This window comes from Leifsonia sp. fls2-241-R2A-40a (assembly GCF_030209575.1).
Taxonomy (GTDB): domain Bacteria; phylum Actinomycetota; class Actinomycetes; order Actinomycetales; family Microbacteriaceae; genus Leifsonia.
In genome coordinates this window covers 616701-674371 of sequence record NZ_JARVRS010000001.1, presented here as the reverse complement: position 1 = coordinate 674371, position 57671 = coordinate 616701, and the positions used below count along the sequence as shown (strand labels likewise).

Below are 57671 nucleotides of genomic sequence, written 5' to 3'. Positions count from 1 at the left end.
ACGCGAGCTACCGCTTCGTCGCCTGGCACCAGTGGCAGAGCGCCGGCCCGACGGATGTGTTCGGATCGGTCGAGGCGTACGACCGGTTCGAGCGCTTCCTGGTCGACACCGGCGTGATCCTCGACACGGGGATGCTGTATCTCGACGCCCGGGTCTCCCACAAGCAGCCGACCGTGGAGATCCGCGTCGCCGACGTCTGCCTCGACGCGCGCGACGCCGCGGTGATCGCGGCCCTGGTGCGCGCGCTCGTCGACACCGCCGTGGAGGAGTGGCAGACCGGCGTCGCCCCCGCGGCCGTCCCGTCCGCCGCGCTCCGGCTGGCGGAGTGGCAGGCCGCGCTGACGGGTGTCACGGGGTCGCTGCCGCATCCGGTCACCTGGCGCGAGGTCTCGGCGGTCGAAGCGGTCGATGCGCTGCTCGCGCACACGTCCGACGCCCTCGAGGCGAACGGCGACCTGACGCTGGTCCGGAGGGGCATCGCGCGCATCCACGCGACCGGGGGAGGGGCGGGCCGTCAGCGTGCGGCCTTCCTGCGCCGCGGACGCATGCGCGACGTGGTGGCCCTCGCCGTCGCGTCCACGCACGAGCAGTCGGAGGACGACGACCAGGTCGTCGCGTGACCCGTCGCTCGGGGCGGCGCTCAGGTCACCGCCGGGCCCTCGTCACGGAGGGTCGCACGCCCTTCCGTGCGCGAACGATCGCGCCTATTCTGCGGTCATGACGGAGAAGGCGCTCGCCCACCAGCACGCCGTCTACACGTACGGCTCGCTGCCGTTGACCCTCATGTACAGCCCCACCGCGACGGCCGCCTGGGAGGTCTACTACGGGGGCGAGTACCTGGGGCTCATCGAAGAGGTGCACAGCACCGGTGAGCTGTGGCCGGCGTTCGTCGCCCGTCTACCCGGGGAGGAGGAGGCCGGCGACGGCATCCCGGCGCGGGACTGGCGGGTCGCCGTCGAGATGCTCGCGGGGCAGGCCGGGCTCTAGCGCGTCGCGGGCTCAGCCCTCGCGGCTGAGAGTCCGGTGCGGCGGCTGGCCGAAGCGCTCGAGGTACAGCCGCGTGAACGTCCGCTCGTCGGCGAAGCCCCACCGGGAGGCGACGTCGGTGACGGTCACGGCGCGGGTGGGGTCCGCCTCCATGAGGTCGCGATGCGCCGCGCTCAGCCGGACGCTCCGCAGGTACTGCTGGGGCGAGAAGGGCAGGTGCATGTCGAAGGCGCGGACGAGCTCCGGCACGGACGTCCCGGCGGCGAGAGCGATGTCGTCCGCCGTGATCGGGAGCGAGGCGTGCTCGTCGATGTACTGCACCGCCCGCTTGAAGGCGACGGCGCGCGAGGCGACCGTCGTCCGCCGGGCGTCGTGGTCGCCCGCGAGCGGGAACGTCTCCAGCATCCCGACCGCGAGCTGCCGGTAGAGGGAGGCGCGCAGCAGCGGACTCTCGAAGGCTCCGTCGCGGAGTTGCCGCCAGGCCAGATCGTGGACTGCCCGCCACTGGCGCGCCAGCTGCGGGGACACCGGCGAGGCGGCGACGAATCGCGGCACGAGGTCGTCCTCGCCGAAAAGGGCCCGTGCGGTCCGCCGCACGGATCGCACCTCCAGCGCGACCACCGTCACGTCGGCCACGGCGATGTCGCCGCGCGCCCCGATCTCCGGCTGGAACAGTGCCGGCGCGGCCGTCAGATCGCCGTCCTGGTCACCCGCCTGCCAGCGGTAGCTTCCCCGCGCCGACCCGACAGCGATGAACGGCAGCCCGAACGAGAGCGACAGCTCGCCGCCGAAGCGGTGGCGGCCGAGCAGCATCCGCTCGTCTCCCCAGAGCTCCTCCGCGTAACTCAGGCCGTTCTCGCGCGTACGGGCCGCGAGCGACACCTCGCCGTAGCTGCGCCGCAGGATCTGCTCCGCCTCCCCGGTGTCGGCTGCGACATCGCGGGTGTGGAACGTTCCGGGCACGGGACTCCTCCTGGAGCGCGGGGATCGGGACCGGGCACTCGCTCCACCCAGTTTAGGCCCGCGTCGCAGATCAGAAGGCGAACTGCGACCACTCGTCCCGGGCGAGCGAGACCTGCTCGCCGCGCGAATCCACGATCCAGTGATCCGGAGTGCAGCGCAGGTAGGTGCACAGCAATGTCTCGCTGGTCCAGCCGTCCGCTGAGCGGATCCAGCGGACCAGGTGCACGTCCTGACCCGGTTTCGGAACGTTCCCGATCGGTGCTTCGAATGTCGTCACGCTGCACTTCCTCCCCTGGTGCGGCCTGTCTACGCATGACCCTACGGGGTACAGGAGCGGGGGACAAGAGGTGCGATCGGGTTCAGTTGCCGCTGTCGTCCTCCAGCGGGTCGAACTCGTCGTGCTCCGGCTCGAACACGCCGTCCGCGTCGTACGGTCCGACGTCGTCGCCGCCCTCCGCGATGGCGTCCACGTCGATCGGCTCGCCCGATGCGGTCTCCGGCCAGTTCTCCTTGGCGTCGCTCATGCGTGCTCCCTCCTCGGATGCTCTGAGCGCGATGGTAGACGGCCGCGCGGAGACCGGATAGGGCCGGCGGTCATTCGCCCGGCTCGCGGCCCGTGAGGCGGACCTCCTCCACATCCAGCCGGCGCTGCACATCCCGCAGCACGATGTCGTCGATCTCGCCCTCGTCGCGGAGGCGGACCACCTCTTCCCGCTTGCAGTGCAGCAGGGCGAGGCGCAGCTCGGTGTCCTGTCGGCTGCGCTCGACGGCGTCGTCGCCCTCCTCGTCCTCGTCCTCGACTTCGAGCAGTTGCAGGTGCTCCTCGAACTCGCCCTGGATGCGTTCGCTGATCTCCGGGTCGACCCCGATCTGCCGGGCGAGCTGAGGCAACTCGTCAAGTGCCGCGCGGGTCGCACTGGTCTCGGCGAGTCGGAGCTCGTGCCCGACCGACTCGTCGGAGGGGAGACGGGCCCAGCGGACGACCCCGGGGAGCACCAGCCCCTGGAGGACGAGGGTCACGATGATGACCCCGGTGGTGACGAACACGATGAAATCGCGGTGGGGGAAGGGCTGCCCGGAGCCGACGGCGGCGGGGATGGCGAGGGCGGCCGCCAGGGACACGGCGCCCCGGAACCCCGAGAGGCTGCTGACGACGCGCCAGCGGTTGCTCATCCGTCGCGCCTTCTGCTGCGGGCGCCGGTCGAGCAGCCGGATCAGCCACACGGACGTGAACTGGAACACGAAGCGCACCGCCACGATGGCGAGGGTCACGGCGACGATCGCGGCCAGGCCCATCCCCAGGTCGCGCGTTGCGAGCTCGGCGGTCGAGCGGGGGAGCTCGATCCCCACCAGGACGAACAGGCTGGCGTTGAGCAGGAACGTCGAGAAGGACCAGAAGGCGTCCGACTGCCGCCGCCCTTCCGCGATGCCGATCCGGGGGCCGGCCTGGCTGATGATCAGCCCCGCTACGACGACCGCCAGCACACCGGACGCGTGGATGAGCTCGGCCAGCAGGTAGGCGACGAACGGCGTCAGCAGCATCGCGATGTTCTGCGTGATCGCGTCGCGCATCCGCTTCCGCGCCTGGATCGCCAGCCAGGCGACCGCCGCGCCGACGGCCGCGGCGCCGACGTACGCGACCAGGAGCGTGAGGGTCACCGCGCCGAAGCTGACGTCGGCGTCGCCGACGGTGAATCCGACCGCGAGCGACCAGAGGACGAGCGCCGTCCCGTCGTTCACCAGGCTCTCGGCGCGCAGGATCGTCACGTTGCGCCGCGGGAGGTCGCGGGTGAACGACGTCATCGCGGTGGCGTCCGTCGGCGCGATGGCGGCGCCCAGCACCCAGGCCGGGCCCCAGGGCAGCCCCATGGCGTGCCCGATGACGGCGACGACGGCGGCTGTGAGGACCACGAGCGCGGTGCTCATCAGCACGATGCCGCGCAGGTTCGACTTGATCTCGCGCAGCGAGGTGGTGAGACTCTCCCAGTACAGGATCGCCGGGAGGAAGAGGAACAGCACCACCTCCGGCGCCAGCTCGACCGCGCCGAAGAGCGGGATCAGCCCGATCAGGATGCCGATCCCGACGAGGAGCAGTGGCTGGGCGATCCCGGTCTTCCGGGCGATGACCTTCGTCAACAGGGTGGTGACGCCGATCACGACCACGAGTTCGAGTCCGAGCACGGGACCTCCTTCCTCCACATCCTCCCGCGGTCGCGGACGCCCCGGAACCCTCGCGGGAGGATGTGCGGGTGCGCGATGTCGGGGGCTCACGCCAAGATGGGAGCATGACGGAACGCGGGCGCTCGACCATGCGCGCCCGCGATCCGGAGCCCGAGCGTCCCGACCCCCGGGTGCCGGCCGCAACGCACGGCCGGCTCGGGGTGGCGGGCGGAACGGCGCTGTACATCGCGGCGGTCCTGGGCACCGGCATCCTGGTGCTCCCGGCGCTCGCCGCGGCGGCCGCCGGGCCCGGGGCCATCATCGCGGTCGGGGCCCTCGCCCTGATCTCGATCCCGCTCGCCGCCACCTTCGCGGCCCTCGCCCGGCGTCATCCCGACGCCGGTGGCGTGGCCACCTTCGCGCGCCGCGCGTTCGGGCCGGATGCGGCGCGCGTCATCAGCTACTGGTTCTTTTTCGGCACGCCTATCGGGGCTCCGATCGCAGCACTCATGACCGCTCGCTACGTCGTCGCCGTCATCGGTGGCGACACCGTGAGCACCACGCTGATCGCGGTCGGCCTCATGGTGATCCCGATCATCGTCACGGCCTTCGGTGTTCGCTTCGCGGCGTCGGTCCAGCTGGTGCTCTCGGGCGCGCTGATCGCCGTGCTCGTCTTCGTCCTGGCCGCGGCGGCGCCGCATGCGAACCCCGCGAACCTGCAGCCGGTGCTCCCGCACGGCTGGGGCGGGGTCGGGCTGGCGATGAGCCTGTACATCTGGGCCTTCGCCGGATGGGAGGCCGTGGCCGGCATCGGCGGGGAGTTCCGCAATCCGCGGCGCGACATCCCGCGGGCGACCGCCCTGGCGCTCGTCATCGTCTCGGTGGCGTACCTCGCCATCCAGACGGTCACCGTCGTCGTGCTGGGCGACCGCGCGGCGACCAGCGCGGTGCCGCTGCTCGACCTGGTCGAGGTCGCCACAGGGTCCGGCGGCGGGGTGGTGGTCGCGGTCATCGCGGCGATCGTCGTCACCGGCGTGTTCAACGCCTACCTCGCGGCGTTCAGCAAGCTCGGTGCGGCGATGGGACGCGACGGAGACCTGCCCGCCTGGTTCGGCCGCGGCGTCGAGAACGGCGCCGTCGCCCGGCGCGGGCTGCTGCTGTCGGCGGTGGTGATGGCGCTGTACTCCGTGGTCGTGCTCGCGAGCGGCGACCTCCAGCCGTTCATCCTCGTCCACACCAGCATCGCGGCGGCCGTCTACGGGCTCGGCGTCGCGTCGGCCCTGCGGTTGCTGCCCGCCCGGTCCGCCGGCTGGTGGATGGCGCTGATCTCCTGCGTGCTGGCGGCCGGGCTCCTGGTGCTGGCGGCCTGGCACCTCGTCTTTCCGGCCGGCGTCGCGGTGATCGCGCTCGTCGTGGGAGTGATCGCCCGCCGAACGCGGCGGACGGCGACCACCGATCACGCATAATGGGGGCAGCCGCCGCGGCGATGCCGGGGCGCCGCTCGCGGGAGGGGAACCGCGACGCAGAGAGGGGGACGCCGTGACAGAGCATCCGCGTGCGGCCAGCATGCGCGACGTCGCCGCCCTCGCCGGTGTCTCGCACCAGACCGTCTCCCGGGTTATCAACGGGCACCCCAGCATCCGCGACTCCACCCGGCAGCGGGTGCGGGATGCGATGGTCCAGCTGCACTACCGCCCCAATCGCGCGGCCCGTGCCCTGGTCACGGCCCGCTCGCGCACGATCGGCGTGCTGTCGACCTCGGCCGCCGCCCTCTACGGCCCGGTGTCCAGCATCAATGCGATCCAGGACGCCGGACGTGCAGCGGGCTACTACGTCGCGGTCTCGCAGCTCGCCGACCTGACTGGCGAGTCGATCGCGGCAGGCCTCGACCACCTGCTGGCGCAATCGGTCGAGGGCATCGTCGTCATCGCGCCGCAGGAGGTGGTCATCGACCAGCTCGAGACCGCCGGACTCGACGTGCCGTACGTCACGCTGCAGGGCGGCCCGTCGGTGGTGCAGCGCGAGCTGACGGTCGACCAGGTCGCCGGCGCCCGGGTCGCCACCCGACACCTGATCGAACTCGGTCACCGCCGGATCGCGCACATCTCCGGACCCCTGGAGTGGTTCGAAGCACAGGCGCGCGTGCACGGCTACCGCACCGAACTGGCCGACGCCGGTCTGGAGCTGGAGTCGGTCGCCGAGGGGGACTGGACGGCGGAGTCCGGCTACCGGCAGGGAGTGCAGCTTCTGGCCGACAGTGACGTGACGGCCGTCTTCACGTCGAACGACCAGATGGCGCTGGGGCTCTACCACGCGGCCCGCGAGCTCGGCCGCCGCCTCCCGGACGACCTCAGCGTCGTCGGCTTCGACGACATCCCCGAAGCGGCGCACTTCTGGCCTCCGCTGACGACGGTGCTGCAAGACTTCACCGACCTCGGGCGGCGCAGCGTCGAAAGCCTCGTCTCCGAGATCGAGGGCGGCCTCGAGCCCACTGCGGTCAGCCTGCTGCCCGATCTCGTCGTGCGCGCATCCACCGCTCCTCCGGCGTGAGGGCCGCCCGCTGCTCGGGCGGCGGGGGCGGGTGCGGCCTAGGCTGGTCCCCATGAGCTCGCGCGACCTGGATTCGGTGTCCGCGGCCTCCGCATCGCCCGACGCCGCGCCGCCGGGCGGCGTGCTGAGCCCGCGCTACCGCTGGACGAGCATCGGGATGTGCCTGCTGATCACGCTCGCCGCCTTCGAAGCGCTCGCGGTCACGACGATCATGCCGACCGTCAGCCGCGAACTCGACGGCGCCGCGCTCTACGCCTTCGCGTTCGCCGGCCCGCTGGCCGTCAGTGTCGTGGGAATGGTCGCCGCCGGCGCCTGGTCCGACCGCGGGAGCCCGCGCGGCGCCCTCATCGCTTCCGTCGTGCTGTTCGCGGCCGGCCTCCTCATCGCCGGCACCGCGCCGACGATGGGCGTCTTCGTCGCCGGGCGGCTGGTCCACGGCTTGGGCGGCGGGGCGCTGACCGTCGTGCTCTACGTGATCGTCGCGCGCGTCTACCCGCCGGTGCTGCACGGCCGGATCTTCGCCGGCTTCGCCGCCGCCTGGGTCATCCCCTCGCTGATCGGCCCGTTCATTGCAGGCCTCCTCAGCGAGACGGTGGGCTGGCGCTGGGTCTTCCTCGGGGTCGTGGCGCTGGTCGCCCTCGCGATGCTCATGGTGGTCCCGGTCATGCGCGGGGTCCTCCCGGCGGGTGAGGGCGGACCGTTCCGAGTGGGACGCCTGCTGTGGGCGCTCCTGCTCGCCGCGTCGGTGCTGGCGCTCACGCTGGCCGCAGAAACGAGCGGCCCGGTGCAGTGGATCGTGCCGGTCGCCGCCGCTGTGGTCGCCGCGCTGGCCATCAGGCCGCTGATCCCGACGGGGACGCTGCTGGCGCGTCGGGGACTCCCCAGCGTGATCCTCATGCGCGCGGTCATCGCGGGGACCTTCTTCGCCTCCGAGGTCTATGTACCCCTGATCATGGTGACGCAGTACGGGCTCTCAGCGGCGATCGCCGGGCTCGCCCTCACCGCCGCGGGGCTCACCTGGTCCGCGGGGTCCTGGGTGCAGGGCCGGTTCCCCGGGATCGGCAACCGCACGGCCGCCCGCCTCGGTACCCTCGGGCTGTCGATCGCGCTGGCGTCGCTCATCGCGACCGCGGTCTGGCACCTCAACCCTGTCCTCGTCGTGGTCGGCTGGGCGTTCGCCGGAGCCGGGATGGGCATCCTCTACCCGCGCCTCGGCGTGCTCACCCTGGAGTACTCGACTCCGGAGGACCAGGGTTTCAACAGCTCGGCGCTGTCCATCGCCGACGCGACGGGATCGGCCGTGGCGCTCGCGACGACCGCCGTCGTCTTCGCCGCGCTCCGCGGACTCGCGGGTGGCTGGCCGTTCGCCGGCGCTTTCGCCGTCGCCGCGGTGCTGTGCGTGGTGGCCTGGCTCCTCGGACCGCGCCTGCGCGCTCGCGGCTGATCCCTCCCGGGCTCGCCGGGTCAGCGTGCCGGGCGCTGGACGGCGGTGTCCGCCTCCTCGACGATGGCGCGCATCGCGTTCTCGGCCGACGCCCCATCCCCACGTCGGACCGCTGCGGCGACCTCCTCGTGCAGCCGGATCGCCTCCGGATTCGCCGTGTCGGGCATGAGCGCGTGGACGGTCCGACCGTTGAGGGCCTCGGCCACGGCGCTACTGAGCGCCGCGAACACGGGGTTGCCCGACGCCTCCAGCAGGATGCTGTGGAAGTCCCGGTCGTGGGCCAGGTACTCCTCGTGGTCTGCCGACCGCTGGGTGGCGGACATCCCGACGATCGCGGCGGTGAGGGCGCCGCACTGCTCGGGCGTCGCCCGGGCGCTCGCCAGACGCGCGGCGACCGGCTCGACGGCCAGCCGCAGTTCGCTGAGATCGCCGAGCGCCGTCAGGCGGTCGGGCCCGGCCAGGCGCCAACTCAGGATGCGCGGGTCCAGGGCCTGCCACTCCGACGCGGGCATCACTACGGTGCCGCGGCGGCGGCGTGCGTGGACCAGCCCGAGCGATTCGAGCACGCGGATGCATTCGCGCAGGACCGTCCGCGAGATCCCGAGGCCCTCCGGGGTGAGGACGCTGCCCACCGGGATGTCGCCCGACACGATGCGCGCGCCCAGGGATGCGATCGCCTGCTCGTGCAGGGAGCCGGGCGCTGGCTGGGTCACATCCCTCATTATCCGGGGTGGGTCTGATCGGGTCAAAACAATGCCGATTCGCTATACGTCAGCTATTACGTTCACAGATTAGACACAAATCAGATTTATTCCTAGAGTGTTCGTGCCCCATCCCCTTCACGACCGAGGACGTTCATGACCACAGCGACGCTTGCGCGCATCGTAGCCGCAGCAGCCCCCGCACCCACCCCAGAGCCGACAGCGCCGGAAGGCCAGCTGATCATCGCAGCCATCGCCGGAATCGCGGTGATCGTGGTGCTCATCACGTGGCTCAAGCTCCACCCCTTCCTCTCGCTCCTCCTGGGGTCGCTCGTCGCCGGCCTCGTCGGCGGCATGGCGGCCGACGTCGCGATCGGCAGCTTCATCACCGGCTTCGGCAACACCATGGGCAGCGTCGGAGTGCTCATCGGCCTCGGCGCGATGTACGGCAAGCTGCTCGCCGACTCGGGCGGGGCCGACAGGATCGTCGACACCCTCGTCTCGCGGACCAGCACCCGGCTGCTGCCGTGGACGATGGGCGCCGTCGGCGCGATCATCGGGCTCCCGATGTTCTTCGAGGTCGGCCTCGTGCTCCTCATGCCGGTGATCATCCTGGTCACCCGCCGTTCGGGCCTTCCGCTCATGCGCATCGCGCTTCCGACCATCGCCGGCCTCTCGGCGATGCACGGTCTGGTCCCGCCGCACCCGGGACCGCTGGTCGCGATCGGCGCGCTCGGAGCCAACCTGGGACTGACCCTGGCCTTCGGCGTGCTCGTCGCCATCCCGACCATCGCCATCGCGGGACCGGTGTTCAGCCGCTTCGCCGCGAAGTGGGTCCCGGTCGGTGTGCCCGACCTGTTCGTGCCGGACGAGAGTCAGGGCGACGCGCGGCGTCGTCCGTCGTTCGCCGCCGCTCTGGTCAGCATCCTTCTCCCCGTGGTGCTGATGCTCGGCAAGGCGGTCGCCGACATCGCGTCCCCCACCGCGTCGCCGGTGTGGAAGGTCGTGCTCGACTTCCTCGGAACCCCGGTGATCGCCCTGACCGTCGCCGTGCTCGCCGGACTGCTCCTGCTCGGAGTCGGCGGCGGGATGAACCGCAAGGCGATCCAGACGAGCCTGGGCTCGTCGCTGCCGCCCATCGCGGGCATCATCTTCATCGTCGGCGCGGGCGGCGGTTTCAAGCAGGTCCTCGTCGACACCGGCATCGGTCAGGTCATCGCGGGCTGGGCGACCGGGGCCAGCGGCATCGTGGTGCTCCTCCTGGCCTGGACGGTCGCGGCGCTCATCCGCGTCGCCACCGGATCCGCGACGGTCGCCACGGTCACCGCTGCGGGCATCCTCCTGCCGCTGACCGCGCACCTGTCCACGCCGATGATCTCGCTCATGGTCCTCGCGATCGGCGCCGGCTCGGTGTTCTTCTCGCACGTGAACGACGCCGGGTTCTGGCTGGTGAAGGAGTACCTGGGGCTGAGCATCCCGCAGACCCTGAAGAGCTGGACGGTGCTGGAGTGCCTGGTCTCGCTCGTCGGCCTGGCCGGCGTGCTCATCCTCAGCCTCTTCGTCGGCGGCCTCGGGTGAGCGCCCGCGCGGTCGTCGTGATGGGCGTGGCGGGCTGCGGCAAATCGACCGTCGCCGCCCTGCTCGCCGACCGACTCGGCTGGGAGCTGCTCGAGGGCGACGCCCTCCACCCCGCAGCCAATGTCGAGCGGATGGGAGCGGGCATCCCGCTCACCGACGACGACCGCGCGCCCTGGCTCGCCGCCATCGCCGCGTGGATGGACGAACGTCTCGACGCCGGCCGCTCGGTCGTCGTCGCGTGCTCGGCGCTGGCGAAGCGCTACCGCGACGTCCTGCGGCGAGACGAGGTCGTCTTCCTCCACCTGACGGGGACGCCCGAGCTGCTGGCCGAGCGCCTCGCGTCGCGCGAGCACCACTTCATGAAAGCCGGGATGCTGCTCTCGCAGCTCGAGACCCTCGAGCCGCCCGCCGACGACGAGCGCCACCTCACGCTCGACATCGCCGCACCACCTGCGACCCTCGTGGCGTCCGCGGCCTCCGCCCTCGCCGCCTGACCGGCTGGGCCGGCTTCGGGGCTCGAGAGCGGGAGGCTATGCGCGGGCGGCGGCGTACTGGGTGCGGATGACCGGGCGCGTGTCCGTGGGGAGGGCGGCGGAGGTCTCGACGGTCCACGCCGGGCGGGTTCCGGTGAGCGCCCAGGCGGCTTGGACGGCGCCGCCGTCGGCGACGTACTCGCCGGGGGCGGGCACCTCGACGGGTGCGTCGAACACCTGCGCCGCGACCTGCGCGACGGCCGGGTTCTGCGCGGCGCCGCCGATCAGCAGGATGCGCCGCTCGCGCACGCCCGCGGAGCGCACGGCGTCGAGTCCGTCGGCGAGCCCGCACAGCATCCCCTCGATCGCCGCGCGCGCCAGGTTGGCGGGCGTCGTCGACGCGAGGGTCAGGCCGTGGATGCTGGCCTTGGCATCCGGGAGGTTCGGCGTCCGCTCGCCCTCGAAGTAGGGGACGAGCACCACGCCGCCCGACCCCGGCTCGGCCGAGAGGGCGAGCTCGGCGAGGCCGTCGTGGTCGACCGAGAGCAGGCTCGCGACGGACCCCAGCACGCGCGCGGCGTTGAGGGTCGCGATCAGCGGCAGCGACACCCCGGAGGCGTCGGCGAAGCCGGCGACCGTCCCGGTGGCGTCCGCGATGGGCGCATCCGTCACCGCGAAGACCGTGCCGGAGGTGCCGATCGACACCACGACGTCGCCTTCCGCGGCGCCGAGGCCGAGGGCCGCGCCCGCATTGTCACCGGCGCCCGGTCCGACCAGCACGCCGGACGGGGTGCGTCCGGCGGCTTCGGCGGGCCCGAGCACACGGGGGAGGATCACCGAGCCGGCTGAGGTTTCGGTTCCCGCCTCACGCCCCGGCCGCCCCAGCGCCCGCTCGAACAGGTCGAAGTCGTAGGCCCCGGTCGCGGCACCCCAGTACGCCGTCCCGCTCGCGTCGGAGCGGTCGGTGGTCAGCGCCTCCAGGTCCGGTCCGAGCTCGCTCTCGCCGGCAGGGCCGTAGCCGAGGAGGCGCCAGGTCAGCCAGTCGTGGGGGAGGGCGACGGCGGACACGCGGGCCGCGTCCTCCGGTTCGGTGTCGCGCAGCCAACGCAGCTTGGTCGCCGTGAACGACGCGACCGGCACCACGCCGACGCGTGAGGCATACGCCTCCGCGCCGACTTCGTCGATCAGGTCGCGGGCGGCCTGCGCGGAGCGGGTGTCGTTCCAGAGCAGGGCGTCGCGGATGACGCGACCCTCCGCATCCAGCACCACCATTCCGTGCTGCTGCCCGGCGATCGAGATGGCCTCGACGTCGTCGAGCCCTCCCGCCGCTTCGAGGGCTTCCTGCAGTGCCGCCCACCAGGCGGCCGGGTCGACCTCGGTGCCGTCGGGATGCGCGGCGCGCCCCGAGCGCACCAGTGCGCCCGTCTCGAGGTCGCGGACGACCACCTTGCAGCTCTGGGTCGAGGAGTCGACGCCGGCGACGAGTGTCACGCGGAGGTCCTTTCAGACGATCGAGGTGCTCGCAGTCGCTGCCGACACGCCGGTCGGGGGAGCAACTGCGAGCACCTCGCGGAAATGGGGGAGGGGGACGGGTCAGCGGGCTCCGAGCAGGTGCTCGAGCGCGAGCTGCTGCAGCCGGACGAAGCCGAAGCCCTTGCCGCCGAAGTAGGCGCTCGGGTCGAAGTCCTCGAAGGCGCTGCGGTCGGCGAGCAGGTCGTCGTACGACTCGCCCTCACCCAGGGTGGGGTGGGTCAGCTCGATGACGCGGGACGCCTCCAGCTGCTCCTGCACCTCGGGGTCGGCGCGGAACGCCTGCGCGCGCTCCTTGAGCAGCAGGTACGTGCGCATGTTCGCCGCGGCCGACTCCCACACGCCCGTGATGTCCTCGGTGCGCGACGGCTTGTAGTCGAAGTGGCGGGGTCCTTCGTACGCCGGGCCGCCGTTAGGGCCGCCGTTCTCGAGCAGGTCGACGAGCGCGAACGCGTTCTGCAGGTCGCCGTGACCGAAGACGAGGTCCTGGTCGTACTTGATGCCACGCTGGCCGTTGAGGTCGATGTGGTAGAGCTTGCCGTGGTACAGCGCCTGCGCGATGCCCGCCGCGAAGTTCAGACCGGCCATCTGCTCGTGGCCGACCTCGGGGTTGAGGCCGACGAGCTCCGGGCGCTCCAGCGACTCGATGAACGCGAGCGCGTGGCCGAGGGTCGGGAGCAGGATGTCGCCGCGCGGCTCGTTCGGCTTCGGCTCGATGGCGAAGCGGATGTCGTAGCCCTTGTCGGTGACGTAGTCGCCGAGGAGGTTGACGGCCTCGCGGTAGCGCTCGAGGGCGGCGCGGATGTCCTTCGCCGCGTCGTACTCTGCGCCCTCGCGGCCGCCCCACATCACGAACGTCTTCGCGCCCAGCTCGGCGGCGAGGTCGATGTTGCGCAGCACCTTGCGCAGGGCGAAGCGGCGCACGGCGCGGTCGTTGGAGGTGAAGCCGCCGTCCTTGAAGACGGGCGCGCTGAAGAGGTTGGTGGTCACCATCGGGACGATGATGCCGGTGTCGGAGAGCGCCTGCTTGAGGCGGTCGATCTGCTTCTGGCGCTCGGCGTCGGTGGAGCCGAAGGCGAACAGGTCGTCGTCGTGGAAGGTGAGGCCGTAGGCGCCGAGCTCGTCGAGCTTGTGCACCGCCTCGACCACGTCGAGCTGGGGGCGGGTCGGGCCGCCGAACGGGTCGGTGCCGTTGTAGCCGATGGTCCACAATCCGAACGAGAACTTGTCGGCGCGGGTGGGGGTGAGGCTCATGGATGTTTCCTTCAGCGTCGTCGGTGATTTGTTGTTTCAATAAACTTATACAGCACTCGCGCGTGCGGCGCGAGCCCCTGGCGCAGTTCTCAGCGGGCGTCCTGGAACACGGCACCCACCGTAGACGCCTCGACCTCGGACGTCACCAGGCGCGCGTCCGCGGCGGTCACCGCGTGCACCGGGCCGGCGATGGTCAGGTCCGCCGAGGTCTCGCGGTAGTCGCACGACGGTCCGACCCACAACTCCACCGCGCCGGGCTCGACGATGCGGCGCAGCGTGCGGTCCGAGAAGGCGAGACGGGTGGTCGGCACCGCGAAGCGCACGACGACCTCCTCGCCCTGCCGCAGCTCCACCCGGCGGTAGCCGAGCAGCTGTGCGACCGGCCGGGTCACGCTCGCGTGCACATCCCGCGCGTACAGCTGGACCAGGTCGGTGCCCGCGCGCTCGCCGGTGTTCCGGACGCGCACGGTCGCGTTGAACGTCCCGCCGGCGGCGACCTCACCGTCTGCGGTGAGCTCGGAGTGCTCGAACGTCGTGTACGAGAGTCCGTGGCCGAAGGGCAGCACGGGCGTGCTGTCGGCGCTGGTGATCTCGTTCGGTCCGCCGAGCAGCGGGTGCAGGTACGAGTACGGCTGCGCGCCCGCGGAGCGGGGGAGCGACACCGGAAGGTGCCCGGACGGCGCGACCCGGCCGGAGAGCACGGCCGCCAGCGCGCGCCCGCCCTCCTCGCCGGGGAAGAACGCCTGCAGCACCGCCGCGGGCGCGGTGACGCCCTCGACCGCCCAGGAGATCGCGTACGGGCGACCCGAGAGCACGACGAGGACCACAGGGGTCCCGCTCGCCACGACGCGCTCGACCAGTTCGCGCTGGATGCCCGGAAGCTCCAGGCTCTCGACGTCGTTGCCCTCGCCCACCGTCCCGCGGCCGAACAGCCCGGCACGGTCGCCGACGACCACCACGGCCACGTCCGCCGCGCCCGCCGCGGCGACAGCGGCGGGGATGCCCGAACGGTCGTCCCCTTCCACGTCGCAGCCGCGCTCGTGCACGACGGACGACGACCCGAACTCGGCGCGCACCGCGTCCAGCACCGACGGCAGCTCGAAGCCGAGCGGCACTTCCGGGTGGTGCGCGAGCACGTGGTTCGCGAACGAGTAGCAGCCCATCAGCGCTTCGGGAGCGTCGGAGTTGGGACCCAGCACGGCGATCCTCGACGGCGCGGACGCGAGCGGCAGGGTGCCGTCGTTGGTCAGCAGCACGAGCGACTCCTCGGCCAGTCGCAGCGCGACATCCCGGTGAGCCGGCGTGTCGAGGTCGATCGAGGTCGGCGGCTCGTCGAAGGTCTCGTCGAGCAGCCCGAGCTCCTCCTTCTGCGCGAGAACACGCAGCACCGCCGGGTCGATTAGGGCCTCGTCCACCTCACCCGAGCGGATGAGCGCGGCGAGCGGCTCGAGGAAGGCGTCTCCCGTCGGGAGTTCCACATCGATCCCCGCGGCCAGTGCCAGCGCCGCCGCCTCGCCGAGGTCGGCCGCCACGCCGTGCATGGTGTGCAGGAAGGCGACCGAGAAGTAGTCGGAGACCACCGTGCCCTCGAAGCCCCACTCGTCCCGAAGGATCCCGGTGAGGTACTCGGGCGTCGCGGCGACGGGCACGCCGTCGATCTCCGCGTACGAGTTCATGACCGACCGCACCCCGCCATCCCGGACCGCCATCTCGAACGGCGGGAGGAGAGTGTCGCGCACCTCGCGGGGTCCGGCGTGCACCGGCGCATGGTTGCGCCCCGCCTGCGAGGCGGAGTAGCCGACGAAGTGCTTCAACGTCGCGTGGACGCCGGCACCCTGCAGGCCGCGGACGTAGGCGGTGCCGAGTGTGCCGACGACGTACGGGTCCTCGGCGATGCACTCATCCACCCGGCCCCAGCGCGGGTCGCGGATGACATCGAGCACGGGGGCGAGGCCCTGGTGGATGCCGAGCTCGCGCATCGACAGCCCGATCAGGCCGGCCATCTCCTCCACCAGCTCCGGGTCGAAGGACGCGCCCCAGGCGAGCGGAGTGGGGAAGGTGGCCGCCTTCCACGCCGCCAGCCCGGTCAGGCATTCCTCGTGCACGAGGGCAGGGATGCCGAGCCGCGTCTCCTCCTTGAGCCGGCGCTGCTCCGCCCACAGCCAGGCGGCGCGCTCGTCCGGGTCGACCGGCCGGGTGCCGTAGACGCGGGTGAGCTGGCCCAGACCGTGCGCGGTGACATCCGCGTACGCTCCCGGGTTGCCCATCTCGCCGGCCATCGGCGCCACGAGCTCGTCGCCCTTGTCGACCCAGAAGCCGACCAGCTGGGCGAGCTTCTCATCCAGGGTCATCTGGGCGAGCAGCCCGCGGACCCGCTCGGAGGGCGCGGAAGGGCGCGGAAGGGATTCGGTCATGTCGATCTCACTTCTTGGGAAGGGTCGGGCCTCAGCCCTTGACGGCGCCGGTCAGGCCGCCGACGATGCGGCGCTCGAAGATGCTGAAGAAGATCAGCGCCGGAATCATGGAGAGGGAGGTGAATGCCAGCACCTTCGCGGTGTCGACGGAGTACTGCGACGAGAACGCCTGGACTCCGAGCGGCAGCGTGAAGGTGGCCTCGTTGTTGAGGAGGAAGAGCGGCAGCAGGTAGCTGTTCCAGCTCGCGATGAACGCCAGGATGCCCACGGTGATCACCCCGGGCAGGGAGAGTCGCAGCACCATCCGCCAGAAGAAGCCGAGCCGGCTGCAGCCGTCGATGAAGGCGGCCTCCTGGATCTCGTCCGGGATCGCCCGCAGGAACGGGACCAGGATGATGATCGTGGTCGGCAGTGCGAACGCGATCTGTGGCAGGATGACGCCGGTGAGCGAGTTCATCAGGCCCAGGTTGCGCACCACGATGTACAGCGGCGTGATGGCCACCGTGATCGGGAACATCAGGCCGGCGGCGAACAGGGCGTAGAGGATGCCGCGCCCGCGGAAGCTGTAGCGGGCGAGCACATAGCTCGCCATCAGCCCCAGGACGATGACGCCGAGAGTGGTGACGACCGCGACGATCGTCGAGTTGAGCACCTCCTGCCAGAAGACCCCGCCGGTGAGCACGCCGAGATAGTTCTGGACGTTCCACGGGTTGGGGAACCCGGCCGGGTCGACCGTGATCTGCGAGTTGGTGCGGAAGCCGCCCAGCACGATGTAGATGATCGGCGCCAGCATCAGCGCGATCACGATGAGGGCGACGAAGTAGACGGTCGGCGAACCCCACGGCAGGCTCTTGGCCTTCTTGCGGCTCGGCGCCTCCAGGACGCCCGGCGCGTCCGGTGCGTCCGGTACGGCGATCAACGCGCTCATCGGTTCTTCCTTCCGGTGCGCCTGTCACCCGTGATCGCGCCGTCGGTGTCGCGCCGGAGCACGAACCGCTGGTAGAACAGCGCGACGATCAGGGAGATCAGGAAGATCACGACGGCGACGGCGTTTCCGTAGCCGAAGTTGCCGGCGTTGCGGCCGTTGGCGACCATGTAGGTCGCCATGGTCGAGGTACCGGCGGTGGAGGCCACGTACTGGCCCCAGATGATGTAGACGAGGTCGAACAGCTGCAGCGCGCCGATGATCGACAGGAACGCCCAGATCCGGAGTGTCGGGCCGAGCAGCGGCAGAGCGATCCGCCGCTGGATCTGCCAGTAGGAGGCCCCGTCGAGCGCGGCCGCTTCGTACAGCTCCTCCGGGATGCCCTGGAGTCCGGCGAGGAAGAGGATGACGGCGAAGCCGACGTACTTCCAGGTCAGGATGGCCAGCAGCGTCCAGATGGCGATGCTCGGGTCCGACAGCCAGTCGTGGACCAGGAAGTCCAGCCCGAGGTTCTTGAGCATGCCGTTGAGCGCGCCGTTCGTGGCGAGCATCAGGCTCCACCCGGTTCCGACGACGACCTCGGCGATGACGTAGGGGACGAAGATGAGGACGCGGATGATGGACTGCCCGCGCATCTTCCGGTTCAGCAGCAGTGCCAGCAGAATCGCCACCGGCCCCTGCAGCACGATCGAGCCGATGACGATCAGGGCATTGTGCCAGAGGGCCTGCTGGAAGGCCGAGTCTTGGAGGATCGTGATGTAGTTCTGCAGACCGATGAAGTCGGTCGCCGGACCGTAGCCCTGCCAGCGGAAGAAGCCGTAGTAGGCGGCGATCACGACCGGGAAGATCACGAAGGCGATGAAGACGATCGCCGCGGGCCCTGCAAGCAGGAGGATCTCCAGGCGCATGGCCCAGCCGGTGCGTTTGCGGCCGCGCTGCTGCGGTGGGAGCGACGCGACTGCGCCGCTCCCACCGTGCTGCGCGAGGTCCGACTTCGGCAGGATGCCGGTGGACGTGTTCTCGCGGGTGTTGCTCACGAGGTCAGCCCTCTCAGCCCTTCTTGGCAGCGTCGTTGGCTGCCTGGATGAGCTGCTTCGGGTCGCTCTTGCCCGCCAGCATGTCGACGACCGCGACGTTCAGCGCGTTGCCGACGTTCTGGCCGAGGACCGTGTCGAGCCACTGCGAGACGTACGGGGCCTTGTTGTAGGCGGCCAGCACATCCTTCAGGTAGGGCTCGGTGACGACCTTCTGCGCCTCGGAGTTCACCGGCGGAGCGTTGAAGGCCTTGTAGTAGGCCTCCTGCTGCGGGGTGGTGGCGACGAAGTTCAGGAAGTCGGCGCACTCCTTCGGAGCCTTGACCGAGCACGAGTAACCGTCGACGCCACCCATGATCGAGCCGGGCTCGCCCTTGCCGCCGGAAACCTCGGGGAAGGGGTAGAAGCCCAGGTCGGGCAGCGGCTTCTGGTCGGGGGTCAGGGACGCGATCACTCCCGGGTCCCAGGCGCCCATGAGCTCCATCGCGGCCTTGTGGTTCGCGACGAGGCCGGCCGAGCTGCCAGCGCCCTGCTGGGCGGAGGTGGTGAGGAAGCCGTCGTTGAAGGGCTTGGTGTCCGAGAACTTCTGCAGGTCCTCAGCTGCCTTCAGCCAGCAGCCGTCGCTGAACGACTTGGAGTCGGCGGTCTTCTCCATGGTCGAACCGGCGCACTCGCGGAGAGCGAACCAGTAGAACCAGTGGGCGGCCGGCCAGGCGTCCTTGGCGCCGAGGGCGATCGGGGCGACCCCGGTGGCCTTCAGCTTCGTGACGTCCGCGTTGAGGTCGTCGATCGTCTTCGGTGCCTCGGTGATGCCGGCTGCCTTGAACAGGTCCTGGCTGTGGAAGAGACCGCCCGGCAGCACGGCGATGGGCATGGCCCACACCTTGTCCTGGTAGGTCTCCGCCTTGAAGGATCCTGCGGAGATGTTCTTCTTCGTCTCGGACGACACCTTGCCGGTGATGTCCATCAACTGGCCGGCGTTGACCATGGCCGCCATCTTCCCGCCGCCTCGCTGCAGGAAGATGTCGGGTGCGTCGCCGGAGTTGAGTGCGGTCTGCAGCTTGCCGTCCAGATCTTCGTTCTGGATGGACTGGACCTTGATGGTGACGTTCGGGTTCGCCTTCTCGAACGCGGCGACGGCATCCTTCCAGAACGCCTGACCGGGACCGGTCGTGGAGTTCTGCCAGAGGGTCATGCTGACCTTGCCGTTGCTGCTCGAGCTGTCGGAGCCGCCGCTGCACCCGGTGAGGGCGAGCGCGCCGGCCATCACGACGGCGGCCCCAGTAAGGAGCTTGGTGCCTTTCATGTGATTCCAACCTGTTCTCTTCGTTGAGGTGGGGACGACGGAAGTGTCGCAAGTGCTGTGCACGGTGTCAAACGTTTTCGAAAACCTTTTCTACGCTATGCTCGTGCGTCATGGGACGACGTCCGACCATCAACGATGTGGCCGAGGCGGCCGGTGTTTCGGTCGCCACGGTGTCCAAGGCCGTCAACGGTCGGTACGGGGTCGCGGTGGAGACGGTCGAGCGCGTCCTCCAGGTCGTGCAGGAGCTAGGGTACGAATCCAGCCTGGTCGCCAGCAGCATGCGGTCACGCCGCACAGGCGTGATCGGCGTGCTGGTCGCCGACTTCGAGCCGTTCTCCGCGGAGATCCTCAAGGGCGTCGGCGCCGCCCTCCACGACTCGCGCTACGACCTGCTCGCGTACAGCGGATCGCGGCAGCCGTCGAGCGAGGGCTGGGAGCGGCGCTCGCTCAGCCGGCTCAGCGGGACGCTCATCGACGGTGTCATCATGGTCACCCCGACCGTCGTCAGCGCGAACGCGGACGTCCCGATGGTCGCGATCGACCCGCACACCGGCCGGGCGGACGTGCCGACGGTCGAGTCGGACAGCTTCGGCGGGGCGCGCAACGCGACCGCCTTTTTGATCGGCCTCGGTCATCGCCGCATCGCGTTCGTGGCCGGCCGTCCCGATCTCCGCTCGTCGAGCCTGCGCGATGCGGGATACCGGCGCGCGTTGAGCGAGGCGGGCATCCCGTTCGATCCGTCGCTCATCGCGGTCGGGCGCTACGAGCACGACACGGTGCGCGAGGTTGCGCTGCCCCTGCTCAGCCGCGCCGACCGGCCGACCGCTGTGTTCGCCGCGAACGACATCTCCGCGATCGCGGTGATCGAGGTGGCGGCCGAGCTGGGCCTGGACGTCCCGCGCGACCTCTCCGTCGTGGGTTTCGACGACGTGCCGGAGGCGTCGCAGTACGGTCCGCCGCTCACCACCGTGCGGCAGCCGATGCAGAGCCTCGGCGCGGCGGCCGTCGACCTGCTGCTCGCGCTGATGAACGGCGAGACGCCGGAGCGCATCCACCTCCGCCTCCCGACCCGCCTGGTCCGCCGCGCCACCACCGCCCCGCCCGCCTCCGCCTGACGCGCGCCCCTGCGCCTGTGCCCGCGCCCGTCCCTTCCGTCACGATTTGCGCCAAATCACGGTTCTCGCACACTGAGAACCGAGAGTTGGCGCAAATCTCGCAGAGCTTTGCGAGGGTGGGAGGCGTCAGCGGGAGAAGCGCGCCGCGAGCCACGCGGCCTGCGTACGGAAGTGCTGCGCCCCGCCGCCCTCGTGGTCGTTGAACGGGTACACCTCGATCGCGCGATCCTCCGCCGCCAGGTGGTTGTACGCCGCGAAGGTCGTCGACGGAGGCACCACCGTGTCCATGAGCGCGACCGAGAAGAGCGAGGGCGCGTGGATGCGGCGGGCGAAGTTGACGCCGTCGATGTACGACAGCGTGCGGAACACGTCCGCGACCTCGTCCCGGTGCACCGACAGGTAGGTGGCGAGCTCCAGGTACGGGCCGCCCGCCGCGATCTCCGTGCCGCGGCGGATAGCGCACAGGAACGCGACGTCCGGCAGCACGGCCGCGACGTCGGCAAGCGCGCCGGCCGCCAGCGCGATGCCGCCGCCCTGGCTGCCGCCGGTGACGGCGATCCGCTCGGAGTCGACGAACGGGAGCGTGCGGGTCGCGTCGACCGCCCGCACCGCATCCGTGAAGACGCGCCGGTAGTAGTAGGTTTCCGGCGAGTGGATGCCGCGGGTCATCACACCCGGCGTTGCCGGCCCCGACCCGTGCGGGTCGGGGGTGTCGCCGCCGCTGCCCCAGCCGCTGCCCTGGCCGCGCGTGTCCACGAAGACGTGCACGTAACCGGCCAGCGCCCACGACACGTTCTCGCCGGCGAGGCCGCGTCCGCCGCCGTAGCCCTGGTACTGCACGACGGCGGGGAGCGGTCCCTCGGCGTGCAGCGGGCGCGACACCCAGGCGCGCACCGGCTCGCCGCCGAAGCCGGGGAAGACCAGGTCTTCGACGATGAGCTGCGTCACCGGGGTGTCGGCGGGCGTGAGCTCCGGGGTGCCGCCGGCCGCCCGCGCCTCGGCGATCGTGCGCTCCCAGAACGCGTCGAAGTCGGCAGGTTCCTGCACCTCCGGCCGGAAGGCGAGGAGTTCGGCGTGGGTCAGGTCGGTGAGCGGCATCGGTCTCGCTTTCGGCACGGTTTTCCGGGGGATGCAGCAGGCGGAGGGGTACAGGTTCCTCCGTGCGGCTGGGCGCCATTGTGGCACAGCCCCGGCCGGCTGCCCCGGATGTGCGACAGTGGCTGCATGCCCGCACCGTCCCGTCCGACGCTGGAGGCGATCGCCCGGGAGGCGTCCGTCTCGCTGTCGACCGTGTCGAAGGTGCTGAACGGCCGGCCCGGTGTGTCTGCGGTGACCCGTCGCCGCGTCGAGGACCTGCTGCACGACTCCGGCTACGCCCGGCGGGGCGTGGATGCGGAGCGCGGCGAGGCGGTCGAGCTGGTCCTCGAGAACCTGGCGAGCGAATGGTCGGTCGAGGTCATCCGCGGGGTCGAGCGGGTCACCCGTCAGAACGGCCTGGCCATGACGCTGTCGACCATCGGCGACTACCACGCGGTCGGCGACGAGCTGATCACGGGAGTGCTGCGGCGGAAGCCGATCGCGATCGTGCTGCAGTTCTCGAACCTCACGGCCGACCACCGGCGGCAGCTGCGCACCAGGAACATTCCGTTCGTCGTAGTGGATCCGGCGGGTGACCCGCCGCCGGACGTCCCGGCGATCGGTGCGACGAACTGGGCGGGCGGCGTCGCCGCGACCCGCCACCTCCTGAGCCTGGGCCACCGGCGCATCGCGGCGATCGGCGGCCCGGACGACCTGATGTGCTCGCGCGCCCGGATCGCCGGCTACCAGTCGGCCATGCAGGAGGCGGGAATCCCGGTCCCGGCGGAGCGTGCTGCCGGCGGCTTCTCGCGCGCCGACGGTGAGCGCGAGGGCCGCCGCCTGCTGCAGCATCCCGACCGGCCGACCGCGATCGTGTGCGCCAACGACATGCAGGCGCTCGGCGTGTACGACGCCGCCTTCTCGCTCGGACTCGACGTTCCGCGCGACGTCTCGGTGGTCGGATTCGACGACGCACCCTCCGCGGCGTGGGCACGACCGCCCCTGACGACCGTGCGGCAGCCGCTCCAGGAGATGGCGGAGGAGGCGACGCGCCTGGCGCTGCGGCTGCGCGCCGGAGACGTCGAGAACCCCCGGCTGGAGCTCGCCACCGCTCTGGTGGAGCGCGCTTCGACGGCCGCGCCGGCACTCTGACGAAAGTTTTCCAACCATCAGGGGAAACTTGCCCGCCTCGCGGAGCGCGAACTAGCGTCACCAAGGGACCACGACACGAAGGACGATGATGACCGACGACAAGCCGCAGCTCCGGGTCGCGATGATCGGCTACGGGTTCATGGGCGCCGCCCACTCGCAGGGCTGGCGCACCGCGCCGCGGTTCTTCGACCTGCCCGCCGAACCCGTCATGTCCGTGATCGTGGGGCGGGACGCCTCCCGGGTCGAAGACGCCCGCCGCCGGTTCGGCTGGCTGCGCGCCGAGACGGACTGGCGCGCCGCGGTGGACGACCCGGACATCGACGTGATCGACATCTGCACCCCCGGCGACAGCCACGCGGAGATCGCGATCGCCGCGCTCGACGCCGGCAAACACGTGCTCTGCGAGAAGCCGCTCGCCAACACCGTCGCCGAGGCGGAGGCGATGACCGCGGCGGCCGAGCGCGCCGCCGCCCGCGGCATCCGCTCGATGGTCGGCTTCAGCTACCGTCGCGTCCCCGCCATCGGTTTCGCGCGGTCGCTGGTCGAGCAGGGCCGCCTCGGCGTCATCCGCCAGGTGCGTGCGCTCTACCTCCAGGACTGGCTCCGCGACGAGGACGGCCCGATGACCTGGCGGCTCGACAAGGCGTCCGCGGGCTCCGGCTCGCTCGGCGACATCGGCGCGCACGCCGTCGACCTCGTCGAGCACCTCACCGGCTCGCTGCTGAGCGGCGTGTCCGGGACGCTGGCGACGTTCGTCGAGGAGCGCCCGCTCCTGGGCGAGGGCGTCGGACTCTCTGGCACCGCGTCCGCCGAGCGCGGCCGGGTGACCGTCGACGATGCCGCCTGGTTCACGGCGCGACTGGAGGGCGGGGCCGCGAACGGCGCGATCGGTGCGTTCGAGGCCACCCGCTACGCGACCGGACGGAAGAACGCCCTACGGATCGAGCTGAGCGGATCGCGCGGAGCCATCGCCTTCGACCTCGAGGAGATGAACGAGCTGGAGTTCTACGATGCCACGGCGCCGGCCGGAGAGCAGGGCTTCACGCGCATCATCGTCACCGAGCCCCAGCATCCCTACATGGCGAACTGGTGGCCGACCGGGCACGCGATCGGCTACGAGCACGCGTTCAGTCACGAGGTCGTCGACTTCGTGACCGCCATCGGCGAGGGCACCGACCCCGAGCCGTCGTTCGCCGACGGCCTCCACATCCAGCGCGTGCTCGACGCCGTCGAGCGCAGCGCCGCGTCCGGCAGCGCCTGGACCCCCATCCCCTGACCCGCCGCCGACGCCGGACGCCGCCGCCGAGCACAGGAAAAACGTCGCGAAAAAGACCGATCCGAGGGCATCAATCCTGTGCTCGCGGGCTGAGGAAGGAAGCATGAGCAAGCAGGCATTGATCGTCCGCGGAGGGTGGGATGGGCACATGCCCGTCGAGACCACGGAGTCGTTCGTCCCGTTCCTGCGGGACAACGGCTACGACGTACGGATCGAGGAGGGCACCGCCGTGTACGCCGACGAGGCGTTCATGAACACCGTGGACCTGATCGTCCAGGTGAACACCATGAACACCATCGCGCCCGAGGAGTTCCGCGGTCTCCAGCGCGCGGTGCTGAACGGCACCGGCATGGCGGGCTGGCACGGCGGCATCGCCGACTCCTACCGCGACAACGCGGACTACCTCCACATGATCGGCGGACAGTTCGCCCACCACGCGGGCAAGGATCCGGCCGAGCGCGTCGGCGACCAGTCGGACAACTACATCCCGTACACCGTGCACATCACCGAGTACGGGAAGGCGCATCCGATCACCGAGGGGATAGCGGACTTCGACCTCGTCACCGAGCAGTACTGGGTGCTGAGCGACGAGTACAACGACGTGCTCGCGACGACCACGCAGGAGGTCCGCCCCTGGGACGCCTGGAACCGCCCGGTCACCTCGCCGGCGATCTGGACGCGCCAGTGGGGCGAAGGCCGGATCTTCGTCTCGGCGCCGGGCCACCGGCTCGAGATCGTCGAGAGCCAGCCGGTGCGCACCATCATCGAGAGGGGGCTGCTGTGGGCGTCCCGCTGAATATCGGCGTCATCGGTGTCGGCGTGATCAGCCGGCAGTACTTCGAGCACTTCCCGCAGCTGCCGAACCTGCGCCTGACCGCGGTCGCCGACCTCGACCTCGACCGCGCGTCGGCCGTCGCCGACGAGCAGGGCGTCGTCGCGCTGTCGGTCGACGATCTGCTCGCCGACGACCGGTTGGATGCGGTGCTCAACCTGACCATCCCGAAGGCGCACGCCGACATCGCGCTGCGCGCTCTGGCGGCGGGCAAGCACGTGTACGGCGAGAAGCCGCTCGCGCTGTCCACCGCGGAAGGGCGTCCCGTGCTGGATCGAGCCGCCGCTCTCGGCCTCCGCGTCGGCAGCGCGCCCGACACGGTGCTCGGGACGGGCATCCAGACGGCGCTATCGCTTCTGGACGCCGGGCGGATCGGCGACCCGGTCGCCGCCGCGGTCGCGTGGACCGCACCCGGGCACGAGCTGTGGCATCCGGCGCCCGCGTTCTACTACCAGCCCGGCGGAGGGCCGCTCTTCGACATGGGCCCGTACTACCTGACGAGCCTCGTCACCTTCTTCGGGCCGGTCGTGCGCGTGTCCGGCGCGACCGGGCGGTCGACGCGGGAGCGGACGGTCGCGACCGGTCCGCTCGCCGGCTCGGTGATCCCGGTCGAGGTGGATACGCACGTCACGGCCATCCTGGAGCACGCGTCCGGCGTCATCTCCACCGTCACGGTGTCGTTCGAGGTCTGGGCGAGCCGCACCCCGAAGTTCGAGGTCTACGGAACGGCCGGCACGCTCGCCGTCCCGGATCCGAACATGTTCTCGGACACGGTGCAGCTGGCGACCGCCGACGACCGCGAGTTCCGGGATGTGCCGGTCGCCGCGGGCTATGCGGACGCGGGCCGCGGCTACGGCTTGGCGGACATGGCGCATGCCATCGAGACCGGGCGGCTGCATCGGGCCTCCGGCGACCTGGCCTTCCATGTGCTCGAGATCATGGAAGCGGTCGTCCGCGCGGGGTCCACGCACACGGTGGTGGAGCTGACCTCGACCGTCGAGCGCCCGGCGCCGGTTCCTCTGGGGGCGCGTCCCGAGACGTGGTGACCGGTCGGCTAGTGCCGCCCGACGGTACAGTTACGGGAAAATGGACAGCAGGACGACGGGGACGAACCTCGACACGGTGCGACGGCACAACCTCGCCACCATCCTCGGGCTCGTGCACCGGGAGGGACCGCTGGCGCGCTCCGCGCTCACGCAGGCGACCGGGCTGAACCGGTCGACCGTCGGAGCGCTGGTGGGCGAGCTCGTCGATCTCCGGCTGGTTCAGGAACGGGAACCCGCCCTCAGCAACCGCGTCGGCCGTCCGTCGCCGCTCGTCGCTCCCGACGGCCGGGTCGTCGCGCTCGCGCTCAACCCGGAGATCGACGCCATCACCGTGGCCGTCGTCGGCTTGGATGCGACGGTGCAGCGCCGGGTGCGGTACCCGACCAAGCGCATCCCGACCGCGGCCGAGGCCGTGACGATCGCGACGGCCGTCATCGACGGGTTGCGCCCGGCGCTCGCCGAGGCGACGCGGGTGGTCGGCATCGGCGTCGCCGTTCCTGGGCTCGTGCGCGCCGCAGACGGGGTGGTCCGTCTCGCTCCGCACCTGGAGTGGGCGGAGGAGCCGTTCGCGGCGGAGCTCGCGGCGGCGACCGGGTATCCGGTCCTCGCCGCCAACGACGCCAGCCTCGGCGCCAACGCCGAGCGGCTGTTCGGCGCAGGCCGGGGGACCAGCGAGCTGGTGTACCTGAACGGCGGCGCTTCGGGCATCGGCGCGGGGGTCATCGTCAGCGGTTCTCCGCTGACCGGCATCAACGGTTACGCCGGCGAGCTCGGGCACACCCTCGTCAACTCGGCCGGTGTGCGCTGTCACTGCGGCGCTATCGGCTGCCTGGAGACGGAGGTCAGCCAGAGCGCGCTCCTAGGGGTGCTCGGGATGCGCGCGGCCGATCCGGAGGAGCTCGAACGCGCTCTGACCGCGGCCGTCGCCGCCGGTGACCCGGCAGTGGTGGGGGAGGTGGACCGCCAGCTCGGCTTCCTCGCGACCGCACTCCGCACCGCCACCAATGTCTTCGATCCGCAGCGGATCGTACTGGGCGGCTTCCTCGGGGCCCTGCATGCGCTGGATCCCGAGCGCCTTCCGCGCCTCGTGTCGCAGCAGGCGCTGGCCGGCGGGGAGGGACTGTCGATCGTCCGTGCGGAACTGGGGTCCGACATCCTGATGATCGGAGCAGCGGAGCTGGCGTTCGGTCCGCTCCTGGCGTCGCCCGCGTCATGACCGTATTACGAATGCGCACGTTCACATTTCGGGGTATCAGCCGCTAGGATTGGTTGTAGCCCGTTAATCGAATCGATTCGATGCAGGCTCCCGCACCGCTCACTGAAGCGGTGCCCCAGCGTCCGACGGCGGGCGCGGCCCTCCCTCGCCCCTCGACCTGCCAAGGACCCCTTTCGTGACCACCGTCGTGCATCCCGGAGACGCGCTCTCCGGCCGCCAGCGCCTCGCCTACATCCTCATCCTCGGCGCGCTCACCGCACTCGGGCCGTTCACCATCGACACGTACCTGCCGGCGCTCCCCACCCTGCAGAACGACTTCAGCGTGTCGACCGCCGCCATCCAGCTGACCCTGACCGCGACGACGATCGGTTTCGGCGTCGGCCAGCTGCTGGTCGGTCCGTGGTCGGACAAGATCGGCCGGCGCCTCCCGCTCATGGTCGCCACGGGCGTCCACATCATTGCGTGCCTCGCCGCCGCGATCGCTCCGAACGTCGAACTCCTCGGGGTCGCCCGCGCCCTGCAGGGCATCGGCGCCGCGGCCGGCGGTGTCGTCGCCATGGCCATGGTCCGCGACCTCTTCGGCGGACGCCCGCTGGTGCGAATGCTCAGCCGCCTCGCGCTCGTCAACGGCCTCGCGCCGGTGCTGGCGCCGGTGCTCGGCTCCACACTGCTGCTGGTGATGCCCTGGCGGGGGATCTTCCTGGTCCTCGCGGCGTACGGACTCTTCGTGATCGTGTGCGTCGCCCTGTGGATCGTCGAGACCCTGCCGAAGGAGCGCCGCCACGACGCCGGGCATTCCACGGTCGGACAGCGGTACCGGTCGGTGCTCAGCGACCGGGTCTTCGTCGGCATCGCGATCGTCGGCGCTGCGAACTTCACCGGCCTGTTCTCGTACCTGTCGTCGAGCTCGTTCATCTTCCAGGAGATCTACCGGTTCAACGCTCAGCAGTACGGCCTGCTGTTCGCCGTGAACTCGATCGGCATCATCATCGGCGTGCAGTCGGCGGCGCGGCTGACCAAGTACGTCGGACCGCAGTGGATCCTCGCGTGCTCCACGATCGTGATGTTCCTGTCGTCGGCGACGATCGTGGTGCTCGACCAGTCGCACGTCGGGCTCTGGGGCATCGTCATCCCGCTCTGGTTCTTCATCGCAGCCTGCGGCTTCGGCTTCCCGTGCGTCCAGGTGCTCGCCCTCGCCGGACACGGTCACGAAGCGGGGACGGCCGCCAGCCTTCTCGGAGCGCTCAACTTCGGTATCGCGGGCATCGTCTCCCCGGTCGTCGGAATCCTCGGCGTGGGCAGCGCCGTCCCGATGGCCACGGTGATGGCGATCTGCGCGCTGATCTCGATCGCCTCGCTCTGGCTCGTCGTCCGTCCGCGTACGGTTCCCGAACTCGCGCACTGAGCACTCCCTTGGCCGCGCATGCCGCCGCGGGTACCTTGACGGCATGAGCGCTCCACAGCCCGCCGTCCCGCCCGAGGAGGCCGAGGGCCACGATGTCGCCGGCGCCGCGCGCGTCACGCGCCGCTGGCCCGTCGTCGCGGCATCCGTGGGGGTCGTCGTGGTGGTGGTCCTCGGCGTGATCATCGCGCTCCGGCCGAAGGAGCCGTTCGCGCTCGACACCGAGTGGATGGGCGAGATCGTCGAGCACCGCTCCCCGCTGTGGCTCGGCCCCGCCCTGTTCTTCAACTACGCCGGCGGCGGCATCATCGGCTCGTTCGTGGTCCCGTTGCTGATCTTCCTGCTGCTGCTCGCATTCCGCAGGCCCTGGGGGGCGGCGTTCTTCGCGATCGCGAGCATCGTGTCGGTGGCGCTGGTGCAGCTGTTGAAGCACACGGTCGACCGGGCCCGGCCGACGGAGATCCTCGTGCACGCCGATACCGGTTCATTCCCGTCCGGGCATACGGCGAATGCGGCGACCATGGTCGTGGTGCTCGGCATCCTCTTCCCCCGGGTGTGGGTGTGGGTGATCGGCGTCGCCTGGGCGGTGCTGATGGCCGCCAGCCGCACCTATCTCGGTGCCCACTGGATCAGCGACACGGTCGGCGGACTCATCCTCGGCGCGGGTGTCGCGGTCATCGTGTGGACGCCGCTCGCTCACCGTCTGGCGCTGGAGGCGATAGAACCGCATCCGTTCTTCCTGGCCCGTTCGGCCCGTCAGTAGAGTTGCCCGCATGAGCGACGCGGACGCGCTGGCGAAGGCGCAGGCGGCGGCTGCGGCCGCGGCGGATGAGGCGGAACGGTTGCAGGCCGAGGCGGCGGAAGCCGTCCGGAAGGCGCAGGAGGCGTCGGCCGCGGCCGAGGCGCAGGCGGAGGCGGCGCGAGCCGAGGCGGCGCGGGCGGCTGCTGCGGCGACGGCGCCGGCTCCGACCGCGCCCACCGCATCCCCGAACGGCCCCCTCGATGCGGCCGAGGTGGATGCGGTGCGCACCGGGTACTCGTTCGACGGCGCCGTGCTCGAGCTGGGTGCGCTCGTCAACGGAGACCCCCTGGCCGACGTCCCCATCCGCATCCCGATCGGGATGACCAACCGGCACGGTCTGGTCGCCGGCGCGACCGGAACCGGCAAGACCAAGACGCTGCAGGTGCTCGCCGAGCAGCTGGCCGCTGCGGGCGTCCCGGTCTTCGCCGCCGACATCAAGGGAGACCTGTCCGGCATCGCAACGCCGGGCGCGTCGAGCGACAAGCTGCTCGAACGCACCCGCGGCATCGGACAGGACTGGGCCCCGCACGCAGCGACCACCGAGTTCTTCTCCCTGGGCGGCGTCGGCCGCGGCATCCCGGTCCGCGCCACGATCGCCGGCTTCGGCCCCCTGCTGCTGTCCAAGGTGCTGGGGTTGAACGAGACGCAGGAGTCGAGCCTCGGCCTCGTCTTCCACTACGCGGAGCAGGCTGGTCTGCCGCTGCTCGACCTTGGCGATCTGCGCGCCGTGCTCACCTATCTCTCCGGCGACGAAGGCAAACAGGAACTCGCCGGCCTCGGCGGCCTGTCCGGCGCGACTGTCGGCGTGATCCTTCGCGAACTGATCGCCTTCGCCGATCAGGGGGCCGACGCGTTCTTCGGCGAGCCCGAGATCGACACGGCCGAGTTCCTCCGGCTGGCACCCGACGGCACCGGCGTCGTCAGTCTGCTGGAGGTCCCGGGAGTCCAGGACAAGCCGGCTCTGTTCTCGACGTTCCTCATGTGGCTGCTGGCCGACCTCTTCAACGACCTGCCGGAGGTGGGCGACCTCGACAAACCGAAGCTCGTGTTCTTCTTCGACGAGGCGCATCTGCTGTTCCGCGACGCGTCGAAGGATTTCCTCGCCTCCATCACGCAGACCGTCCGGCTGATCCGGTCGAAGGGCGTCGGCATCTTCTTCGTCACTCAGACGCCGAAGGACGTGCCCTCCGACGTGCTCGCGCAGCTGGGTTCGCGCGTCCAGCATCAGCTGCGTGCGTTCACGCCCGACGACGCGAAGGCGCTGAAGGCCACTGTGTCCACCTATCCGACCTCCGGCTACGACCTCGCGCAGGTGCTCCAGTCGCTCGGCACCGGCGAGGCGATCGTGACCGTCATGAACGAGAAGGGTGCGCCGACCCCGGTCGCCTGGACGCGCCTCCGGGCGCCCCAGGGTTCCATGTCGCCCGCGCCCGACCAGCAGGTGGAGGCGACGATCGCCGCCTCCCCGTTGCAGGCGAAGTACGGCACCCCGCTCGACCGCGACTCCGCCCGGGAGATGCTGGGCCGGAAGCTGGACGCAGCGGCGGCGGCAGCGGCGAAGGCGCAGGCGGACGCCGAGGCAGCGAAAGCGGCGGCCGCGGCGGCGAAGCAGGCCGACGCGCAGGCCAAAGCCGACGCGAAAGCCCAGGATGCGGCCCAGCGCCAGGCGCAGAAGGAGTACGAGCGCATCCTCCGCCAGACGGCGCCGCGCACGACCGCGCGCCGCTCGTCGTCCCGCGCGGACAAGACCGTGCTGGAGCAGGTGCTCGGATCGAAAGCCACACGCGACATCCTGGGCAGCGTGGTGGAGGGCATCTTCGGCACACGCCGGCGCCGGTGAACGGAAATCACCCCTGTTAGCGGCGACCCGCGTGCGGTAGACAGATGGGGCTCTGACCGTGATCGAGGGGACGGTTGTGATCATGTCCGACGACGAGTACCTGCATCCGCCGCACCTGCCGCGTCTTCGCGAGCATGTCGGCATGGTCCGCTGGCGCCACAGCGGCGACGGGTGGATAGCCGAGACGGCGCGCGGACAGTTCGTCGGCGGCGACGGCCGCACGTGGGTCGTGCGCCACTACGACGGTGTCGAACTCGAGTACGACCTCGAGGAGTGGGCGCCGTACAAGTAGGCCGCGACGCTCGCCCCCGGCCTCAGGGCGCGAGCAGCGCCCTCGCGCGCCGAGCGACTCCCGCGGCGGCACCCGCCGCACCCGAGGACCCGGTCGGCGCGCCGTCCAGAGCAGCCCAGGTCGCCGACAGGGCGCCCCAGGCGAGCCCCCACTGGAGGACCCGCTGGGGCGTCATCCCGGTCTCCTGGGCGATCACCGCGACCGTGCGCTCGAGCCGGTCGGCACGCAACGCCACCTGCGGATCCGGATTGCACAGGATGTTCGCCACGTCGAACCCGGGGTCGCCGTGCACCGGCTTCGGGTCGATCGCCAGCCACCCGCGCTCGCCGAAGTCGAGCACGTTGCCGTGGTGGAGGTCGCCGTGCAGCACGACATCACCGGCCGGGTGCGCCAGCAGGTCGTCGGCGACGGCCGCGGCATCCGCGAAGAGACCGTCCGCGCTGGAGGGGGATGCTGCGCGGTCGAGGAGGTCGCGAAACCATCGCCGCAGACTGAACAGCCCGTCCGGGCGCGGCCGGTCGAACGTCCCGTGCACGGTCGTCCCGGTCCTGCACAGGATGCGCGTCGCTCCGTCGTCTCCGTCGGGTCCGCTCCTGGCGAGCTCGGCCAGGTCGCCGCCTCCCATCGCTCGCTCCACCAGCACCGCGTTCTCGTCGGATTCGAGCACGGCGGCGGCCCCGTGCCCGCGCCACCAGGTCAACACCGCGTTCCCGGCGCGCTCCTCCGGCGAGGCGGCCAGCTTGAGGAAGAGCCGATCGTGTCCGCGGCGAACCGGCTGCAGAACGCTCGATGCTGTGGTCAAGGCCTCGCCGTCGGCCTCGAGGCCCCAGCGCTCGCGCCACGGCGCGAGCAGCGCATCCTGCTCGATCACCGCGGTCGCTCCGCCGCAGCATAGCCGCCGGGGGTGGAGCCGATGACCGCCCGGAACTCGCGGCTGAAGTGGGCCTGGTCGGCGTAGCCCAGCTCCGCCGCGAGCTGCGCGAGCGACGGCGCCCCAGCCGTGCGCAGGGCGGCGGCCGCCTCCTGCAGCCGGTAGCGCTGGATCAGCCACTTCGGCCCGAAGCCGATGTGGCCGGCGACCAGGCGCTGCAGGTGACGGACGCCCACGCCGAAGCGGTCCGCCAGCTGTTCGACGCGCAGGAGTTCACGGTCGGCCTCGACCGCTGCGACGATCCGGTCCACGAGCCGCGCGTCATCGTCAGGCTCGGGCAGCCCATCCAGCCACGCCTCGAAGGCCTCCACGGCGCTGGCGTCGTCGCCGGCCTCCATCCGCTCCCGGACCTGCTCCCGCATGGCGGCAGTGCCCGGCACGACCAGTCGCTCCAGCGGGAGGATCCACGGCAGGCTCCGCACGGTTACGCCGGTCCAGCCGCGTGCGACTCCAGGATTCAGGAGCACGCCGAACGCCCATCCACGATCCTCGAGCACGCGGGAACTCATCCCGCGGTGCGCGCGATGCAGCGCTGCGGCTCTGCGCTCGACCACGAGGTTCGCCGTCGGATACTCCAGCACGTCCTGACGAAGCGGCCCCGTGAGCGTGAGATCCCAGCGCGGCAGCCAGTAGTGCCGCACGAAGGCGGCGGCCCGCCCGGTGGGTGCCCGCCTCACGATCCTCACGGGAGCGCCCGCACCGGGGACTTCCCGCACAGGCGTGAGGAGCCCTTTGCTGAGCGGCTCGGCATCGGCGCGCGTGGTCACGCGGCCATCCTGGCACGCTCGCAGCGCTGAGGCGGTCAGCGGCCGAAGGGGAAGCGCTCGAACCAGTACATCAGGCGCGGCCAGGTGCGGCGCAGCTGGTTCGGCGTCATCGGCTCTTCGGGGCGGGTCACGGGGATGTCGAGCTCCTCCGCCACGCGCTCCATGTCGTCCTCGGACCAGAACTGGCCGCGCATCCGGATGAGGAGCCGGCCCTGGCGGGACGCGACGAAGAACTGCGGGAGGACATCGAGGGTGCTGCCCTCGTACACCTTCACCAGAATGGCCGCTCCGGCCTCGCCCGGTCCGACGCGCACCGTGCGCCCGAAGAATCCGCGCTCGCGCACACCTCCCGGCCCCAGAGTGATCGTGGTGCTCAAAAACGAGGTGACGCCGACGACGGTGGCCGCGATCACGATCAGGTGCGCGACGAGGACGAACGGCCAGGCCTGCGTCGGGATGGTCAGCCAGTAGAGGACGGCGAAGACCGGAGTGGTGAGGGCGAGGACCGCGATGATGCCGCGGAGGAACAGGTGGCGGTGCGGACGCAGGACGGTCTCGCGGGTCGATCCCGCATCCCTGTCCACGTCAGTCGCCTCGCTCACCCAATGAGCCTGACCGATCCCGAGCCGGGGCGGTAGCGGCATTTTGGGGGACACCCGTTCGCGGGGTGCGCCGCTGGGCCTGCGGTTGTCGTGCGCGGTCTCGCGTGGGATCGGGGTGCGCCAACGCAGGAGAGGTGCCGACCGATTCTCCTTCACCACCGCTTAGCGAACATGTCAGAGACCCTCGGCGACGGCGGCGGCCGCATGCAGCCAGGCGCGACGGGTGCGCGGCGCGAGCGACTCGAACGACAGCCGGCCGCCGTGCATCTCCGGGTCGAATGGGATGGTCACCGCGCGCCGGGCGAGCGGCTCGAAGCCCGTCGCCACCCTCCGCACCTCGGACGCCGGTCCGGTGCGCTCGGACTGGGAGACGATGACGACGGCTTCGCGCGCCAGCCGGGCAGAATGCGCATCCCGCTGCATCAGTGCCTCGAGGAGCAGGGCCCCGGCTTCCGCGTGCTCGCCGAGCGCGGTGGTCGCGATGACGAGCTGGTCGGTGTGGTCGATCATCCGCAGCCATCGTTCGGCCGACTCGTCGTTGCCGCTGTCGATGATGACGAGCCGGTAGAACTTGGTGGCGACGGCGTGGAGACGGTCGAAGTCGGCGCTCGAGATGCGCTGCTCCGTGGCGAGCATCGTCGGGTTCGACCGGAGCACGTCGTACTTGTCCGCGTTCTGGTGGTGCATGTAGTGCCCGATGTCAGCCGTGCGCGCGCCTGCCGACATGAGGACGTCCGTCGCGGGAAGCAGTGACTGGACCGTCGCGTCGTGGTCGTCCTTCTCGGTGCGCCAGCCGAGCGTCCCGCGGGTCTCGTTGTTGTCCCAGGCGAGCACGCCGGAGCCGCCGTTGCGCGCGAACACGGCCGACAGGAGCGCCGTGGTCGGCGTCTTGTTGGCGCCGCCCTTGCCGTTGACGATCGCGATGGTGCGCGGGCCTGCCCAGTGGCGGCTCACCGCATCCAGCTCGGCGCGCTCGCGCAACTCCGCCGCCGACGGCCCGAGAGGGACGCCGGCGCGTGCGAGGGCGCCTCGCATCCCCTGCCGGGCGCGGTCGGGGCGCGTGCGCTCGACCCGGAGGAACGACTCCCGGGCGGGGGCCTCGCGCGAAGCGTTCTGCGGGGGAGCGTCGTCCGGGAGCACCTCCAGGGGAGGAGCCGCCCGGAAGAGTGCGGGGACGTGCTCCGGTTCGGGACCTGCGGACAGCGCCTCCTCATCCACGATGCTGCCGTCCGGCTGCACGGCGAGCAGCCAGTCGCCCTCCTCGTCGGAGACCGTCAACCGCACGGGCCTGCCCGCCGCAGCGGCGATCTCCCCCACCCGGCCGAGCACCGCCTCCCGCACGCGTTGCGTGCTCTCCTCCACGAAGTCCTCGCGGACGCCGTCGACGATCAGCTCTCCGGTCGCGTCCGGCGAGAACCGTGCGCTGAGCTGGGGGGACGAGGACAGGCTGAGGGACAAGACATTCCTTCCGCGGTGCATGCAAGGAGCGGCATAGACCGATGTCGGACGGTAGACCGCTTCGCCGGGACGGTCCAGCCACGCTCAGACTCTTGTCAGGCTGTCGCCCCCGCCGGGTTCGCATCCCGAACATGCGCAGCGTTCGCGTAGACGCCCGAGTAATGGACGTAGGACTCTCCGACCCTGCGCTGCAGTTCGCTGCGGTCGATCCGGCCGGCGAGCTCGTCGGTGAGCGGCTGCTCCCAGATGCTGCGGCCGATCGCATAGCCGACGAACCCGTCGACCGGCGCAGCGACCCGCAGCCAGCGATCCAGGTGCTGCTCGTCCGAGTCGCGTCCCAGAACGATGCAGCGGACGTGGGACCGGCCGCCTTCCCGGGCCGTCTCGGACACGAGAGCGGCGTCGCGAGAGGCGTCGTACCCCTCCAGCTTCCAGATGTCCGGCTCCACCCCGTGCGCACGGAATTCGCGGAGGAGGTCGACGGTGAGCCCCGGGCGGACGGCATCGTCGTAGTCGTCGGCCGGGTGCGGCGCGGCGTCAGGGACGAGCAGCTCGATGATCAGGGGGATGCCGGCCTCACGAAGACGGGTGCTCACCTGCGCGAGATGGTCCTGCTGCAGTCGTCTCTGCTCGCTGTCGAAACCGGGATTGTCTCTGACGAGCACCTTGGCCGCGTCCGGAGCGAACGCGGCCAGGCGGTCGAGCCACTCGGTCGAGTCGAAGTCGCCGTACTCGAGCCGGAAGAAGTCCTGACCCGAACGCTCGATCGGCATGATGAGTGCAAAGCCCGCGTCGCGTGCGGCTCGTGCCACCTCCGCGCCATACCGTTCGTCGACGAGGACGCCGGGCCGTCCCGCAGGCAGACGGTCGCGCGCAGCCGCAGCTCCCTGGAACACCGCCAGCTTGTCCGCGGCGATGCGCCGATCGTCGTCCGCGGTCGGTTCGCCGTCGATGCCGTAGACGTGCTTCACCAGCGAATCGCGGTGGTCCATCGCCAGGATGAAGAGTGGATGGGCACCATCCGCGGTCAGGATGTCGTCTCTGCTCATGCTCGTTCCTCCCCGGGGTACGCGGGTGATGCAACCACGCCCGGCCCGTGGCCGCAACGGTCGTCCGGACGGCGGCGATCACTCCATACCCGTGGTCCCCGCTCCTATGTCCTTGCGCCACCCCGCTACGTAGGCGACCGCGGTGAAGCCGATCGACTCGTTGACGTCGAGCATGGGGCGGTTCTCCTCGGCGTTCACCGTCTCCACGCTCCGCCAGGCGGGGAACAGGGCCGTGAGTCGGCGCAGGTTGGTGAGTTTCATCAGCATCCCGAGCCGGCGTCCGCGGTGCTCGCGCAGCACCAGCGTGTCCGTCTGCTCGGCCGGGCGGTCCGGCTCGGCGGGCACCTCGAGCTGCGTGAACCCGGCGGCCTCTCCCGTCGCCTCTTCGACCGCGATGGTGGTGAGCGCGGTGCGGGGGCTGTCCGCCCACAGGTCGTCGAACTCCCGGACCCGTTCGACCGTCCAGACGTCTTCCGTCTGCTGCATGCCCGCGTTGGGTGCGTCGGTGCTCATCCTGGTGTGCAGCAGGGCGAGCGCCTCGAGCCACTCCTCGGGTGTGCGTCGCTGCCAGGAGACCGTCCGGTAGCCGGAGGCTGCCGCCACCGCCACCTCCATGCGGGCGGAGAACGCAGCGGCATCGAGCGGCAGGGGCAGCGCGCTGACGCGACCCACCTGTTCGAGCGAGAACCCCTGACGCTGCAGGAACCGGGTCGACCCGAGGGCGAGCGGCACGGAACCGAACCCCGTCGGCGCCGGGAGGGTGGGGCCCTCCGTGCCCGCGGGGAACGTCGTCTGGTTCTGGATGGTCGTGCGCCCGGCATCCCGCGCCATGCGCTCGAGCCGGTCGTACAGCGCCGAGCCGATGCCGCGCCCTCGGAACCCCGGGAGGACGGACACCGCGCCCCAGCACTCGCTGGCCCCGACGGGAAGCGCCAGGTTCGCCCGGGCGACCACGCGCCCGTCGACCTTGGCGACGACTCCGGTCATCTGCCGTGACGGGTCCTTCCACGCGGGCAGCAGGTCGGCCGCGGTCATGACCTCGGCCGATGCATCCCCGCGCTGCTCCGCTTCGACGCTGCTCCTCACCGCGGCCATCGCGATGAAGTCCGCGGCATCCGCCGCGTCGACGCTGTCCGGGACGACGAGCGGCTCGATAGTGAATCCGGGCGCGCTGATGGTGTGCTCTGTAGATGACATGAATTCCTCTTCGTTGGCAGGATCGATCGACTCACCCACGGTCGTGGGGAGGAGGGGAATCGCTGCTAGAGGATCACGGACGCCAGCATTCCACAGCGGTATCGCCTGTGACAAGGGCACGCTCGGGCGTCTAGCGGCGCTGCCTGTCGCGCGGCAGACTGATCCCAGCCGGAGGCAGAACGAGTGGTGGGAGCGAGTCGTGACGAACCGCACATACCGAGTGATCGAGATCGTGGGCACGTCGCCCGAGGGAACCGATGCGGCGATACGCAACGGGATCGAGCGGGCGTCGCAGACGATCCGCGACATCGACTGGTTCGAAGTGACCGACACCCGCGGGGAAGTGGAGGATGGACGCGTGGCGCACTTCCAAGTGACCCTGAAGGTGGGATTCCGGCTCGAACACCTCACCGAGTGATGCGGCGCCGTGCGGGCGCTCCTCGGTGACCCGGGCTAGACATCGAGCACGAGCCGATTGCCCCGGCATCGAGAGACGCACGTCATCATCGAGGCGTTGGCGAGACGTTCCTCGAGGCTGAGGACCGAGTCCCGATGTTCCGGCACTCCCTCGAGGACGCGCACTTCGCAGGTGCCGCACGTGCCCTCGCGACAGGTGGAGAGGATGTTCGCGCCGACTCGGTTGAGCCCATCCAGGATGCTCTCGTCCGCGTCGATCGTCACGGTTCGCCGACGGCGAGCCAGCACGACTTCCACGGGCCTGTTCGGCTGGTGGTCTACGCGCTGAGCCGCGAACCGCTCCACGACGAGCCGATTCTCGGTACCGTTCCGCCGGGCGGACTCTTCGAGGGCGGCGAGCAGCTGCTCCGGGCCGCAGGCGTAGACCGCCGTCTCGCCTGCGGGCATCCTGCGCCAGATGTCGTCGAGGTCGTATCGGCCGCGCTCTGCACTCGGCCAGGCGTACACCTGATGCCCGTACTGATCGAGCAACTCGTCCAAGTAGGGCATGCGCCGTCGATCACGTCCGAGGAACAGCAACCGCCAGTCGGTGCCGCGTCGTTGCAGCTCGTCGATCATCGGCAGCAGGGGTGTGATCCCGATGCCGCCCGCGACGAAGAGCGCGAACGATGCCGGGCGGAGTCTGAAGTGGTTCCGTGGTCCGCGGATGCGCAACCGGTCGCCGATTCGCACGGCATCGTGAACCTGGCGTGACCCGCCGCGGCCGGCCTTCTCGAGGAGGACCGCGATTCGCAGCTCGCGGTCGCTGGGCCGGCCGCACAGTGAATACTGGCGCAGCGCGCCGTCGGGGAGTTCGAGATCGATGTGCGCTCCCGCCTCCCAGGCCGGGAGCGCGTCGCCGTCATCCGCAGCGAGGACGAGCTCGACGACGTCCTCGGTCAGCGCTCGACGGCCCGTGACGACCACAGCGCGTGTCTCTACGATCGGCTGTGTCGTCACGGGTTCCTCCCGCTCGGCGGGTTGCCAGGTCGGGGACGGCTCCTGGCGGACAACCGGCTCCGGCGTCCAACGGAGCGGCAGGGCCACGATGCCGCGCCCTTCGCTCACCACCGTGTGCTCGACCTCCGGGGGCGACACCGCGAGTCGCAGGTCGTGCAGGCGCTCGTGCAGCACATCGAGCTCGACGCGGAGGAGCAAGCGTGCGAGTGGCGCGCCGAGGCACGCGTGCACTCCCTGTCCGAAGCCGAGATGGGGGACCGCCCACGTGCGCTCGAGGTCGAGCGAGTCCGGGTGAGCGAATCGCGCTGCGTCGCGCGAACCGGACGCGTACGCGAGGAACACCTGCTCGCCCGCGGTCAGACGGACCCCGCCCAGCACCGTGTCCTGGGTCACCAGTCGTTTCATGCCGGTGATGGCGGATTCGAACCGGAACAGCTCTTCCAACGCCTCCGCCCGCGACGCGTCGTCCCGCTGCGCCTGCTCCCACCGGCCCTGGTCGGGCAACAGATTCAGCAGCGCGGTGCAGATGAGGTTGGACGAGGTCTCGTGGCCCGCCAGCATCAGCCCCGGAAACATCGAGAGCATCTCGAAGTCCGTCATCTCCAGGCCGGCCTCGCGCTCATTCCAGACGTGGCTGATGAGATCGTCACGACGGTCGCGCTTCCGCTCCGCCATCACCTGCAGGATGTAGTCGTGCAGCTCGAGAAGCCGCTCCGCCTTCTCCTCAGGAGTGCCCGAGTGGTACAGGTCGCGAGGGCCGAGGAAGAAGCCCAGAGCCGCGCCGATCCACTCGGATCGCTCCGCGTCGAGGCCGACGACGTGAGCGATCACCTTCAAGGGGAGGGGCAGAGCGAACGCCGTCTTCAGGTCCGCTTCGCCATCCCCGACGAAGCCGTCGATCATCCGATGCGCCTCGTCCCGGATCCACGGCTCGTACCGCGCCAACCGCCGGGGGACGAAGAAGGTGTTCACGCTCGCGCGCAAACGATCATGGTCCGGGTTGTCCAGTCCGATCAGGGTGCCGCGGCTGGGAACACGACCGTCGAACCGCTCCCTCCACGGCGAGGGCAGCTCCGGCACCACTGGCGTCGACGAGAAAGTCCCGGGGTCGTGAAGCGCTTCGACGATGTCGTCGTAGCGCGTCACCATCCGAGCCTCGAAGGTATCCGAACAGGGCAGCCCGGCGTGCTGTCGCGCGGCAGCGAGGTCCTGGAACAGGCTTTCCGGGTCAATAAACGGGCAGCCGCCCGCAGTGGCAGTAGTCGACACGAGGTCTCCGTTTGAGAGTGGACCCTGCCGGGGCATGACACAGGCAGGATCGCAAGGATCCGTCTGCTCGCCCGATGCTCATGGAAGCACCGAGGGGGATTATTCGCGATCGGCCGTACTGCCGTGCGCCCTCACCCCGCCTGTGTGCTTGGGACGATATCACCTGAGGGGCTGTGGATGTAAAGGGTGATTCGGGGGAGTGACCGCTGCAGTAGGCCTTGCGCCAGCGGGGATGAGCGGGCTGCCGGCCTCCCGAGTCGTAGGGTGTGACCATGAGCGACGAGAGGGCGGACGAATCGCAGTTCCTCGGCGTGCTGAACACCGAGTACTTCGTGTTGCAGGGCGCATCGAACGCGTCGATCAGCGAGTCCAGCAGCCGGTCGTCGCTCTACCTCGTGACGCTGTCCAGCGCGCTCGTCTCGCTCGGTTTCGTCTCGGGTGCGTCGACCGACCTGTTCCTGCCCTTTGCCGGGGCCGCACTGACGACCGTGTTCGTGCTCGGCTGGTTCACGATCGCCCGGCTCATCGACACGGCGATCGAGAACCTCCGGGCGCTGCGCGCGATGGCGCGCATCCGCCGCTATTACGCCGGCGTCCACCCCGCCGCGCCCCCGTTCTTCGTCTCGACCGGGGATGATGCCTCCGATGCGTACGACATGCTCGGCATGCGATCGTCGCGGCGGTGGGTCGTGGGAACCATGGCCAGCATGGTCGGCGCGGTGAACGCGGCCGTCGGCGGCTCCGGCGTCGCGATCTTCACCGGTGCCGCGGGCGCCACCACCCCGGTCGCCGTCCTCGTGGGTGTGGTCGTCGGCGTCATTCTGTTCGCCGCGGCCGCCGCGCTGCAGATCCAGCGCTTCAAGCGCGCGTTCCCGTCCGGATGAGCGGGGTCGGCGTCAGAGCAAAGGCCCCGACTCCGCACGGTCAGGCGGAGCTCGGGGCCTTCGGTCACTGGGGAATTTGGCGGAGAATGGGGGATTCGAACCCCCGAGGGCTTGCACCCAACACGCTTTCCAAGCGTGCGCCATAGGCCACTAGGCGAATTCTCCAGGGCACGCCTTCCGCATTCGCGGCCGGCGGCTCCCAATATCGTACTGGATCGCCGGGGGCCTTCGCGCACGCGGCTCCCGGCCTCACCCGCTACACTGGTTCCCGGCTCCCCACGTGGCGCCATCCAGGCCAACTCCCCCAGGGCGGAAACGCAGCAAGGGTAACCGGGCTCTGGCGGGTGCGTGGGGAGTCTTTTTCGTGTCCACCCGGGTGTCGCACTCGCCGCGTATATTGTGGCCAGCGGGGCCGGGACTTCTACGGCCTGTAGAATGATCCGTGTCTTCCGTGGATCGATGGACGGGGTGCAGCCGTGACCGAGCAGTTGACCGAACTGGCGACTGAGGCCTACGTCGTCGGCTTTCCGCTGGTGTTCGACCTGGAGCAGGTCGTCCGTTTCACCGAGCAGGGCATCGGAGAGGTGCCTCCCACCCCGTACAACGCGTTCGGGCACGCGCGCACGCTGGCCGGCCCGGAGGACGAGTTCGTCTCCATCAATAACGACACGGTGTACTCCATCGCGCAGGTCGACCTCGGCGTCGGGCCGATCCGGCTGTCCGTGCCCGAGGCCGGTGACCGCTACTACGTCCTCCAGTTCGTCGACGCCTGGACGAACAACTTCGCGTATGTCGGCACCCGTGCGACCGGCGGCGGCGCGGGGGAGTTCCTCCTGCTCCCCCCGGGCGCGGTCGAGGACCCCGAGCACAGCCCCGACGTCCCGGTGATCCGGTTCCCCACGCGGGTGGCGACGATCGTCGGCCGCTGGGCGGTCGATGGAGAAGCCGACCTTCCGGCGGTGCATGAACTCCAAGACGCGCTCACCCTGACCCCGGTCAACGAGACGTTCGCGCCACCTGAGGGCGTTCCCGCCGTCTCCGCCGGGCAGGACGAGGCGCTCGACTTCTTCGAGAAGCTGCGGGTGTGGTCGCAGGCGTTCCCTCCGGCGGAGCGCGACCGCGAGGCGCTCGAGTCGTACGCTCCGCTCGGTCTGGTGAGTCCGTACACGGTCGCCGAGCAGCCGGACGGCGTCCGCGAGGCGCTCGGCACCGGCTACGCGCTCGGCAAGGAGGCCCTCGAATCGGCTCTCCGCACCTCCGGCACTCTGGTCGACCACTGGCTGGTGAACCTGCACGTCTTCGACTACAACCTCGACTTCTTCGAGGTGGGCGCCATCGATGCGCCCGAGTGGAAGCTGATCGACCCGCGCACGCGCTACGCGCACCGCGCCGCCGCGGCTCTGGGCGGCCTGTGGGGCAACCACGCCTATGAGGCGGCGTACATCATGACGTACGAGGATGCGGATGGCGAGCCGTTGGACGGCGCGCACACCTACCGGCTGCGGCTGAGCCCCACGCCGCCGGTCGGCGCGTTCTGGTCGCTGACGATGTACGACCTGCCGCACTACTACCTCGTCCGCAACCCCATCGACCGCTACTCGGTGGGGGACCGGACGGAGGGGCTCGTGTACGACGACGACGGAGGACTGACCATCACGATGAGCGCCACCCGACCGACCGACGAGAAGGCCGCCGCCAACTGGCTGCCGGCGCCCGCGGGCGGCTTCCGCCCCATCCTGCGCCTGTACCTGCCCGGCGATGAGGTCGTGGACGGCCGCTACGCCGTGCCGGCGATCGAGCGGATCGGCTGACGTGGCGCGCTCCATCTACATCACCTCCGCCGAAGGTCACACCGGTAAGTCGACGGTCGCGCTGGGCGTCCTGGAGTCGCTGCGCCACTCGGTGGGCCGGGTCGGCGTCTTCCGCCCGATCGCGCGATCGACGGACGAGCGGGACTACGTGCTCGAACTGCTGCTGCAGCGCAACACGGCCGACATCACCTACGAGGAGGCGCTCGGCGTCACCTACGAGGACGTCCACGCCGACGCGGATGCGGCGCTCGGCGAGATCGTGCGGCGCTTCCGGGCGGTGGAGTCGCGCTGCGACACGGTCGTGATCCTCGGCTCCGACTACACCGACGTCGGCAGCCCCACCGAGCTCGGGTACAACGCACGGATCGCCGCGAACCTGGGGGCGCCGGCGCTCCTCGTGCTCGGCGGACGGATCGGACAGGGCTTCGGCGAGCGCCTCGGCCAGGCCGATCCGCGGTCGGCGGAGGAGCTGCGTCAGCTCGCCGAGATCGCCGTCGCCGAGCTGCGCGCGGAGCACGCGAGCCTGCTCGCGGTCATCGCCAACCGGGCCGACAGCGGGATGCTCGACGAGATCGTCGCCGCGGTCGGCTCCGTCGTCGGTGCTGCTGCCGAGGCTGCGGGCAGTGCGGACCGGCCGCCGGTGTGGGCGATCCCGGAGGACCCCTTCCTGGTCGCGCCGAGCATCCGCTCGATCATGGAGGAGACCGGAGCGACGCTGCTGGCCGGCGAGGAGGCGCTCCTGACACGCGAAGCGCTGGGCGTCGTCGTCGCCGGCATGTCCATGAACAACGTGCTCCCGCGCCTGGTCGACGGCGCCGTTGTGGTCGTTCCGGGCGATCGGACGGAGGTGCTGCTCGCGGTGCTCATGGCGAACGCGGCGGGCACGTTCCCCTCCATCGCGGGCGTCGTGCTCAGCGGCGGGTTCGACCTCCCCGAGCCGATTCAGCGGCTGCTCGCAGGCCTGCGCTCGCCGCTGCCGATCGTGCGGACCGGTCTCGACACGTACGAGACGGTCGTCCGCATCACCCACGCCCGTGGCCGGCTGGCCGCCGACTCGCAGCGCAAGTACGACACCGCGCTCGCGCTGTTCGAACGGCATGTGGATGCGGCCGCCCTGCTCGCGCGGCTCAATGTCTCGCGCCACGACGTCGTCACCCCGCTCATGTTCGAGTACGACCTGATCGAGCGGGCCCGTGCTGCGAAGAAGCACATCGTGCTGCCGGAGGGCGAGGACGACCGCATCCTGCGCGCCGCCCATACCCTGCTCGCGCGCGGGGTCGCCGACCTGACGATCCTGGGCGAGCCGTTCGAGGTGCGCTCCCGCGCGATCGAGCTGGGCCTCGACCTCTCGGGGGCCGAGGTGATCAGCCCCTTCGACGACGTGCTGCGCCTGCGGTTCGCCGAGGAGTACGCCCGCCTGCGCGCTCACAAGGGGATCACGCTCGACCAGGCCTCCGACACCGTCACCGACGCCTCCTACTTCGGCACCATGATGGTCCACCTGGGACTCGCCGACGGGATGGTGTCGGGCGCCGCGCACACGACGGCGCACACCATCCGCCCGGCGTTCGAGATCATCAAGACCACGCCGGGCGTCTCCGTCGTCTCCAGCGTGTTCCTGATGGCGCTCGCGGACCGGGTGCTCGTCTACGGCGACTGCGCCGTCATCCCCGATCCGACCTCCGAGCAGCTTGCCGACATCGCCATCTCGTCCGCGAAGACGGCCGACCAGTTCGGCATCGAGCCACGGGTCGCGATGCTCTCGTACTCGACCGGCGACTCGGGCGCGGGCGCCGACGTGGAGAAGGTGCGCATCGCGACGGAACTGGTGCGCGAGCGCGCCCCGGAACTGGCGGTGGCCGGTCCCATCCAGTACGACGCGGCGGCGGATGCGGCCGTCGGCGCGGCGAAGATGCCCGGATCGGACGTGGCCGGGCGAGCGACCGTGTTCATCTTCCCGGACCTCAACACCGGCAACAACACCTACAAGGCGGTGCAGCGGAGTGCAGGCGCCGTCGCGATCGGGCCGGTGCTGCAGGGCCTGCGCAAGCCGATCAACGACCTGTCACGCGGCGCGACCGTGGACGACATCGTCGACACGGTGGCCATCACCGCGATCCAGGCGGCCCTCTCATGAGCGCCGTCCTGGTCGTCAACAGCGGCTCGTCGTCGTTCAAGTACCAGCTGATCGACAGCGAGACCGGCGAGTCGCTCGCCTCGGGGCTCGTGGAGCGGATCGGCGAGCCGAACGGCCGCACCTCGCATCGCGGTCCCGGCGGCACCTCCGAGCGCACGCTCGAGATCCCCGATCACACGGCCGGGTTCCGGGCCATGCTCGACGCCTTCGCCGCGGAGGGGCCGAGCCTCGACGAGAACCCGCTGGATGCGGTCGGCCACCGGGTGGTCCACGGCGGCAAGCGCTTCTTCGAGCCGACGATCATCACGCCGCTGGTCGAGATCAACATCGAGGACCTCTCCGACCTGGCTCCGCTGCACAACCCGGCGAACCTCGAGGGCATCCGCGCGGCGCAGAAGGCCTTCCCCGAGGTGCCGCACGTCGCGGTCTTCGACACCGCCTTCCATCAGACGCTCGCGCCGGAGGCGTACACCTACGCCATCGATGCGGGCCTGGCCGAACGCCATCGCGTCCGCCGCTATGGCTTCCACGGGACCTCGCACAAGTACGTGTCGGAGACGGCGGCCGACTTCCTCGAGCGGCCGCTGGGCGACCTGCGGCAGATCGTGCTGCACCTCGGCAATGGAGCGTCGGCGTGCGCCGTCGACGGCGGCCGCTCCGTCGACACCTCCATGGGCTTGACGCCGCTCGAGGGACTGGTGATGGGCACGCGCTCGGGCGACCTCGACCCGGCTGTGCTCATCCACCTGGCCCGTCGCGCGCACCTCTCCACCGCTGAGCTCGACGAGCTGCTCAACCGGCGGAGCGGGCTGCTGGGCCTCTCCGGACGCGGCGACATGCGGGATGTCCGGAAGGCGGCGGGCGCTGGCGACGACTCCGCGCGACTGGCGCTGGATGTGACCGTCCACCGCCTGAAGCACTACATCGGCGCGTACACCGCGCTGCTCGGCGGACTGGACGTCCTCACCTTCACGGCCGGGGTCGGCGAGAACGACGCCGCGCTCCGGGCGGAGGTGCTGACGGGTCTCGAGGTGCTCGGCATCCGGCTCGACCCGGAGCGCAACGCGAGCGGCTCGCGGGAGGCGCGGGTCATCTCCGCTGACGACTCCGCGGTCACGGTGCTCGTCGTCCCGACCAACGAGGAGCTGGAGATCGCCCGGCAGTCGCTTCAGGCGGTCGGTGCGACCGTGCGGGCGGGAGCGACCGCCGGCACGACCGGAGGCTGACGGGAGCAGAGGCCATGCGGCGACGGCGCGGCGAGGACGGACGGCAGGGGATGCCGCGAGCTGCCTCGCGCGCGCGCCTCGGCCGCACCCTCGCCTCCGCCCTCGCGGTGGTGCTGCTGGCGACCGCGGCGCTGACCGGCTGCGGCACCGCTGTGGGCGACGGCGGTCCGCGATTCGTGACGCCGCCGCTGGTGCGCTACAGCGCGGTGCTGTGGCCGGCGCCCCTGCAACTGGTCGGGGTCGAGCCGGGCGCCCACCTGCGACTGCGCTCCCTCCTCTCGACAGCGCACGGCACCTGGACGTCGGCCGCGATGTACACCGTGCCCGCCTCCGGCACCCTCGACCTCGCCCGCGCGCGTCCCCAGTTGGCGCCGTTCGCCGAGGCGGACTCGGCTGGACTGTTCTGGTCGTTGCGCGGGCCCCAGCTCTCGGAGCCGACGGCGGCCCGGCAGTGGATGTTCGACGCGATCCACCTCACGCTGACCGCGTCGGACGGCGAGCGCGTGGTCGCCTCCCGTCGCTTCGACCTCTCCGGGCTCGCCGCGTCGCTGTCCGTGCGCACCATCTACACGCGCGACCTGCGGCCGGCCATCGACCCGCGGCTGCCCCACCAGACCCACGAGGATGTGCCGCTCGGCACGTTCTACAGCGCCGCGAGCCTCGAGCGCCCGCAGGTGCCCGCCGTGCTCATGTTCGACGACCCCTCTCCCGGCGCGTCGGCGGACTACGCGGGGCCCCTGATCGCCGCCTTCGGGGCGTCGGTCCTGCGCATCCCCGTCGCCCCGGCCGCCGACGGCATCCGCTCCACCGGCATCATCTCGGACACCACGGTGCAGGCCGTGTTCGACTGGCTGGCGCAGCGCCCGGACATCCAGCACGACCGCGTCTTCGTCTACGGCACCGGTGTCGCGGAGCAGCTGGCGCTCTGGGCGGCCACCCGCTTCCCGTCGTTCGTCCACGGGCTGTTCGTGGCGGGGGGCAGCCCTGCGCTGCTCTGCCTGCCCGCGGCCCGCGTCGCTCCCGCGTTCGAGAACGCGTCGGGCCTGCCGTGCCTGTCGGACGCGGGGACCGTGGTGCCGTCGTTCATCCCTCCCATCGACGGTGTCGCCGGCCCGGTGGTCCTGGCGTGCGGACTCCGGGACGAGGTGCTCCGGGATGCGTGCGCCTGGCAGCGGGCGCTCGCCGCGACCCGCGGTCCGCGGACGGGGGATGCGACGATCTACGCGGCCGGAGCCACCCATGCGGTGTCCGTCCCTCCCGGGCTGCCGCTCGCGCTTCCGGCCGTCGGCGGACAGCCCACCGAGCAGGCGCGCATCGACTTCTGGAACGCGGTCGGCCGCGCCATCCTGAGGGCGGTGCTCGAGTGACGCGCGGCTCCAGGCAGAGGCGTCGCGCCCTCGGGCTGACCGTCGTCGGTGCGATCATCGCACTGCTGCTCTCGGCCTGCGCGGGCGCGGCCGGCGGTGGGGCGCGCTTCGTCTTCAGCCGGTTCGCCGACCGGACCACCGAGCCGGTCGCCATCCAAGTCGCGGGTCTGCAACCGGCGGAGACCGTCGTGCTCACCGCCCGCGTCACGACCCCTGCGGGTGCGTGGTCGTCCCGCGCGGTGTACGACGTCCCGGCGAACGGCCGGATCCGGCTGTGGGCGCAGGAGCCGCTGGCGGCCCCCTATCCGTCGCCCGACGGCGCTGGGCTGCTGTGGAGCCTGAAGGGACCCTCGCTGAGCCAGCAGCAACTGGAGGCGCAGTGGGCGTTCGGGGCGTTCGACGTCCGCTTCTCGGCGGAGCAGGAGGGGCGCCAGGTCGCGTCGGCGCAGCTGCATCGCGCGCCGCTGGCGGCGGGGACCACCGATCGGGATGTGCTGGGCAGCGATGTTCAGGCGACGGGCGACCCGGAGGCGTCCGGGTTCGCGCCGACGGCACGGGTGGGGCGGCTCGTCGACTCGGTGCCGACACCGGTCGACCTGCGGCCGGGCGTCATCCTCATCGACGGCGACGACGGGGGCGCCTCCGGCGCCTTCGCCGCGCGGATGATCGCCTCCGCCGGGTTCCCCGTCCTCGTCCTGCCCGCGTTCGTTCCCGCCGGGCAGATCCCGGGCTCCGCGGCGCTCTCGGTCGAGACCTTCGATTCGGCGCTCAGCTGGTTCTCGTCGCTGCCCATCGTCGACGAGGACAGGATCTTCGTCTACGGCACGGGCCGGGCGTCATCCCTGGCGCTGTGGTTCGCCGCCAACGATCCCGACCGCATCCACGGGGCGTTCGCGGCAACGGGGGCGACCGCGCTGCAGTGCACGTCCGCTGCGGGCAGCCCGCTGCTGATCCAGCACGGCCGCCCTCTGCCGTGCGCGAACCCCGAGCGCACGATCGCCGGGACGGACATCCTCCCGCTGCAGCGCATCTCGGGACCGCTCGTGCTGGCGTGCGGCACGGCGGACCGGCTGCTGCCGACGGCCTGCGACTGGACCAGGGCGGGGGAGTCGGCGCGCGGCGAGGAGGACGGGGATGCGTTCCTCTACGCCCAGAACGCCGGCCACGACATCACCACGCCGCCGCTGCTCCCCATCGGGCTCAGCGACCTCCCGCCGGCCACTGCTCAGGCGACCGAGACCGCCCGGACCGCCTTCTGGCAGCTCGTGCTCGGGAAGCTGACCGGGGCGGTCCGACCATGAGACGGAAGCTGGCGGCCGCACTGCTCGCACTGGCGCTGGGCGCGCTGGTGGGATGCAGCGGGCCGCCCGGCGCAGGCGGTCCACGCCTCGAGGTGAGTGAGGAGCCGAGCCGCATCTGGCAACCGGTGCACCTGCGCCTGGTGTCGCTCCCGCCGGGCGGCCGCGTCACCATCCGCGCGACCGCGCGACCGCAAGCGCCCGACGGCACGTCGGGCGGGACGTGGAGCTCCCAGGCCGCCTATGTCGTGCCGTCATCGGGCGTGGTGGACCTCGACCGCGAGGTGCCGGTCGAGGCGCCGTTCTCCGGGGCGGACGGGATGGGGCTGTTCTGGTCGCTGCTGGGCGACCACGGGGAGCAGGCCACCTCGCCCCAGCAGTGGGGAGGCGCGACGGTCACCGTCGACGTGGATGCGGTCATCGACGGTCGGCGGATCGCCGCCCGGCGGCTGCATCGGGTCGGCCTGTCGTCCGTCGCCCCGTCACGCGCGGTCTTCGACGACGGGATCACCGGCGACTACTTCGAGCCGTCGAGGGCGGTCGGTGCGCCGAGACCGGCGCTCCTGGTCTTCGACGGCACCGAGCCGGACATCGAGACGGGGGTGCTGGCCGCATCCACCCTCTCGGCGATGGGCTACCCGGCGCTCGCGCTCTCGACCTACGGGTCGGCCGGTCAGCTCGGCCCGGTGCGCACCCTGCCGGCCGAGCGCGTGGTCGCCGCGCTCAACTGGCTGCGCTCGCAGCCGGGGGTCGACCCACGACGGATCTTCGTCTTCGGCACCTCCCGCGGGGCGCAACTGGCGCTCTGGACGGCGGTCGCGCATCCCGAACTCGTGTACGGCGCCATCGCGCCCGCGGGGACGACGGGACTGGTCTGCCCGTCGCCTGTCCCCGGACCGGCGGTGACCGTCGGCGGAGCCTGGGTGCCCTGCGTGAGCGGCACGCGGGAGGTCACCACGTCGTCGGTGCTCGACCTCGCGCGGATCCCAGGCCCGGTGGTGCTGGGATGCGCGGGCCAGGACGAGCAGCTCGGGAACGGCTGCACCTGGATGGACGTCGCGGCGACCGTCCGGCCCGCTCGCGGAGGCGACGCGTACGTCCGCGCTCCGCAGGCCACGCACGCCTTCTACCTGCCGCCGTACACGCCGTTGGACCTGCCCCCGGCCCCGCAGGCGCAGCCCACCGAGGACGCCCGGGTCTCGCTCTGGTCGGCGATCGGCCGGGCGCTGAACGTCCGCGGCCCCTGAACGCCCGCAGCCCAGCCGAATGTCGGCGGCGATGAGTAGCATGTGTGAGTGGTAACCGCCCTGTATCGCCGCTATCGGCCCGACACCTTCGCCGAGATGATCGGCCAGTCCCAGGTGACGGAGCCGTTGATGACGGCGCTGCGCACGAACCGGGTGAATCACGCCTATCTGTTCTCCGGTCCCCGCGGCTGCGGCAAGACCACGTCGGCGCGCATCCTTGCCCGCTGTCTCAACTGCGCCGAGGGTCCGACCGACACTCCGTGCGGCAAATGCGACAGCTGCATCGAGCTGAGTCGCGACGGCGGCGGATCGCTCGACGTCGTCGAGATCGACGCGGCGAGCCACAACGGCGTCGACGACGCCCGCGACATCCGCGAGCGTGCGATCTTCGCTCCCGCTCGCGACCGGTTCAAGATCTTCATCCTCGACGAGGCGCACATGGTGACGCCGCAGGGCTTCAACGCGCTGCTCAAGATCGTCGAGGAGCCGCCGGAGCACGTGAAGTTCATCTTCGCGACGACCGAGCCTGAGAAGGTCATCGGGACCATCCGCTCCCGCACCCACCACTACCCGTTCCGGCTCGTCCCGCCCGCGCAGATGCTGGAGTACGTCCAGGGTCTCTGCGACAGCGAGGGCATGACCGTCGCCCCGGGCGTGCTGCCGCTCGTCGTGCGCGCCGGAGGCGGGTCGCCGCGGGACACGCTCTCGCTGCTCGACCAGCTCATGGCCGGGTCCGAGGGCAGCGCCATCGAATACGAGCGGGCCGTCGCCCTGCTCGGGTACACCCACGCGGCTCTGCTCGACGACGTGATCGACGCCATCTCCGCACGGGACGCGGCCGGGGCGTTCGCGGCGGTCGACCGCGTCATCCAGACCGGGCAGGATCCCCGACGGTTCGTCGAAGACCTGCTCGAGCGTCTGCGCGACCTCATCGTGGTCGCGGCGACCAGTGTCGAGGGTGCCGCGGCGGTGCTGCGCGGAGTCCCGCAGGACGAACTCGACCGGATGGGCGTGCAGGCCATGAAGTTCGGTGCCGCCGAGCTCAGCCGTGCCGCCGACATCGTCAACGCTGCGCTGACCGAGATGACCGGCGCCACGTCGCCGCGCCTGCATCTGGAACTCATGATCGCCCGCGTGCTCGTGCCGTCGAGCGACGAGAGCGAGCGTGGCGCGCTCGCTCGGGTCGAGCGGCTGGAGCGCCGGGTCGGCGTCAGCGACGCGATCGGGTCCGAGCCGGCCGGTCGTGCGGAGCGCGCCCCGGTAGCGCCCGCGGCGAGCGGTTCGCGTGCGCCTGCGGCTGCTGCGCCGGCTGCGTCGGCACCTGCCGCTGCTGCGCCGGTCGCGTCTGCGCCGGCTGCTCCGGCGTCTGCTGCTCCCGTGGCCGCCGACGAGGCCGTTCCGGCGGTCGCCGCCGCGTCCGAGCCCGCCGCGTCCGAGCCCGCCGCCGAGTCGGCGACCGAGCCCGCGACCACCTCCGAACGCTCGGACGCCACTGCTGCTGCCCCGGTCGGGCCGGTCACGACGCAACAGGTGAAGGACGCCTGGCCGCAGATCCTCGACGCCGTCCAGCGGGCCAAGCGCAGCGCGTGGATGGTCGTCTTCACCGCCCAGGTCCGCTCGCTCAACGGTGACGTGCTCACCCTCTCCTTCCCGAGCGACAACGATGTGCAGAGCTTCCGTCAGCCGGACGCGGGCGGTTCGCTCGGCGTCAGCGAATACCTCCGTCAGGCGATCGTCGACGTGCTCGGCATCCGGGTGAAGTTCATCGCCCGTGCCGACTCCGCCCCGGGTTCGGGCGGCTCGCCGCGGCCGTCGGGCGGCGCTCCGGCAGCCCCCACGGCGGAGACGTGGCCGGGCGCGGAGCCCTCTGCCCCGGCGACCGTCGCACCCGCTGCGCCGTCTGCCCGGCGTGATGCGTCGACCAGCAACGCCGGCGCTGCGAGCGGCGCGTCGTCTGCGGGAGCCCCCGCTGCGCGCGCGACGGCCGGCGCTGCTGCGGCCGCCACGCCCGCCGGCGCGGTCGTGACGGAATGGGCGACCGTGACGATCCCTTCTGCGCCGTCCGAGCCGTCCGAGCCGTCGGGACCGTCCACGGCGGTCACCGCCGCGACCGTGGTGACGCTCGAACGTCCCGCTGGAGCTCCCGATACCGCTCCCGCCGCGTCGCCCGCTGCTGCGCCCGCGACGCCCGCCCGCGCCATCCCGGCCCCTGCAGCGCCTTCCGCGGACGAGCCTCCGTTCGACGAGCCTCCGTTCGACGAGCCTCCGTTCGACGACGTCCCGCCGCCCGAGACGGAGCCGCCGTTCGAGCCCCCGGTTCCCGACGAGCCGTCCGGCGACTGGGCCGAGGCCACGTCCGCCGCGCCCTCCCGTCCGGCCGCATCCTCCCGCGAGGCGCGCGCGCCGCGCGGATCGTCGGCCCCGGCCGCCGGTTCCCGCACGCCGACGTTCCAGCAGCCGCAGCGCTACGGGGAGGCCGTGGTGCGTGAGATCCTCGGCGCCACGTTCATCGAGGAGCAGCCCGCGCCTCCCACCCCGGGAATGAGGTAGCCGGTGTACGAAGGCATCGTCCAAGAGCTGATCGACGAGCTCGGGCGGCTGCCGGGCATCGGCCCGAAGTCCGCCCAGCGCATCGCATTCCACATCCTCCAGACCGAGACGTTCGACGTCACGCGCCTGGCGGAGGTGCTGCTCGAGGTGCGCGACAAGGTCCGGTTCTGCGAGATCTGCGGCAACGTCTCGGAGCAGGCCACCTGCTCCATCTGCCGCGACCCGCGCCGCACGCCGACGCTGATCTGCGTGGTGGAGGAGGCGAAAGACGTCGTCGCCATCGAGCGCACGCGGGAGTTCCGCGGCCTGTACCACGTGCTCGGCGGCGCGATCAGCCCGATCGACGGAGTCGGCCCGGACGATCTCCGCATCCGGCAGCTCATGCAGCGCCTCGCCGACGGCACCGTTCAGGAGGTCATCATCGCGACCGACCCGAACCTCGAGGGCGAGGCGACCGCGACATACCTCAGCCGGCTGCTCGTCACCCTCGACATCCGGGTGACCCGCCTCGCCTCCGGCCTGCCCGTCGGCGGCGACCTCGAGTACGCCGACGAGGTCACCCTGGGCCGAGCCTTCGAGGGCCGCCGCCAGGTCTCCTGACCCCCCGGCTCGTCCCCGTCCCCCTGCCCTCCCTCGTCCGGAAGGGAGGAACTCCCTGCCCGCCGCACACCGGATTTCCTCCGTTCCCCGCCGACGCGCCGTCCCGTCACCCGGACTTCCTCCCTTCCGCGCACCCGCCCAGCGCCGGCCTCCCGATCCAGCTGGCCGCCCGCCGTCACATGAAGGAACCGTGATATCCCGGCCGGTAGGATGGGAAGCCCGTGAGTTCAGGAGTGTCTGTGGCCCTCATCGTCCAGAAGTTCGGCGGTTCGTCCGTCGCGACAGCGGAGAGCATCAAGCGCGTCGCGAAACGGATCGTCGAGACGCGCAAGGCCGGCAACGAGGTCGTCGTCGCCGTCTCCGCGATGGGCGACACGACCGACGAACTCCTCGACCTGGCTCATGAGGTCACGCCGATCCCGGCACCGCGCGAACTGGACATGCTGCTCACCGCGGGCGAGCGCATCTCGATGGCGCTGCTCGCCATGGCGATCAAGAGCATGGGGTACGACGCACGCTCGTTCACCGGCAGCCAGGCGGGCATGATCACCGACGCCCAGCACGGCTCCGCGCGCATCGTCGATGTCACGCCGGGCCGCATCCAGGATGCGCTGACCGAGGGCGCGATCGCCATCGTCGCCGGCTTCCAGGGCTTCAGCCGCGAATCCCGCGACATCACGACGCTCGGCCGCGGCGGGTCCGACACGACCGCCGTCGCCCTCGCCGCCGCGCTCGGCGCCGAGGTGTGCGAGATCTACACCGACGTCGACGGCGTCTTCACCTCCGACCCGCGACAGGTTCCGCTCGCGCGCAAGATCGACCGCATCACCAGCGAGGAGATGCTCGAACTGGCCGCGGCCGGCGCCAAGGTGCTGCACATCCGCGCCGTCGAGTACGCGCGCCGCCACAATGTGACGCTGCACGTGCGCTCCTCGTTCTCGAACAAAGAGGGCACGTACGTGCTCAATGAAGCAGCGGCCGCCGAGGCCGCCAAGAAGGATGGAACCGTGGAAGAGCCCATCATCTCCGGCGTGGCCACCGACCTCAGCGAGGCCAAGATCACCGTCGTCGGCGTTCCCGACGTGCCCGGCAAGGCAGCCCAGATCTTCAAGATCGTCGCGAAGGCGAACGCCAACGTCGACATGATCGTCCAGAACGTCTCCGCCGCCGCGACCAGCCTGACCGACATCTCCTTCACGCTGCCGAAGTCGGAGGGCCAGCGCGTGCTGACCGCCCTGACCGCCGAGCGCGACGAGGTCGGCTACCAGTCGCTCCAGTACGACGACCAGATCGGCAAGCTCGCCCTCGTCGGCGCCGGGATGCGCACCAACTCCGGCGTGTCCGCGAAGCTCTTCGAGGCGCTCTACGACGCCGGCATCAACATCGAGATGATCTCCACCAGCGAGATCCGCATCTCGGTCGTGACGCGCGCCGACACGGTGGCCGAGGCGGCCCGCGTCGTGCACACCGCCTTCGGCCTCGACGGCGACGAGAAGGCCGTCGTCTACGCCGGCACCGGCCGCTAGGCCCGAATTCCTGAAACGGGAATGGGCGCCGGACGATACCGGTTCTCCTTCCCAACGACCCGAAGGGGCTGACATGACCGAGTTCACCGATTTCGACAGCAACGGCGTGCGACTGGCCGTCGTCGGCGCGACCGGCCAGGTGGGCAGCGTCATGCGCCGCCTGCTCGAGGAGCGCGCCTTCCCGGTGAAGAGCATCCGCTTCTTCGCCTCCTCCCGCTCGGCCGGGACCACGCTGCCCTTCAAGGGGCAGGAGATCACGGTCGAGGACGTCGCGACCGCTGACGTCTCCGGCATCGACATCGCCCTGTTCTCGGCCGGTGCGACCGGTTCGAAGGCGCACGCACCGCGGTTCGCCGAGGCGGGCGCCATCGTGATCGACAACTCCAGCGGCTGGCGGATGGACCCGGATGTGCCGCTGGTGGTGTCCGAGGTCAACCCGGACGCCATCGCGGATGCGCGCAAGGGCATCATCGCGAACCCGAACTGCACGACCATGGCGGCGATGCCCGTCCTCAAGCCGCTGCACGACGAAGCGGGCCTCTCCCGGCTCGTCGTGAGCACCTACCAGGCCGTCTCCGGCTCCGGGCTCGCCGGCGCCGAGGAGCTCGCCGAGCAGGCACGCGCCGCGGTCGCCGACGAGCACCTCCTCGACCTCGTCCACGACGGATCCGCCGTGACGCTTCCCGCGCCCGTCAAGTACGTCCGGCCGATCGCGTTCGACGTCATCCCGCTCGCCGGCTCCATCGTCGACGACGGGCTGAACGAGACCGACGAGGAGAAGAAGCTGCGCAACGAGTCGCGCAAGATCCTCGGCGTCCCCGAACTGCTGGTCAGCGGCACCTGCGTGCGCGTGCCCGTCTTCACCGGCCACTCGCTGTCGATCAACGCCGAGTTCTCGCGGCCGATCAGCCCGGAGCGGGTCGCCGAGCTGCTGGCGGATGCTCCCGGCGTGCAGCTCACCGACGTCCCCACGCCGCTGCAGGCGGCAGGAAGCGACCCGAGCTTCGTCGGCCGCATCCGCGCCGACGAGGGCGCTCCCGAGGGCCGCGGGATCGCGCTGTTCATCAGCAACGACAACCTCCGCAAGGGTGCTGCCCTCAACGCCGTGCAGATCGCCGAGCTGGTCGCCGAGCGTCTCTCGAACCCCGTCACCGCCTGATCGCGGTACTCCGGCCGCGGTCCCGCGGTTGTCTCGACATCGAGACAACTGCGGGCGCCGCGCCTCGGCCGCCGTCTCGGAGCCGCCGTCCTGCCGCCGCATCATAGGATTGTCGGGTGAGCAATTCTCCCATCGACGTCGTCCTGATCGGCGGCGGCATCATGAGTGCCACGCTGGGGGCCATGATCCAGCGTGTGCAGCCCGACTGGAGCATCCGGATCTACGAGCGGCTGGGCGAAGTCGCCCAGGAGTCCTCGAATCCATGGAACAACGCGGGCACCGGTCACGCTGCCCTGTGCGAGCTGAATTACATGCCCGAGGCCTCCGACGGCACCGTCGACCCGGCCAAGGCCATCAGCATCAACGAGCAGTTCCAGCTCAGCCGCCAGTTCTGGTCCAGCCTCGTGGCCGCGGGCGACCTCCCCGAGCCGAACACGTTCATCAACTCGACCCCGCACATGACGTTCGTCCGCGGGCGCGACAACGTCCGCTACCTGCGGAAGCGCTACGAGGCGCTCAAGGACGAGCCGCTGTTCGCCGGGATCGAGTACTCCGAGGACCCGGCGGTCATCGGCGAGTGGACCCCGCTGCTGACGAAGAAGCGCAACCCGAAGCAGCGCATCGCCGCCACTCGGCAGACCTCGGGCACCGATGTCGACTTCGGCGCGCTCACCCGCTCGCTCATCGACAACCTCGTCGAGAACGGCGCCGAGCTGGCGCTCAACCACTCCGTCCGCCGCATCAAGCGCACGAAGGACGGCCTCTGGCGCCTCACGGTCCGTCATGAAGTGGGCAACACGTCGCACGTCGCGACGGCGCGCTTCGTGTTCGTCGGCGCCGGCGGTGGTGCACTGCACCTGCTGCAGAAGTCGGGCATCCCCGAGATCGAGGGCTTCGGCGGCTTCCCGATCTCAGGCCAGTTCCTCCGCACCTCCGACCCGAAGATCGTCGCGCAGCATCAGGCGAAGGTCTACGGCAAGGCCGCCGTCGGCGCCCCGCCGATGTCCGTCCCGCACCTCGACACGCGCGTCGTCGACGGCCAGGCGTCGCTGCTGTTCGGCCCGTACGCCGGATTCAGCCCCAAGTTCCTGAAGACGGGTTCCTGGTTCGACCTCCCCGGTTCGGTCCGTCCGGGGAACCTGGGGCCGATGCTCGCCGTTGCCCGCGACAACTTCGACCTGATCAAGTACCTCGTCGGCGAGGTGCTCGCCAACCGGGCGAAGAAGATGAAGGCGCTTCAGGAGTTCATGCCCACCGCGAAGAGCGAGGACTGGGAGCTCATCACCGCCGGCCAGCGCGTCCAGGTCATGAAGAAGGATCCCAAGAAGGGCGGCGTGCTGCAGTTCGGCACCGAGGTGGTCGCAGCGGAGGACGGCTCGATCGCCGGCCTGCTCGGCGCATCCCCGGGGGCCTCGACGGCTGTCCCGATCATGGTGGACCTCCTCAAGCGCTGCTTCCCGGACCGGTTCTCCGGCTGGCTGCCGACGCTCAAGGAGCTCATCCCGACGGTCGGAACGACGCTCAACGACAAGCCGGATGAGGCGAAGCGCGTCCTCGAGTCGACCGCCGAGACCCTGCACCTCGCGAACTAGACCGCTGGACACGGGCGTGGGCGACCTGTTATGGTCGTCCACGCTATGAAGTGAGAACCTCCTGACGTCCCGCGCCTGAGGCGCCGTCGATGTGAGTGAGGACCCTTCGGTCACCGCGCTGCCCGGTCAGGCACCTGGGCGCTCCAGCGCCGCTCACGACGGAAACCGCCCGGCGGGAACCCGCTCCTTCGGAGCGCCCGGAAAGGCGGTTCCCAT

The 57671-nt window shown here is 71.0% G+C and carries 50 protein-coding genes, 1 tRNA gene and 1 other RNA gene (2 of these 52 cut by a window edge); 32 read left to right on the top strand and 20 right to left on the bottom strand.

Features of this window, described 5'->3' with window-relative positions; genetic code table 11:
- Positions 1–620 carry the 3' portion of a carboxylate-amine ligase gene (locus tag QRN40_RS03255; RefSeq protein WP_285114046.1) on the top strand. The gene continues 493 nt to the left of window position 1, outside the view, so 620 of the gene's 1113 nt are visible here — the last part of the coding sequence; the start codon falls outside the window, past its left edge; its stop codon occupies positions 618–620.
- Positions 621–717: 97 nt separating this feature from the next.
- Positions 718–987, top strand: coding sequence for a hypothetical protein (locus QRN40_RS03250; RefSeq protein ID WP_285114045.1), 270 nt, complete (start codon positions 718–720; stop codon positions 985–987).
- Positions 988–999: 12 nt separating this feature from the next.
- Here the strand turns inward: QRN40_RS03250 and QRN40_RS03245 are convergent, their stop codons facing one another.
- The 4 genes from QRN40_RS03245 to QRN40_RS03230 all read right to left on the bottom strand — a co-directional run bounded on the left by QRN40_RS03245 (position 1000) and on the right by QRN40_RS03230 (position 4131).
- On the bottom strand, positions 1000–1950 hold the full coding sequence (locus tag QRN40_RS03245; protein WP_285114044.1) for a helix-turn-helix transcriptional regulator: 951 nt from the start codon (positions 1948–1950) through the stop codon (positions 1000–1002).
- Between the two features lie 70 nt (positions 1951–2020).
- Positions 2021–2227 (bottom strand): hypothetical protein, encoded by a 207-nt coding sequence (locus QRN40_RS03240; protein WP_285114043.1) that lies wholly within the window; start codon positions 2225–2227, stop codon positions 2021–2023.
- An 82-nt stretch (positions 2228–2309) separates the two neighbouring features.
- On the bottom strand, positions 2310–2474 hold the full coding sequence (locus QRN40_RS03235) for a hypothetical protein (protein ID WP_285114042.1): 165 nt from the start codon (positions 2472–2474) through the stop codon (positions 2310–2312).
- A gap of 70 nt (positions 2475–2544) precedes the next feature.
- On the bottom strand, positions 2545–4131 hold the full coding sequence (locus QRN40_RS03230; protein WP_285114041.1) for a Na+/H+ antiporter: 1587 nt from the start codon (positions 4129–4131) through the stop codon (positions 2545–2547).
- A gap of 104 nt (positions 4132–4235) precedes the next feature.
- Here QRN40_RS03230 and QRN40_RS03225 point away from each other — a divergent pair, with 104 nt between their 5' ends.
- The 3 genes from QRN40_RS03225 to QRN40_RS03215 all read left to right on the top strand — a co-directional run bounded on the left by QRN40_RS03225 (position 4236) and on the right by QRN40_RS03215 (position 8104).
- Positions 4236–5576, top strand: a complete 1341-nt coding sequence (locus tag QRN40_RS03225; RefSeq protein WP_285114040.1) for an APC family permease — start codon at positions 4236–4238, stop codon at positions 5574–5576.
- A gap of 73 nt (positions 5577–5649) precedes the next feature.
- Positions 5650–6660: a LacI family DNA-binding transcriptional regulator gene (locus QRN40_RS03220; RefSeq protein WP_285114039.1), complete on the top strand. Its 1011-nt coding sequence runs from the start codon at positions 5650–5652 to the stop codon at positions 6658–6660.
- 52 nt (positions 6661–6712) lie between these two features.
- Positions 6713–8104, top strand: a complete 1392-nt coding sequence (locus tag QRN40_RS03215) for an MFS transporter (RefSeq protein WP_285114038.1) — start codon at positions 6713–6715, stop codon at positions 8102–8104.
- A gap of 20 nt (positions 8105–8124) precedes the next feature.
- Here the strand turns inward: QRN40_RS03215 and QRN40_RS03210 are convergent, their stop codons facing one another.
- Entirely contained in the window at positions 8125–8817 is a 693-nt protein-coding gene (locus QRN40_RS03210; protein WP_285114037.1) for a FadR/GntR family transcriptional regulator, read from the bottom strand.
- Positions 8818–8961: 144 nt separating this feature from the next.
- Here QRN40_RS03210 and QRN40_RS03205 point away from each other — a divergent pair, with 144 nt between their 5' ends.
- Entirely contained in the window at positions 8962–10383 is a 1422-nt protein-coding gene (locus QRN40_RS03205) for a GntP family permease (RefSeq protein WP_285114036.1), read from the top strand.
- Entirely contained in the window at positions 10380–10877 is a 498-nt protein-coding gene (locus tag QRN40_RS03200; RefSeq protein WP_350224750.1) for a gluconokinase, read from the top strand. Before QRN40_RS03205 ends, QRN40_RS03200 begins: the two co-directional genes overlap by 4 nt.
- Positions 10878–10913: 36 nt before the next feature.
- On the opposite strand, the gene xylB is transcribed toward QRN40_RS03200, so the two are convergent.
- The 6 genes from xylB to QRN40_RS03170 form a co-directional block, all read right to left on the bottom strand.
- Positions 10914–12347: a xylulokinase gene (gene xylB, locus QRN40_RS03195; protein ID WP_285114035.1), complete on the bottom strand. Its 1434-nt coding sequence runs from the start codon at positions 12345–12347 to the stop codon at positions 10914–10916.
- Between the two features lie 102 nt (positions 12348–12449).
- On the bottom strand, positions 12450–13640 hold the full coding sequence (gene xylA / locus QRN40_RS03190) for a xylose isomerase (RefSeq protein WP_285114034.1): 1191 nt from the start codon (positions 13638–13640) through the stop codon (positions 12450–12452).
- Positions 13641–13729: 89 nt separating this feature from the next.
- Positions 13730–16054 (bottom strand): beta-xylosidase/alpha-l-arabinosidase, encoded by a 2325-nt coding sequence (locus QRN40_RS03185; RefSeq protein ID WP_285114033.1) that lies wholly within the window; start codon positions 16052–16054, stop codon positions 13730–13732.
- 31 nt (positions 16055–16085) lie between these two features.
- A complete protein-coding gene (locus tag QRN40_RS03180; protein ID WP_285114032.1) occupies positions 16086–16982 on the bottom strand; it encodes a carbohydrate ABC transporter permease in 897 nt (298 codons plus the stop codon).
- Positions 16979–18016 (bottom strand): carbohydrate ABC transporter permease, encoded by a 1038-nt coding sequence (locus QRN40_RS03175; protein ID WP_502878891.1) that lies wholly within the window; start codon positions 18014–18016, stop codon positions 16979–16981. Before QRN40_RS03175 ends, QRN40_RS03180 begins: the two co-directional genes overlap by 4 nt.
- Positions 18017–18029: 13 nt before the next feature.
- Positions 18030–19319 carry an extracellular solute-binding protein gene (locus QRN40_RS03170; RefSeq protein WP_285114031.1) on the bottom strand — a complete coding sequence of 430 codons (1290 nt, stop codon included), beginning with the start codon at positions 19317–19319 and terminating at the stop codon, positions 18030–18032.
- Between the two features lie 110 nt (positions 19320–19429).
- Between QRN40_RS03170 and QRN40_RS03165 the strand changes: the two genes are divergently transcribed.
- Positions 19430–20434 (top strand): LacI family DNA-binding transcriptional regulator, encoded by a 1005-nt coding sequence (locus tag QRN40_RS03165; RefSeq protein WP_285114030.1) that lies wholly within the window; start codon positions 19430–19432, stop codon positions 20432–20434.
- A gap of 126 nt (positions 20435–20560) precedes the next feature.
- Here the strand turns inward: QRN40_RS03165 and QRN40_RS03160 are convergent, their stop codons facing one another.
- A complete protein-coding gene (locus QRN40_RS03160) occupies positions 20561–21532 on the bottom strand; it encodes an acetylxylan esterase (RefSeq protein ID WP_285114029.1) in 972 nt (323 codons plus the stop codon).
- A gap of 126 nt (positions 21533–21658) precedes the next feature.
- Here QRN40_RS03160 and QRN40_RS03155 point away from each other — a divergent pair, with 126 nt between their 5' ends.
- The 9 genes from QRN40_RS03155 (at position 21659) to QRN40_RS03115 (ending at position 31369) form a co-directional block, all read left to right on the top strand.
- The gene (locus QRN40_RS03155; protein ID WP_285114028.1) at positions 21659–22663 is read left to right on the top strand and encodes a LacI family DNA-binding transcriptional regulator; all 1005 of its coding nucleotides are present in this window, start codon (positions 21659–21661) and stop codon (positions 22661–22663) included.
- An 88-nt stretch (positions 22664–22751) separates the two neighbouring features.
- Positions 22752–23939 (top strand): Gfo/Idh/MocA family protein, encoded by a 1188-nt coding sequence (locus QRN40_RS03150; protein WP_285114027.1) that lies wholly within the window; start codon positions 22752–22754, stop codon positions 23937–23939.
- Between the two features lie 103 nt (positions 23940–24042).
- Positions 24043–24735 carry a ThuA domain-containing protein gene (locus QRN40_RS03145; RefSeq protein ID WP_285114026.1) on the top strand — a complete coding sequence of 231 codons (693 nt, stop codon included), beginning with the start codon at positions 24043–24045 and terminating at the stop codon, positions 24733–24735.
- Positions 24720–25817: a Gfo/Idh/MocA family protein gene (locus QRN40_RS03140; RefSeq protein WP_285114025.1), complete on the top strand. Its 1098-nt coding sequence runs from the start codon at positions 24720–24722 to the stop codon at positions 25815–25817. The genes QRN40_RS03145 and QRN40_RS03140 overlap by 16 nt, the downstream gene beginning before the upstream one ends.
- A 40-nt stretch (positions 25818–25857) precedes the next feature.
- Entirely contained in the window at positions 25858–27033 is a 1176-nt protein-coding gene (locus QRN40_RS03135; protein WP_285114024.1) for an ROK family transcriptional regulator, read from the top strand.
- Between the two features lie 175 nt (positions 27034–27208).
- Positions 27209–28438 carry a multidrug effflux MFS transporter gene (locus tag QRN40_RS03130; protein ID WP_285114023.1) on the top strand — a complete coding sequence of 410 codons (1230 nt, stop codon included), beginning with the start codon at positions 27209–27211 and terminating at the stop codon, positions 28436–28438.
- Between the two features lie 43 nt (positions 28439–28481).
- Positions 28482–29198 carry a phosphatase PAP2 family protein gene (locus QRN40_RS03125; protein ID WP_285114022.1) on the top strand — a complete coding sequence of 239 codons (717 nt, stop codon included), beginning with the start codon at positions 28482–28484 and terminating at the stop codon, positions 29196–29198.
- Positions 29199–29208: 10 nt separating this feature from the next.
- Positions 29209–31077, top strand: a complete 1869-nt coding sequence (locus tag QRN40_RS03120) for a helicase HerA-like domain-containing protein (RefSeq protein WP_285114021.1) — start codon at positions 29209–29211, stop codon at positions 31075–31077.
- An 82-nt stretch (positions 31078–31159) separates the two neighbouring features.
- Entirely contained in the window at positions 31160–31369 is a 210-nt protein-coding gene (locus QRN40_RS03115) for a hypothetical protein (RefSeq protein WP_285114020.1), read from the top strand.
- A gap of 22 nt (positions 31370–31391) precedes the next feature.
- On the opposite strand, the gene QRN40_RS03110 is transcribed toward QRN40_RS03115, so the two are convergent.
- From QRN40_RS03110 to QRN40_RS03085, 6 genes are all read right to left on the bottom strand, one after another.
- A complete protein-coding gene (locus QRN40_RS03110) occupies positions 31392–32240 on the bottom strand; it encodes an aminoglycoside phosphotransferase family protein (RefSeq protein WP_285114019.1) in 849 nt (282 codons plus the stop codon).
- On the bottom strand, positions 32237–33067 hold the full coding sequence (locus QRN40_RS03105; protein WP_285114018.1) for a helix-turn-helix domain-containing protein: 831 nt from the start codon (positions 33065–33067) through the stop codon (positions 32237–32239). The genes QRN40_RS03110 and QRN40_RS03105 overlap by 4 nt, the downstream gene beginning before the upstream one ends.
- A 35-nt stretch (positions 33068–33102) precedes the next feature.
- Positions 33103–33669, bottom strand: a complete 567-nt coding sequence (locus QRN40_RS03100; RefSeq protein ID WP_285114017.1) for a hypothetical protein — start codon at positions 33667–33669, stop codon at positions 33103–33105.
- A 174-nt stretch (positions 33670–33843) separates the two neighbouring features.
- The gene (locus QRN40_RS03095) at positions 33844–35127 is read right to left on the bottom strand and encodes a MinD/ParA family ATP-binding protein (RefSeq protein ID WP_285114016.1); all 1284 of its coding nucleotides are present in this window, start codon (positions 35125–35127) and stop codon (positions 33844–33846) included.
- A gap of 95 nt (positions 35128–35222) precedes the next feature.
- On the bottom strand, positions 35223–36176 hold the full coding sequence (locus QRN40_RS03090) for a 2-deoxy-5-keto-D-gluconate 6-phosphate aldolase domain-containing protein (protein WP_285114015.1): 954 nt from the start codon (positions 36174–36176) through the stop codon (positions 35223–35225).
- Between the two features lie 78 nt (positions 36177–36254).
- Complete coding sequence (locus QRN40_RS03085) at positions 36255–37373, bottom strand: GNAT family N-acetyltransferase (protein ID WP_285114014.1); 1119 nt, start codon at positions 37371–37373, stop codon at positions 36255–36257.
- A 199-nt stretch (positions 37374–37572) separates the two neighbouring features.
- Between QRN40_RS03085 and QRN40_RS03080 the strand changes: the two genes are divergently transcribed.
- Entirely contained in the window at positions 37573–37791 is a 219-nt protein-coding gene (locus QRN40_RS03080) for a dodecin (protein ID WP_285114013.1), read from the top strand.
- A gap of 35 nt (positions 37792–37826) precedes the next feature.
- On the opposite strand, the gene QRN40_RS03075 is transcribed toward QRN40_RS03080, so the two are convergent.
- Positions 37827–39935, bottom strand: coding sequence for a cytochrome P450/oxidoreductase (locus QRN40_RS03075; protein WP_285114012.1), 2109 nt, complete (start codon positions 39933–39935; stop codon positions 37827–37829).
- Positions 39936–40330: 395 nt separating this feature from the next.
- On the opposite strand from QRN40_RS03075, the gene QRN40_RS03070 reads away from it, so the two are divergent.
- Positions 40331–40942, top strand: coding sequence for a hypothetical protein (locus tag QRN40_RS03070; RefSeq protein ID WP_285114011.1), 612 nt, complete (start codon positions 40331–40333; stop codon positions 40940–40942).
- 77 nt (positions 40943–41019) lie between these two features.
- On the opposite strand, the gene QRN40_RS03065 is transcribed toward QRN40_RS03070, so the two are convergent.
- Positions 41020–41107: transfer RNA gene (locus QRN40_RS03065), tRNA-Ser, on the bottom strand.
- Positions 41108–41209: 102 nt separating this feature from the next.
- Here QRN40_RS03065 and ffs point away from each other — a divergent pair.
- The 13 genes from ffs to QRN40_RS03000 form a co-directional block, all read left to right on the top strand.
- An RNA gene (gene ffs / locus QRN40_RS03060) (signal recognition particle sRNA small type) lies at positions 41210–41306 on the top strand.
- 112 nt (positions 41307–41418) lie between these two features.
- On the top strand, positions 41419–42753 hold the full coding sequence (locus QRN40_RS03055; RefSeq protein WP_285114010.1) for a DUF1254 domain-containing protein: 1335 nt from the start codon (positions 41419–41421) through the stop codon (positions 42751–42753).
- Position 42754: 1 nt separating this feature from the next.
- Positions 42755–44890 (top strand): phosphate acetyltransferase, encoded by a 2136-nt coding sequence (gene pta / locus QRN40_RS03050; RefSeq protein ID WP_285114009.1) that lies wholly within the window; start codon positions 42755–42757, stop codon positions 44888–44890.
- Entirely contained in the window at positions 44887–46116 is a 1230-nt protein-coding gene (locus QRN40_RS03045) for an acetate/propionate family kinase (RefSeq protein WP_285114008.1), read from the top strand. Before pta ends, QRN40_RS03045 begins: the two co-directional genes overlap by 4 nt.
- Positions 46117–46130: 14 nt before the next feature.
- Positions 46131–47483: an acyl-CoA thioesterase/bile acid-CoA:amino acid N-acyltransferase family protein gene (locus QRN40_RS03040; RefSeq protein ID WP_285114007.1), complete on the top strand. Its 1353-nt coding sequence runs from the start codon at positions 46131–46133 to the stop codon at positions 47481–47483.
- A complete protein-coding gene (locus QRN40_RS03035) occupies positions 47480–48784 on the top strand; it encodes an acyl-CoA thioesterase/bile acid-CoA:amino acid N-acyltransferase family protein (RefSeq protein WP_285114006.1) in 1305 nt (434 codons plus the stop codon). Before QRN40_RS03040 ends, QRN40_RS03035 begins: the two co-directional genes overlap by 4 nt.
- The gene (locus QRN40_RS03030) at positions 48781–50028 is read left to right on the top strand and encodes an acyl-CoA thioesterase/bile acid-CoA:amino acid N-acyltransferase family protein (RefSeq protein WP_285114005.1); all 1248 of its coding nucleotides are present in this window, start codon (positions 48781–48783) and stop codon (positions 50026–50028) included. The genes QRN40_RS03035 and QRN40_RS03030 overlap by 4 nt, the downstream gene beginning before the upstream one ends.
- Positions 50029–50076: 48 nt before the next feature.
- The gene (locus QRN40_RS03025) at positions 50077–52578 is read left to right on the top strand and encodes a DNA polymerase III subunit gamma and tau (RefSeq protein ID WP_285114004.1); all 2502 of its coding nucleotides are present in this window, start codon (positions 50077–50079) and stop codon (positions 52576–52578) included.
- Between the two features lie 3 nt (positions 52579–52581).
- A complete protein-coding gene (gene recR, locus QRN40_RS03020) occupies positions 52582–53178 on the top strand; it encodes a recombination mediator RecR (protein ID WP_285114003.1) in 597 nt (198 codons plus the stop codon).
- A gap of 239 nt (positions 53179–53417) precedes the next feature.
- Complete coding sequence (locus QRN40_RS03015; protein WP_285117428.1) at positions 53418–54704, top strand: aspartate kinase; 1287 nt, start codon at positions 53418–53420, stop codon at positions 54702–54704.
- A gap of 73 nt (positions 54705–54777) precedes the next feature.
- Complete coding sequence (locus tag QRN40_RS03010) at positions 54778–55863, top strand: aspartate-semialdehyde dehydrogenase (RefSeq protein ID WP_285114002.1); 1086 nt, start codon at positions 54778–54780, stop codon at positions 55861–55863.
- Positions 55864–55979: 116 nt separating this feature from the next.
- Positions 55980–57455: a malate:quinone oxidoreductase gene (locus tag QRN40_RS03005; RefSeq protein ID WP_285114001.1), complete on the top strand. Its 1476-nt coding sequence runs from the start codon at positions 55980–55982 to the stop codon at positions 57453–57455.
- A 214-nt stretch (positions 57456–57669) separates the two neighbouring features.
- Positions 57670–57671, top strand: a 2-nt sliver of a protein-coding gene (locus QRN40_RS03000) for an ABC-F family ATP-binding cassette domain-containing protein (RefSeq protein ID WP_285114000.1). It continues 1612 nt past the right edge of the window; just 2 of its 1614 coding nucleotides fall inside the window; its start codon straddles the right edge of the window (only 2 of its three bases are visible, at positions 57670–57671); the stop codon falls past the right edge of the window.

What these genes read in the sequence shown, in the direction of transcription:
- QRN40_RS03250 (WP_285114045.1), top strand. Translation starts at nt 718, where the DNA reads ATGACGGAGAAGGCGCTCGCCCACCAGCACGCCGTCTACACGTACGGC.
- QRN40_RS03235 (WP_285114042.1), bottom strand. Translation starts at nt 2,474, where the DNA reads ATGAGCGACGCCAAGGAGAACTGGCCGGAGACCGCATCGGGCGAGCCG.
- QRN40_RS03225 (WP_285114040.1), top strand. Translation starts at nt 4,236, where the DNA reads ATGACGGAACGCGGGCGCTCGACCATGCGCGCCCGCGATCCGGAGCCC.
- QRN40_RS03215 (WP_285114038.1), top strand. Translation starts at nt 6,713, where the DNA reads ATGAGCTCGCGCGACCTGGATTCGGTGTCCGCGGCCTCCGCATCGCCC.
- QRN40_RS03205 (WP_285114036.1), top strand. Translation starts at nt 8,962, where the DNA reads ATGACCACAGCGACGCTTGCGCGCATCGTAGCCGCAGCAGCCCCCGCA.
- xylA (WP_285114034.1), bottom strand. Translation starts at nt 13,640, where the DNA reads ATGAGCCTCACCCCCACCCGCGCCGACAAGTTCTCGTTCGGATTGTGG.
- QRN40_RS03185 (WP_285114033.1), bottom strand. Translation starts at nt 16,054, where the DNA reads ATGACCGAATCCCTTCCGCGCCCTTCCGCGCCCTCCGAGCGGGTCCGC.
- QRN40_RS03180 (WP_285114032.1), bottom strand. Translation starts at nt 16,982, where the DNA reads ATGAGCGCGTTGATCGCCGTACCGGACGCACCGGACGCGCCGGGCGTC.
- QRN40_RS03170 (WP_285114031.1), bottom strand. Translation starts at nt 19,319, where the DNA reads ATGAAAGGCACCAAGCTCCTTACTGGGGCCGCCGTCGTGATGGCCGGC.
- QRN40_RS03165 (WP_285114030.1), top strand. Translation starts at nt 19,430, where the DNA reads ATGGGACGACGTCCGACCATCAACGATGTGGCCGAGGCGGCCGGTGTT.
- QRN40_RS03160 (WP_285114029.1), bottom strand. Translation starts at nt 21,532, where the DNA reads ATGCCGCTCACCGACCTGACCCACGCCGAACTCCTCGCCTTCCGGCCG.
- QRN40_RS03155 (WP_285114028.1), top strand. Translation starts at nt 21,659, where the DNA reads ATGCCCGCACCGTCCCGTCCGACGCTGGAGGCGATCGCCCGGGAGGCG.
- QRN40_RS03150 (WP_285114027.1), top strand. Translation starts at nt 22,752, where the DNA reads ATGACCGACGACAAGCCGCAGCTCCGGGTCGCGATGATCGGCTACGGG.
- QRN40_RS03145 (WP_285114026.1), top strand. Translation starts at nt 24,043, where the DNA reads ATGAGCAAGCAGGCATTGATCGTCCGCGGAGGGTGGGATGGGCACATG.
- QRN40_RS03135 (WP_285114024.1), top strand. Translation starts at nt 25,858, where the DNA reads ATGGACAGCAGGACGACGGGGACGAACCTCGACACGGTGCGACGGCAC.
- QRN40_RS03125 (WP_285114022.1), top strand. Translation starts at nt 28,482, where the DNA reads ATGAGCGCTCCACAGCCCGCCGTCCCGCCCGAGGAGGCCGAGGGCCAC.
- QRN40_RS03120 (WP_285114021.1), top strand. Translation starts at nt 29,209, where the DNA reads ATGAGCGACGCGGACGCGCTGGCGAAGGCGCAGGCGGCGGCTGCGGCC.
- QRN40_RS03115 (WP_285114020.1), top strand. Translation starts at nt 31,160, where the DNA reads ATGTCCGACGACGAGTACCTGCATCCGCCGCACCTGCCGCGTCTTCGC.
- QRN40_RS03090 (WP_285114015.1), bottom strand. Translation starts at nt 36,176, where the DNA reads ATGAGCAGAGACGACATCCTGACCGCGGATGGTGCCCATCCACTCTTC.
- QRN40_RS03085 (WP_285114014.1), bottom strand. Translation starts at nt 37,373, where the DNA reads ATGTCATCTACAGAGCACACCATCAGCGCGCCCGGATTCACTATCGAG.
- QRN40_RS03070 (WP_285114011.1), top strand. Translation starts at nt 40,331, where the DNA reads ATGAGCGACGAGAGGGCGGACGAATCGCAGTTCCTCGGCGTGCTGAAC.
- QRN40_RS03045 (WP_285114008.1), top strand. Translation starts at nt 44,887, where the DNA reads ATGAGCGCCGTCCTGGTCGTCAACAGCGGCTCGTCGTCGTTCAAGTAC.
- QRN40_RS03040 (WP_285114007.1), top strand. Translation starts at nt 46,131, where the DNA reads ATGCGGCGACGGCGCGGCGAGGACGGACGGCAGGGGATGCCGCGAGCT.
- QRN40_RS03030 (WP_285114005.1), top strand. Translation starts at nt 48,781, where the DNA reads ATGAGACGGAAGCTGGCGGCCGCACTGCTCGCACTGGCGCTGGGCGCG.
- QRN40_RS03010 (WP_285114002.1), top strand. Translation starts at nt 54,778, where the DNA reads ATGACCGAGTTCACCGATTTCGACAGCAACGGCGTGCGACTGGCCGTC.